Source organism: Candidatus Saccharibacteria bacterium, assembly GCA_016789455.1.
In the GTDB taxonomy this organism is placed as follows: domain Bacteria; phylum Patescibacteriota; class Saccharimonadia; order Saccharimonadales; family Saccharimonadaceae; genus CAIJKY01.
In genome coordinates this window covers 166,425-222,621 of sequence record JAEUQU010000002.1, presented here as the reverse complement: position 1 = coordinate 222,621, position 56,197 = coordinate 166,425, and the positions used below count along the sequence as shown (strand labels likewise).

Sequence of the window (56,197 nt, the reverse complement as noted above, 5' to 3'; positions counted from 1 at the left end):
ATAGTCCCATCGATGATAATCTCGTCAAACGGCACACTCAGCCCCTCGACCGCCCGTTCGGCTGCCAACTTCAGCGACGCCGACATGCCGATGGCATCAATCGTCCGTGCCGATACCCAGCCGATCCCAATGAACGCCGCCTCCTGGCGAATTAGCGGCACCAGCGCCTCGCGCCGCCGCTTTGTCAGCAGTTTGCTGTCGTTCAGGCCGGCCAGCCGGTCCGGCTCTATGCCGGCAGCAGCCACCACCACCGGCCCGGCCCAGGCGCCACGCCCCACTTCATCCAGTCCGATAATCATGCGCCCAGTGTACCACTCCGTAAGCCGCGCCGGCATAGGGCAACAAAAAATCTCCGCCGGAGCGGAGATTCTTGATAGCAGAGATGTCTACTTGGCTTCTTCAGCAGTCTCGGTAGCCGGAGCGGCTACTTCGACATCGTTGACGGCCTTGCGGTCAAAGTCGACGCCGGTCAGGCGGGCCGACTTACCGCTGCGCTGGCGCAGGTAGGTCAGGTAGTTACGGCGGACCTTGGTACGCTTGGTAACTTCAACCTTGGTGATCAGCGGGCTGTGCAGCAGGAACGTCTTCTCGACGCCGACACCGCTGGCGATACGACGCACGGTGATGGTGTTGGTCAGGCTGTCGCGGCGGCTGGTGCACAGAACGACACCCTCGAACATCTGGACACGCTCTTTGTTGCCTTCCTGGATCTTCTGGTAGACGCGAACAGTGTCGCCGCTACGGACGTCGACGACCTTCTGCTTCTTGTGCTCTGCTTCTACTTTTTGGATAAGTGAGAACATAAATTACTTCTTTTTACCTTCAAATTAGTCTTCAATCCACACAATACTACCATAAAACTTCGGTTATTCCAATAGATAAAGCCTGTTAATCTCGTACATACGCCAAGAGTGCCTCGATCCCGCCGCGTCAGCTGGCTTCTTTTTGCCCACAATATCTAAGAAGTGCAGCCGCATGCCCGCCATCACGGATCTTTCCCATCCCCGTGCGGACGAACTTGCGGACCGTACCCTCCGAGACGCCGATAGCCCTGCCCACCTCGTCCGGCTCCATTTGTATGCCAGAGAGCAGGCCGAAGCTCAGGACGATGGCCCTACGCTCGCGCTCATCAAGATCGCCGAGTGCCACCACTAGATCGTCATGTAGTGCTGCTCCGTCGGGCCGGGGAATATCCGGCGGAGCAGGCGCGGCATCCAACGATGCGCCGAAGGGCGCCCCGTTCTCATCTCCCATGGGGGCATCAAGACTGACCGTCGACCTATCATAACTCAGTAGCTCGGCGATGCGCTGCGACGTCATGCCGATCTCATCCGCCAGTTCGTCATTGGTGACCGTCCGACCCAACCGCGACTCCAAGCGATCCCGGCTAGCGTACATATGCTGCATCTCTTTGACGACATACTTTGGCAGATACACCGCACGCCCCTTGCGCTTGATGGCGCTGCCGATCGACTCTCTGATCCAGTTGACCGCATAGGTTGAGAACTTGTAGCCCTGGGTGTAATCAAACTTCTCGACGGCACGGATGAGACCAAAGACGCCTTCCTGCATCTTCTCGTCATAATCGAGCGGTATGTCAGGGTATTTACTCACGAACTTCTTCACCAGCCGCAGGTTGGATTCAATCATGCGGCGCTTAGCAGCCTCACCTTGCCGCTGCAGCATCCTCAGATCACGCCGCAGCACAAGGTCAGTGTCGCCGGCGGCCTTCAGCGCAGCCAGTCGCTCAGCGGCGAGCACACCCACCTCGATAGCCTTGGCCAGCTCCACCTCCTCTGCCGCACTCAGCAGGGCAGCCCGGCCGATGGCGGCCTCAAGGCCGACTCCACGGTCTACATAGTCGATGGTCTCCTCCCCGGCTTCCCCTACAGCTGTGCCGGCGGTACGCCTAGGGGTCTTTTTCCTGGAGACGGCAGCCTTTGGAGCGGTTATCTTTTTTGCGCTTGGCGCCGACACTTGGGCCGCTCCCGCCCGTGCGCTAAAGACTATTTCCGGCTCGGTTCCGTCTAGCTCGACCGTTTCAAAGAATAATGCCCGGCGTGCACCATAGCGAACACGCTTACTATTAGTCGTATCGAACTCCAGCACCGGAACTTCCGGCGCCGCCAGCTCCAGCATGGCCCGCAGTCCTTGAAGAGCCCGTCGCCGCGCGCTATGCACGGCGTCCCTGGTTGTTTCGGGCGGCATGAAGCCGAAAGCATCTATCTCTGCCGATGCCAGGGACTGGCCGCGTCCAACGGTCATCAAAACGTTGAAGATGAAGCGTTGTTTTTCCGTAAGCCTGATGACTTGACCGTTGACAGCAAGCGCCTCACCGTCGGCAATACCGATACGGAGTGCCCCGGCCTGCTCCGCTTCGGACAGGTCGACGGCACTGTTCAGCAGGTCGGTATCAATGATGCGACCACTCAGTTCGGCAAAGACCTCTACCGCTTCCGACCGCGCCTCCGCCACCGCACACTGCCCCATGGCGATAACCTTGCCAATGTGCGCCTCGGCACCTTCCGGCCCCTCCTGCTCGGCAACCCTGACCAGACGCAGCCGCTCGCGGGGAGCAGGTGCGTCGGTCGACAGTTGTTCCGGTAAAAAATGATATGCTTCAGACATAAGTGAACTCCTTGCCAAACACCCCGCCCCACGCGCATAATAACCATAAGGTTTACAACGATCATGAGCGCCCAACCTCAACAGACCAACGGAGTTACCGTCACCACTCACGGCGTCGTCTTTTGGCTGTGGGCACCGTTTGCCACAAGCGTCACTATCATGGGCGACTTCAACGATTGGTCAGAAACCGCGACTCCTTTGGTCCACCACGCCCATGGCTACTGGCGGGTTACTGTGAAAGAGGCTAGCGTCGGCCAGCAATACAAGTACTGTATTGTAGCAGCTGATGGCCGACTTCTCAAGAAGAACGACCCGCGGGCCTTGCAATTGACCGCCAGCGGCGACAACGCCATCATCGTCGATCCGGATTTTGATTGGCAGGACGACAGCTTCACCCTCGGCCCGGCCTATGACCAAGTCATCTACGAACTCCACATCGGCACCTTCAACCGGCCCGACGCCTCAACCAGCGGCACTTTCGACACCGCCATCGAGAAACTCGGCCACCTGGCAGCCTTAGGTATTACCGCCATCGAGCTCATGCCCTGCAGCGAGAACTGGATGGACCGTTGGTGGGGCTACACACCGGACTATCTCTATGCCGTCGAATCGGCCTACGGCGGCCGCCACGCCCTGATGCGCTTTGTCCGTGAGGCTCACAAGCGCGGCATCGGCGTCCTGCTCGACGTCGTCTACAACCACCTCAGCCCCGACCCGGGCCTCGACCTCTGGCAGTTCGACGGCTGGAGCGAAAACGGCCGCGGCGGCATCTACTTCTATAATGACTGGCGCGCCGTCACGCCGTGGGGCGATACCCGCCTGGATTACGGCCGCCCCGAAGTCCGCCAGTACATCACCGAGAACGTCCGCATGTGGCTGCGCGATTGCCACGTGGATGGCCTGCGCGTCGACTCGACCCACTACATCCGCAATGTGCTTGGCCGCGACAATGACCCGGAGACTGATATTCCTGACGGCTGGCAGCTACTGCGCGACATCACCACTACCGCGCGTGAAGCCAGTCCCGACGCCCTGCTCATTGCCGAAGATTCCGCCAGCAACCGGCTGGTCACCGAACCCGTCTCCGCCGGCGGCCTCGGCTTCAACGCCCAATGGGAGACACCGCTTCCCTACCTGCTGCGAGAGGTCCTCGGCCCGGGTGACGACAGCCAGCGCGATATCAGCCGCCTCAGCGACTTTCTGCAGGCCTGCGACCCTGCCAATCCGGCCAGCCGCGCCCCGTTCAGCCGCATCATCTACAGCGAGTCGCACGATGCCGACGCCAACGGCCGCGCCCGCCTCAACGAAGAAATCTCCCCTGGCGACAGCGACAACCTGGAGGCCCGCCGCCGCTCCGGCCTGGCCGCCGCCCTCATCCTGACCGCGCCGGGCATCCCCATGCTGTTCCAAGGTCAGGAATTCATGGAAGAGGGCAGCTTCAGCAACTGGCGAGCCCTCGATTGGGACAAGGCCGCCAAACACAGCGGCATCATCCTGCTCTACCGCGACCTGATCGCCGCCCGCCGCAATCTGCGTGGCCACACGCCAGGTTTGCAAGGCGGCCTGGCCGAGGTGCTGCTGTGCGACGAGGAGACCAACCTGCTGGCTTACCGCCGGTACGCCGCCGGCGACGCACCCGGCAGGAGTACCGTCGTCGTCTTCAATTTCTCGTCCGCCGTTCGCTCCGGGGTAACCCTGCCGCTGCCGGCCGACGGCGAGTGGCATGTCCGGCTTAACAGCGACTGGCAAGGCTACAGTGCTGATTTTGCCGGCACCGAGAGTAACAGCATCACTGCCGCCGGCGGCCAGGCGTCCATCACTATCGGCCCCTACTCACTTTTGATATATTCTCAAGATACCTAACCGCCAGTATTCAGCCGACCCCAAGGAGGACCATATGACCGGTCTCAACCACGCCATCACCGGAATCGCCATCGCCGTCAGCGTGAAGCACCCGCTGCTTGCGCCATTGCTCGCCCTGGCTTCGCATTTTTTGCTCGATATGGTGCCACACTTCGGCCATCCCGCCATGAAACCCGGCAGCCGGTTCTTCCGTAACGTCATCGTCGCCGACGGGCTGGGCATGATAATCGTCACCGTCACCGCCATGTGGCTTTTTCCGCAGCTCGACCTGCTCATCGGCGCCTGCGCCTTCCTGGCCTTCGCTCCGGATATCGTCTGGTATTACAAGTATTTCCGCGCCGACCATCCAGTCACCCGCGCCCTGCACGGCTTCATGAACTTCGCGATGCGCATCCAGTGGTACGAAAAACCGCCCGGCGCTATCGTCGAGGCGGTGCATTTCGTTGTTATCGTCTGGGTTATTTCGTTGTATCGGTAGCAGCTGCACCGGCGGCCCCACGGCATCCGCGGCGCCTATAGTACGCGGTTGACTTCGTCCAGCGTCGTCTCACCCGCCAGCGCCCGCAGCACGCCTTGCTGCACCAGTGTCAGCATGCCCTGTTTCCTGGCGACGGCCTCGATTTTTTCCGAACCCTCCCCGGCGGCGTCGCCGCGCAGGAACTTTTGAATCTCCTCATTGACGATCATCTGCTCCATCAGCACGATACGCCCGCTGAAGCCAAAAGGGTTCTCTGGCGTCGGCACCGGGCGGTAGAGCGTCAGGTTGTCAAAGTCGACCGGCGGCACATCGGGCGGCAACACCTGCAGCACGGTGCGTATCCATTTCTGGGTGGCTTCGTCGGGGGTGTACGCCTCTTTGGTGTTGTCGTCCAGCCGGCGCACCAGCCGCTGGCCGATAATCAGGCGGATGGCCGTGGAAAATATCGGGTTGACGCCGATCATGTCTATCATGCGGCTCAATGCCGTCGCCGCCGAGTTGGCGTGGAAGGTCGTCAAGACCAGGTGGCCGGTAATCGAAGCCTGGACCGCCGTCTTGGCGGTGTCGACATCACGGATCTCACCGACCATGACCACGTCGGGGTCGAGGCGCAGCACGGCCCGCAACTTCTCCGCGAAGCTGTCGCCGGTCTGGGTATTGACGGGAATCTGGCTGATGCCCGGGATGCTGAACTCGACCGGATCTTCCAGGGTAAGAATTTTTCGTGACGACTCGTTTAATGAATTGATAATACTGTAGAGCGTCGTCGACTTACCCGAACCGGTCGGCCCCACCACCATTACCATGCCGTGCGGATGGCTGATAATCTCACCGAATTCATTAAGTTCCTGTTTCGTCAGGCCGAGTACATCAAGATTTAATAAAGATTCGTCAAAATTGAAGAGACGGATGACGGCGTCCTGGCCATGGACCGTCGGCACCGTTTCGATACGCATGTTAAGGATTTCCTCTGCGCCCTCCGGGTTAATAACCTTCTGGGTCAGGTGTCCGGTCTGCGCGTCAGTGGCGGCAAACGAGATGTTGGCGCGTGAGGCAATGGCAGCCAGTACCACGCGGTATTTGTCGTGGCTAAAGTTGGCCACCGGGTGCAGGGCACCGTCAACACGGAAGCGGACGCGTACATGTTCGCGCTGCGGCTCGATATGGATGTCGCTGGCGTTCAGGTGGTACGACTGGTTGATGAGGTAATCCAACAGGTCATCCGAGTTGACCGATTCCAGCGTCTTGGATACTTCGGCGATAGTAGCACTGTCGCCGTCCTTGGCAATCTTGACGTCATCGTAGTGGACTTCCTGCGGCGGGTCGTAGCGCAGCATGAAATCGCGGAAGCTGCTGTTGCTGATGAGGTAGAAATCGATGTTCAGCTCGGGGTTGCGCTCGCGGATCGCCTTGACCGCCGGCTGCGGCGTATTGATAGTGATGCCAAACGTCAGGTTCTGGTTTTCGGCCGGCGCCAGCAGTGGCACCAGGACGTTCTTGCGCATCTCGTCATTATCGGTATAGCCGTCAACCAGTGGCAGGTTATTGACGATGGCCCTGGTGTCCAGGTAGCGCAACCCAAGCAGATGGGCTCGCCGCTCGGTATTCTCTTCTTCTTGCTGACGGACGCGCACGTCGGCTTTGGTGTCTCGGCTCATTGGCTCTTATTGTACTATGACTAACCATAAGCAGCAAAGCACAGCGGCGTCAGTACCTACGCTATATATAGCGCACTACAGGTAGCGCACTAGAGACCACTTATTGCACTACAGGTAGCGTTTTTGACATAGTTTGCGCTGACATCGCGGCAGTGTACACTAAAACCACCATGGAAATCGTCGTCATTGCCCACAATATCCGTTCCACCCATAATGTCGGGGCGATCTTTCGCAGCTGCGACGGATTCGGCGTGAAACACCTCTATCTCAGCGGCTACACACCGTACCCGGCACTGCTTGATGGTACTGATGCCCGCTTGCCGCACGAGCGCGACAAGCTGACCCGGCAGATCCATAAGAGCGCGCTTGGCGCCGAGGCAACCGTACCATTCAGCCACCATCAGTCCGCCACAGCATTAATGCGACAGCTGCGGCAGGAGGAATTCCAGCTTGTGGCACTTGAGCAGGCTAGCGGTAGCATCAACCTGCCCGATTACGCACCGCCCACCCGGCTGGCGTTGCTCCTGGGCGAAGAAGTTGATGGCGTAGCATCGGATCTGCTGGCATTGTGCGATGATATCGTCGAGATACCGATGCGCGGCCGCAAGGAGTCTTTCAATGTATCGGTGGCTGCGGGCATCGCCTTGTATGCACTGTCTGTTACACGCTGATTTTCAGCATTGGCAAAGAATTATATTGCGGCGCTTGGCGATTGTGTCGTAATATGTTTAGGCAGGGTCACCCATCCAACAACCGCTTTCGGGGAGCGACATGCCATTCACAAGAGCGACCGCAGTCAGTCTGCTGACCGGGCTCATGCTCGTGCTCAGCAACCTGCTGCTTGCCTCGCCGGCTTCGGCCATGGCGAGCGTCAAGAGCGTCCACACCCCCAAGCTCGAGGGCGACAGCGTCGTTGCCTGGGCCGACTTCGAGCGCGACTGCTCGGACACGGCTGGCTGCTGGAACTACCTCAAGATCGAGCGCAAGGAGTCGTGGCCCCGTCAGTGGAGCCACGCGGCTGGCGGCTGGGCCAACCAGGACGGTTGGAACTCCGTCAGCGCCGTGCTGCTGAAGCCCGGCGAGTGCGACCACTTCCGGGCCACCGCCCAGAGCTACAACGACCTCATCGTCAAGAACGAGAGCTCGAGCGGCGGCTCCAGCACGTCGAGTACCGTCGTCCAGAAGACGCCGTCCGAACCCTGGTCGTCGGCGGAGGCCTACCTCTGCCGACCGGCCCTGGCCTGACCACCCGGGTGACCCTGCGAATCCACTCCCGTGCCGGATGTACCGGTGCGGGGGTGGATGGCCAACCTATAGCATTAATCAAGAATCATCATGGACCTTTTCAAATTCAATTTCAACCTAGGCAGTGGCGCAGAATCAATCTTTTTCGGTGCCCTGTGTTACATCGGCTTCCTGTATCTGCTTGCCATCTTCGTCAACCGCATGCCTGCCATCGTCCGCCGCCTGCCCTTCCACAAAATTGACGACCAGACGCTGTCGGTCGCACGGGGAATCCTGCTGGGCTACTTTTTCCTCATGCTTGCCGCGGCACCTCTGTACGGTATTTTTGCGCTGTTCTTTATCGTTACCGGCATTATCGGTTACTTGCGCTAAGTTTCCCCTGACGTAAAGATTCTTACTGCGACCCACCACCCCGCTCCCCATACTGGACTCCATAAACAAGGAGTCCGCATGGAAAACGACGAAGCCCGCAAAAAGCTATTCGATCTAATCAAAGACATCAGGGTCTGCATGCTCACCACCATGACCGAAGACGGCCGCCACGTCAGCCGGCCGATGGGCGTGCAGCACGTCGAGGGCGATAACGACCTCTGGTTCTTTACCTATGCGAACTCCGCCAAGGCCCGGCAGATCGCCAGCCACCCGATGGTCAACCTCGGCTTTAGCAATGACAGCAAGAATGATTGGGTTTCCATCTCTGGCACCGCCGAGCTGGTGCGTGACCGCAGCAAAATGGAAGAACTATGGAATCCGTTCCTCAAAGCCTGGTTCCCGGACGACCTGGAGACGCCGGAGATTGCCCTGCTGCGCGTGCGGGCCGATACGGCAGAATACTGGGACTCGCCCAATGGCGGCGCCATCGCGCTGTTTGGCAGCATCAAGGCCGCCGTCACGGGTAAGCCGCCCAAGACGGGCGACAACGAGACCGTCCAGCTATAAGTGACACCGCCGCGCCCGGCGGGTATGATAAGAGCAATAACCATAGGAGGCGACCATGCTTTTTTCACCCAAAATCGTTAAGGCCCATTGTGACATCCCCTGCGGCATCTACGAAACCGACACCATGCGGCACGCTGCCGACACTTGCCACCGCATGATTGAGAAGATCGAGGCGCTGGGCGAGCTCGATACCATCGAGAAGCACAACACCTTCGTGCGCAGCGTCATGACCAAGGAAAAGCACGCCCAGAAGGTCAAGAACGAACTCTACATCCTGTGGAGCGACTACTTCAAGCCGGAGCATCTTGAGAAGTTTCCGGAACTGCACGACACCCTGTGGAAGACCGTCAAGCAGGCCAGCGAGGTCAAGCACACCGTCAGCGCCGAGGAGGCAGCCACGCTGCAACGGATGGTCGGCGAGGTCATTGAGCTGTTCAACGCCAGTAAGCAGTAGTGCTTAAGCTGCGGAAAGTCGCCGGCAATAGCATGGCGCCGACGCTACAGGCCGGTACCTTATTGCTTGTGCGCACCAAACGGAGATATGCCGTAGGTGATATCGTGGTGTTCACGCTCAACGGCACCGAGATGGTCAAGCGCATCACCGGCGCGAAGGACGGGCGGTTCACCGTGCGCGGCGACAATCAGCACGATAGTTTCGACAGCCGGGCGTTCGGTGGCATCCCCGCCGGCTCTATCAAAGGCTGCGTCATGCTACGGCTATCGCGGGCAATCAATGCCGGGCCGCTCAGGCCGACGCTTTGAACCTGGCTTCCTGGGCAGTGCGATCCCGGCCATACAATGCCAGCAGCTTGGTCTGCAGCTCGGCATCATCCGGCACCTGTACCGCCTCAGCGAACAATCCGCTCTGCTTCAGGTCGTCTTGCCGCGGCAGGGTGTAGTCGTAGACGTACTGGGCGACTTCATTCTCAAACTGCAGCGGCTGGCCTAGTGCCGTACTCAGGTCCCAGGCATGGATCAGCAGATCGGCTGCGATCTGCTCCAGATAATCGCGTACCGTCACCGTGCCATATGACAAGTGTGCCGTGCCCTCCAGGTCGGCCGCCTCCACCGCCACCGTTGCCCGATCGGCCGTCAGCTGCCAGTTATCCTGCAGGCGGCCGGCGATCAGGTCGCCGTCATACTGCGTGCCGACCTCCTCCATGGTCTTGCCATTGACGATGTCCGCCACCCAGGCCAGCTCGTACAGCAGATGGCCCGCCAGGTCGCGGACGGTCCATTCGGTGTCTGGCGTCGGCTTCTCGAACTCATCGGGCGACACCTGCTGCACCGCCGCAGTGGCGCCGGCCAGACATTTCATAAAAAGATCTTTCGTCTCCAGTGTTGCCATGCTGCTTCTGCCTTTCTTCTATATCTCTATGCTTGTGCGCTTCCCTCTTTATAATACCGCGAGAGCAACCGGTACGAGCGTGAGAACATGGCCAACACCGTCACCGTCAGACCGATGATCGCCGCCATGATGAACAACAGGGCCATGCCGCGCTCCGGTCCGACACCAAACCAGCTGCCGATTGCCGCCGCGCCCTCTCCATTCTCGGACATATACGGAATGGCCCAGAACTGCGCGATCGGCCCGATCAAGAAGGACGTAATAGGTGACGCCGCCGATTCGATGCTCTGCGCAAAACCAAAGACCCGCCCCTGCTTCTTGAACGGCACCACCTTTTGGATGATGGTCTGCTCTGAGGCTTCGATGAAGGGCATCAGGGCCATGAAGATCAGCATCGAGACGCCAAGCAGGATGACCGACGACTTGAGCGGGAACAGGATACTGATGGTCCACATGATGATATTGGCTATGAACAACGCCTTGAGCGGGCTCTTGCCCAGACCTTTTTTGGCCACCAGGATGCCACCGGCGATATAGCCCAGACTGACCACACCCCACAAGATGCCCCATATTTCCACCGACACCAGCTCCAGGCCGTACGGATCCATCAGGGCCATAAAGACACCGCTCAGCAGGTTATTAAAAGTGGTGAAGAAGATAAGGCCCATCAGACCGGAGACCAGGGCGATGGCCTTGATGGCGCCGCGGATATCAACCTGGGGCATAGCGTTCATCTCGTGCGTCGGCTGCTTCTCGTCAACCTTGATGGCTGCCAGTCGCAGGGTAGCCAGCAGCGTCAGCACCAGGCTGATAATCATTACCCAATCCATGCCCAGCTGCCCCACTGCCAGCCCGCTGAAGACCGACGTCAGGGTAAAGGAGACGCCGTTGACGGTAGCGACCATGCCGTTGGCGCGGTCGTGTTCTTTCTCTGGCGTCAACAGGGTGACGCTGGTGGAAAGCGCGATGGCGCGCAGGTTGCCGGCTACCGCACCAAATAGGATCAGTATCACCAGCAGCCAGAAGTAGATGTTGCCGATGTTCAGCAGTTGGCCGTTGGGAGTTGTGAAATAAACAACAGTTGCCAAAGCAAAGCTGATCAGCGTCGTCCAGCTTGAGGCAAGCATGGCCGTCTTTTTCTTGTGACGGTCCACATACGTGCCAAAGTACATGCCCAGCAGCGCTGAGAACAGCATGAAAGAGCCGCCGATGATGGCGGTCGCCAGCACCGACTTCGTCTCCAGATAGGCCCAGAAGGTCAGGGCAAACCAGAGGAAGTTGTTGGTGGCGGAGGCGAGGAGGGTGTTGTATAGGAGTGATTTAAATGTATTCATATATAATTAACTTTAAGATTCAAGGTTCTTGAGCAATGAGTACTACTATAAAGGCACACGAGCTATATTGGTATGCCAGACGCTACAGATTAGATCTGGCACTGGCCGAAATCGGAAGCGTTAGCTTCAAATTATTAAACAATAACGATGACGCCCTAAAAAAACTTGGCCCCGGCAGAATTAATGAATGGCAAATTGCATTTTTAGCAAAAGCATTGATACTTAGCTCAAATGATTATCGCTCCAAACCGTTTGGAGACCTAGGGTTATTTACGTTAGCAAATAAATACAATAATTTGTTTGATGCATTACTGGAAAAGGGACAGGAGGAGGGCGCTGCTTTCAGTTTTCTTTACCGTATGGCGCATCAACAGCTTCCATTTCAAGTTGGCCACAACACGCTGATGGCAAGAGCTGCCATCCTATTTCACGACATTCCGAAGACTTTAAAGGACGCACCCATCAATATCGATAGAGATATCGAGGAATATTATGGCATGAATGCAGAAGAGCTAATTGTAACCGGCTTTTGCATTTTATGCTTTTCAGGCAATGGCTACTTTCAAGGCATTAACTTATCGGAGCCAAAGTTTGACAACCTTCGTACTTTCTTGAACCAAGACAAGCTAGACCGTGTGGTTAGTTCATTAACTGCCGATTATTCAACCTTGCGCAATGAGATAAAGCTTCATGAAGGCACCGATGGCCTAGAGCAGTACGCTTTTAATCCACTGCGCCAATATCCAATAGTACGCACCGACAGAGGAAGCCTCGTGGTGCCCGTTACAAGATTCTTGCTAGAACGAGTAACTACGGGCATATTTTATAATCTAATGGACAAGTACAAGTCAAGATCTGGTAACGCCTTTTTAACACTATTTGGTAAGGATATCTTTGAAAAATACATAGGACTATTGCTAAACCAGCAACCCATTCTTGGAGAAGTCATAGAAGAATTTGTCTATGGCTCGATGAATGACAAGACGTCTGATTGGATAATTATAGAAGGCGAAGTTGCAACTCTTATTGAGTGCAAGACATCAGGTCTAAGCTTAGAAGCTAAGTCCTGGGGCGATTTAGAGTTGATTGCAAAAGACATAGAGCGCCACATAGCTCAAGCCATAAAACAAATGCACAACCTCGAAATGAATATTCGTCAAAAAAAACGTGGGCTTGAGAGGCTACATCACATCAAGCATTTCAAATATGTCGTGCTAACTTTTGACAGAGCATACTTGGCAAACTCAGCAAAAACAAAAGAGATAATCGACCTACACCTTTCAAAGCATGGCATCAAGACTCAATACGAGGTAATAGCCGTTAAAGAAATGGAGGAGATTGCGCCATTGCTCACCAGGCACAAGTTTTCTGACCTAATCGATGCTAAGCAAAAACACTCGGAATACTGCAATTTTGATTTCGATGTATTTCTCAGTACACATCTTGGTGATAAAGGATTACGCAGAGATCAGGGCCCCCTGCTCAGCCAACGATTTAACAACTTAACCAATCGCGTTAGCTCTTACATAACTTCAAAAGCTAGCTAAAATGCAGTGGCTACTTGACCGCAACGCATTCTGCGCCAAGCAGTGCTGCTACCTTCCCTTTCAGCACCTCATCATCCGCCACCACCTTAAACGGCATCCGCACCGCCGAACTCTTGTCCGCACCCAGCACCAAAATGACCTCATGGCTGCCCGGAAATTCGTTGAAGGTCTGCTTCAGCTGCACCAGCGCCTTGTGGTCCTGCGGGTTCTTGACGTGCACGTATAGCTTGGGCGGTTTTACCTGCACCGGCGGCCGGTAATCGTCGTCCTCAATCGGCTTGTAGATGACTTTCGGTCCGGTGGGGCCGGCGGCCGTGGCGGATTTCTTGGCGCCGATAGCCGCAACCTTGGAGGCTGCTTTTGGCGTCTTCATTTTCTTGCCGGTGGCACGGTAGTTATTAAGTTCTTCGTCGGTGATCAGAATGATATCATCGGCGATGATCTTGGCCTCGTTGACAGGGTTGCCGTCGCGGTCGGTGGCGTTGACCTTGCCCTGGACCTTGACCACGGCATCCTGCACCAATATCTCACCCACCTTTTCAAAGAGGTTCGGGAAGACGATGATTTCGCCCTCGCCTGTCTTGTCCTCGAGCCCGACGAACGCCATCTTGGTATTGCTCTTGGTAATGATGGTGCGAGTGGTGGTGATGACACCGCCGACGGTGACATTGCGGTTATTGATTTCCGGTTTGATCTGGTGCAGGCCGACGGTCTGCTCGGAGAAATAATCGTCGTACGGGTCGAGCGGGTGGCTGGAGAGGTATAGACCCAGTAGTTCCCGCTCCCACATCAGGCGCTCCTTTTCGGAGTGCCGGGTGGGTGCGGGCTCCAGCTTGACCTGTGGCGCTGGCGCCAATTCTTCGCGCAGGTCGCCAAACAGGTCCGTCTGGCCGCTTTTGGCCTCTTTTTGCAGCTTGCTGGCGTAGGCCAGGAGGGTGTCCAGGTTGAATAATAGGTCGGAGCGATCGCCCAGCTTATCAAAGCCGCCGGCCTTCACCAGGGCCTCCCAGGCTTTGCGGTTGACCTTGGTGGTAGCGACGCGTTTGGCAAAATCTTCCACCGACTTGAAGTTGCCGCCTTCTTCGCGCGCGGCCAGGATCGTTTCGACGGCACCGGTACCGACACCCTTGACCGCTGCCATGCCAAAACGGATCTGATTCTGGTCCTTCACGACACTGAAGTCGACGAAACTTTCGTTCACATCCGGCGGGAAGACCTTGATGCCCATCTTCAGACACTCGCCGATCTCAATTGCCAGGCGCTCGATGTCATCGGCATCGCTGGTCATCAGAGCGGCCATAAAGGCGTCCGGGAAATGTGCCTTGAGGTAAGCGGTCCAGTACGCCACTAAGCCGTAACAGGCAGCGTGGCTCTTATTGAAACAGTAATTAGCGAACTCTTCCAGCTGGTCCCAGAACTTCTCCATCAGCTTGGGGTCAGCGCCGCTGTTCTTGACACCGCCTTCGATGAATTCCGGCTTTACCTTGCGCATCAGGTCGATCTTCTTCTTGCCGACGGCCTTACGCAGGGTGTCGGCCTGTCCACCGGTGAACCCGGAGACATCCTTGGAAATCTGCATGAACTGCTCCTGGTAGACCAGGATGCCGTAGGTAGAGCCCAAGGCGCCTTCCATCTTAGGGTGCAGGTACGTGATTTCTTCCTCGCCATGCTTGCGGCGGATGAAGGAGTCGATGAACTGCATCGGTCCCGGGCGGTACAGGGCCACCATGGCGATGATGTCATCAAACTTGGTCGGCTTCAGCTCGCGCAGATAGCGCTTCATGCCAGCCGATTCCAGCTGGAAGACACCGGTGGTATCGCCGGCTTGGAACAGTTTGTAGGTCTTCTCGTCGTCAAGCGGGATGGTCTGCAGGTCAATGTCGGTCTTGTAGACCTTCTTGATGATGCGCTGGGCATTATTGATGATGCTCAGGTTGGAGAGGCCCAGAAAGTCCATCTTGAGCAGCCCGAGTTCCTCAACCGGGCCCATCGGATATTGTGTAGAGACCACGCCCTTCTGCGCCATTTCCAGCGGGGCGAACTTGACGATCTCGTCCGGTGCGATCACTACGCCGGCCGCGTGGATACCGTGCGATCGGATAGTGTTCTCCAGACGGATGGCCAGGTCAATCACCTGCTTGGCCGTCGGGTTGCTCTCGTACTCCTTCTTGAGGTCGGGATCGTCAACGATGCTCTTCTTGAGCGGCGCCATACGGCCCTGTACCGGGGCTGGCACCAGCTTGGACAGGCGGTCGGCATCGCTGTACGGCACTTGTAATACGCGGGCGACATCGCGGATGGCGGCCTTGGCAGCCATGCGGCCGAAGGTGACGATGTTGGCCACGCGGTCTTTGCCGTACTTCTCGGTACAGTAGGCAATCACCTCGTCGCGGCGGGTATCCTGGATATCGATGTCAACGTCCGGCATGGATATACGGTCCGGGTTTAAGAAGCGCTCAAACAGCAGGTCGTACTTCAGCGGGTCAAGCTCGGTGATGTTCAGGGCGTAGGCGATAATGGAGCCGGCGGCAGATCCACGCCCCGGCCCAAAAATGATGCCCTGGTTCTTACCCCAGCAGATGAAGTCCCAGATAATCAGGAAGTAGCCGTTGAAGCCCATCTTCTCGATGACACTCAGCTCGTAGGCGGTGCGCTCCGCCACATCTTCGGGTATGACTTTCTGGGCAGCCTCGACCGTCATTTCATCGGCCTCGGCCTTAGGCACGCCGGCATAGCGCCAGGCCAGGCCGCGATAGACCAGCAGGTCGAGGTAGGTCTTTTCGTTGTGGCCTTCCGGCGTCGGGAAGGTAGGAATCAGAATCTTGCCCAGCTCGATTTCGATATTGCAGCGGTCGGCAATCTCCTTGGTGTTGCTGATGCACTCCGGATGGTCCTTGCCCCAACGGCCGATCAGCTCCTGCGGGTCGGTAACATGCAGCTCAAACTCCTTCAGGCTCATGCGCTTGGTGTCGCTCATGAACGAGCCGGTTTGGACGCACAGCAGAATCTCGTGGGGGTCCTGGTCTTCGTGCTTAAGGTAGTGGGCGTCACAGGTAACGACCGTCTTAATGCCCAGCTCCTCAGAAATCTTAAACAGGCCCTTGTTGACCTTGATCTGCCGGTCCCAGGGGCTCGGAGCGTCCGGGTGACCGTGGTCCTGAAGCTCAAGGTAATAGCGGTCACCAAAGATACTTTGATACCACTTGGCAATGTCCCGGGCTTTTTCGTAATTATCCTGGTCGAGGTTTTCGCTGACCTCACCACCCATGCAGGCCGAAAGCGCGATAAGGCCTTCGTTGTATTGTTCAAGCAGGTTGTGGTCGATGCGCGGCTTGTAATAATACCCCTCGAGGTTGGCGATGGTCGAGAGGCGCATCAGGTTTTGGTAGCCCTTGTGGTTCATGGCCAGCAGTATCAGGTGATACCGCGCCTTGTCCAGCTGCGCGTCGCGGTCCTGGTAGGTGCGCGCCGCTACATACGTCTCCATACCGATGATGGGCTTGATGCCGGCATCTTTGGCCAGCTTGTAGAATTCAATGGCGCCGCTCATCGTGCCATGGTCGGTGACGGCCACCGCCTCCATGCCCAGCTCCTTGACATGGTCGACCAACTCATTAACCTTGGTCAGTCCGTCGAGCAGAGAGTGGTGCGTGTGGTTGTGCAGGTGCACGTAATCGCTCGGCTTTAAACTGGCTGCTGACACACTGTTCCCCTTAGATGCGCTAAATGTAAGTATTTTCCTATTGGCTCCATTATACATAAAAAGTCACGCTTACCCGCGGCGGGCCGTCCCACTCGACAGGGGTGGCCGATGTAATAAGCACAAAAAAGACCGCCTCGGTTGAGACGGCCCTTATGCATAATGCGTACTGCTTAGCGCTCGGTAGGACGGCGTGGCACCGGCGGCTTCTCGCCCGGCTTGGCAATGCTCGGCTTGATAGTCGGCGTGTGCTTGGCAGGCTTGTCGTCCTCGTAGGCGTCCTGGACGCCCTTGGCGGCGTTCTGGGTGCGGGCCTTGAGGTCTTCAACCTTATCAGCGGCCTGCTGCTTCAGGTCGGCCGCCTTGTGCTTGGCAGCCTCGCGGGCCTCTTCGGCCTTGACGCGGGCTTCTTCGGCCTTGAGATTTGCCTTTGCCTTCATTTCATCGGCCTTGCGGCGGATGTCCTCACGGGTCTGCTCGCCGCTCTTGGGGGCGGCCAGGATGCCGGCGATAGCACCGGCGGCAGCGCCGATCAAGGCGCCAAGTACGAATTTTCCACTCTTGCTCATATGATGCTCCTTTCTTACTTTGTATAGATTAGCGGCGCTTCTTCAGAAGGCCGAGCACGGCGTTGACCATGGCAGCGGGTGCCGCCACCTTGCTGAAGTTGGCCGTTATGTTCTGAACGTTATCGGCGGCCGTCTTGGCTACCGTCGTCACTGATTGAATCTGCTTTGTAACCCGGATAAGCAACACTACCAGAATGATTCCAAGAACGAGGAATACTGCCAGTGCTACCGATAGGATGATAACTAAAACGGTGGTTGCATCCATTGTCGCTGTGGTTTCCTTACGGTTAATGACGTATTAATTGTAACATGCAGCCGGGTGCGGGCTATGAGATATCTTACGTGGCAGTAAACACCGGAATGTGCCGATTGCCGGCTAGCCGAGGCGTTCGCGGATCAGTTTCTGCGCCACCACCGGATTAGCCTTGCCGCCGGAGCGCTTCATGATCTGCCCGACGAAGAAGCCCATGGCTTTCTGGTTGCCTGCTTTGAAATCAGCGATTGACTGCTCGGCGATCGGATCAGCCAGCACCTCATCCACCAGGGCGGCAATAGCCGACTCGTCATTGTCCTGCAAGAATCCGAGCCGCTCGGCCTCGGCCTTCGGGTCTTCCAGCGTCTTCCAGGTCTGGCGCAGCAGCTCTTTGGCGTTGCTTCCATTGATGGCGGAGTCGCTGACCAATCTGGCCAGTCCGATCAGGGCTTCAGGCTTGGGCAGGTACGGCGCGGCCGCCGTCGGCGCCTCGGCCTCCTTCTCAAGCTCGGGCGGCAGCACGTTGATGAGCAGGTCGACGATCTGCTTCAGCTCGGCGTCACCGGCACTGGCTTCGACCTTCAGGACGCGGTCCAGTAGTAACGGGTACAGGAACAGGGCCGACGTGCTCTTGGCGGGCACGCTGCGGGCCTGCAGGCGGCTGCGGACGGTTGGCGGCAAGGTGTCGACAATCTCTTTCCTGACGGCTTCAATCTCAGTGTCCTCCAGGCGGATAGGCGGCAGGTCGGCATCCGGGAAGTAGCGGTAATCGTGGGCATTCTCCTTGCTGCGCTGTGTGAAGGTGCGCTGCTTGGCGTCATCCCAGCCGCGGGTCTCCTGCACCACCGCTTCGCCCTTCTCCAGTACGGCTACCTGGCGCTTGAACTCGTACTCAACCACTTTCTCGACGGCCCTGAACGAGTTGAGATTCTTAATTTCAGCGCGGGTGCCCAGCTCCTTGCTACCCTTCCTCGCAATGGAGATATTGACGTCAAAGCGCATATTGCCGTGGAACAGATCGCCGTGGGTCACGCCCGCATAGACCATGCGCAGGTAGAGCTCCTGGGCGTAGGCCTTAGCCTCCTCGCTGGAGTGCATGTCGGGCTCGGAAACGATCTCAATCAGCGGCGTACCAGCCCGGTTCAGATCGACCAGGCTATAATCGGCGCCGGTCGGATGCACCAACTTGCCGGCATCGGATTCCAGATGGGCATGGTGGATCCGCACCGTCAGCGGCTGGCCGCTCGCCATCGGGACCTCCACACTGCCGGCACCGATGATAGGCGATTCCAGCTGCGTGATCTGGTACCCCAGCGGCAAGTCGGGATAAAAGTAGTGTTTGCGCTCAAAGGCACTGAAGCGGTTGACCGTCGCATCCAGGGCGATGCCCGCCCGGATAGCCAGCTGCACCGCTTGGCCGTTCAGTACCGGCAATACGCCCGGCAGCCCAAAGTCTATCGGGCTGACCGTTGTGTTGGGTGCGGCGTCGCGGGCATCATTATCGGAGCCGCTGAACAGCTTGGTAGCCGTCGCCAGCTGGACGTGACATTCGATGCCGATAGTCGGTTCATATTCATTCATACCTATAGTGCTCCCAGGTCTTTAAGGCCGCGTTTCAGCTGCGCCAGGGCGCGCAGGGCCTGTTGCTCGTTGACATGCACATCGGTCTCGTGGGCGATGCGGTTGCGCAGCTTGTGCGCCTCCCAGATGCCATTGTTGTCGCTGAAGCGGGTGCGATAATTCTTCAGGCGCTCGCCCATGGTCTTGCCACGGAAACCCAGTTCCTGCATGGCGGCATCGAGCAGCTTGTCGGCGTTGACCACGGCCAGCTGCCGCCCTGATGAGCCGTCACGCAGCTGCCCTTCGATCTGCCGCCACTTGGCATCGTATTTGGCCGTATCGAGCCGGCGTTTGACACCGCCGCCCAGCACCTTGACCACAACGGCGCCCACCGCCAGCAGCACGAAGATGATACCGAAGAAGTACAGAAGGACATCTTGCATCATGCCGCCTCCATACTGGCAGCCAGCCGCAATACCGACGGCTCATCGCCGTAGGCGCCGATGATCTGCAGGCCGACAGGCAGTCCCTCATCGGTACCGCACGGCACGCTGATGGCCGGTAATCCAGCCAGGCTTGGCGCCACCGTCATGACATCCACCAGATAGACCGCCAGCGGATCGGCTTTTTCACCGAACTTGTAGGCCGGGCCGGTCGCTACCGGACTGACCAGGACGTCATACTGCTCGTACGCCGCTTCCAACTCTTTGATGATCTTGGTCCGGACCGTCTGTGCCCGGCGGTAGTAAGCATCATAATACCCGCTGGACAACACATAGTTGCCGATCATGATGCGGCGCACATTCTCGTCATTGAAACCGCTGGAGCGCGTCTGCTCATAGGTCTGCTGCAGGTTGGTCGCATCCGGGGAACGGTAGCCGAAGCGGATACCATCATAGCGCGCCAGATTGGAACTGATCTCTGCAGGCACTACGATGTAATACACTGCCAGCGCCAGCTCGACCGATGGCAGGCTGACCTCTTCTACCGTATGCCCCGCCGCCCGGAATGCCTCCAGCTGCGCCTCGATCTGACGGCGCAAGCCCGGCTCGAGCTGATCGCCCATACACTCTTTGATGACGCCGATGCGCTTAGGCGTGTCGGTCTGCAGACAAGCGTCGGCATACTTCTCAGTACTACCGGCCGATGGCAGGGTAGTCGCATCGCGCGCGTCCTGCCCGGCAATGATATCCAGCACCAGCGCGGCATCCTCGACCGTCCTGGTCAGCGGCCCGACGGTGTCGGTGCTACTGGCCATCGCCACCACGCCATAGCGGCTGACCCGGCCGTACGTCGGCTTCAGTCCGACCACGCCACAGTAGCTGGCGGGCAGGCGGATGGAGCCGCCGGTGTCAGTGCCCAAGGCGAATGGCACGATATCCAAAGCCACGGCCGCCGCCGAGCCGCCGGAGCTTCCGCCCGGCACCCGCTGCTTGTCGACCGGGTTCAAGGTAGGACCAAAGTGCGAGTTCTCAGTCGACCCACCATGCGCGAAGGCATCAAGGTTGGCCTTGCCGATACAGATAGCCCCAGCTGCCTCCAGCCGCTCGATAGCCGTCGCCTGATACGGCGCTTCAAAATCCTTGAGCATGGCGCTGGCTGCTGTCGTCTTACCACCGAACGACAGGAAATTATCCTTGGCGATGAACGGCACGCCGGCCAGCGGCCCCACCGTTTCTCCAGCAGCGATCCGCGCATCGATCTCTTTGGCACGCTGCCGCGCCCGCTCTGCCGTCAGGCTGATAAGCGCATTGTACTCAGCGCTCGCCTCGGCACGTGCCAGCGCCTCATCGACATAGGCAGCCGCGCTTTTATTACCACGAGTAACGTCCTCGGCAATGGGCGTGATGAAGGAAGCCATTATTCAATGACCCTCGGCACTTTGATCTGCTTATCCTGCGCCGCCGGCACGTTCGCCAGCAGGCCGGCCTGATCGACACCATAGTCAATCAGCTTGTCCTCCCGCGTTACGTTGGCCAGGCCGGTCACCTGGTAGGTCGGCTCGAGGCCGGTAGTATCGACGGCCTTAAGGCGGTCGAAATAGCCCAGAATCTCCGCGAACTGCTCACGATACGTCTCGCATTCGGTATCGGTCAGTGTCAGGCCGGACAGACGGGCAACTTTCTTTACATCTTCAATCGTAATATCAGCCATATCGTCATTTAGTATACCTGATGCAAAAGGTGATTTACAGCGGCGCTACAGATTACGGGCCGTTAGAGCCCCATGGCCTGGGTCAGCGCCTCGTACGCAGGCTTGGGCTGGAAGTTGCCATCGAACAACAGCGGGTTCATCCCGGGCCGCCAGGTGTGCCCGTCGTACAGACCCCAGGTCGTCACGGCGGTGCAGTTGCCGGCCTCCTTGCAGGCCCGGCCGTATTCGGCGTAACGCCCTGCCTGGTCGGCGACATCGACGATATCAAGCTCGGTAAGCTCCGCCTTCACGCCCAGCGTGCCCAACCGCTGCATATTGGCCTTGATAGCGTTGCCGCTTCCCGGATAACCACCTTGGGCATGCATCTGCAGGCCGACGCCATGGATTGGTACGCCGCGCTCCTTGAGACTTTTCACCATGTTGTAGACCGCATCAACCTTGGCCTGCGAACCGCCGCTCTCACCGCTTTCGGCACTGTAGTCGTTGTAATACAGCTGGGCAGATGGGTCGGCCTCGTGCGCCCAGGTATACGCCTGCGCCAGATAGTCATTGCCTAGTTTCTGCAGCCAGACGGTATCACGCAGGGTGCCGTCATCGTTGAATACCTCATTGGCAACGTCCCACTGGGCAATCTTGCCCTTGTACCGCCCCATCACCTGCTGGATGTGCGTCTTGAGCGCAGTGGCCGCCTGCTCCGAACTGAGGCCGTTGACCCAGCCAGGAACGTCACGGTGCCAGATAAGCGTGTGGCCGCGCACGCGCATGCCTTTTGATTGCGCATAATTGACGATGGCGTCGGCGCCACCCCAGTTAAACTGACCTTGGTTAGGCTGGAGTTGCCCGAACTTCATGGCATTCTCGGCGGTCAGCGACGTAAACTTATACTGCTCCAATGTCGAGGTAAACTGCGGATTGCTCAGTTGGTCCGGCTCGACGGCCGCCCCCAAAAACAGTTTGCCGGGCTGCTGCGGTTCCACCGGCACGCCGCCAGGGTCGGTCGGCTCGCCGTCATCATCACCGCCACCCGGATCCGTCGGCACGCCGGCCGCCGACCCGAACAGCAAGGCCTGGCCGGCTGACGCCTGCGGGTCATCAATCACACTGGTCTGGTCGCGGACTGCCACTTCGGCCTCGGTCATTGGCACCTGGGTGGCCGCATGCGTCACGATCAACAGCGTCAGCGTGATAATGGCCAGCGCCGCCGCGGCTGCCGCTCCGATATTAGGAATTGATAAGGTCTTAGAGGTAAGGGGATGTGATTTTATCATGGCAAATCAGTGCCGTAGCACCGTCCTATCGTTTTCCTTTTATATTTCTCACGTATCTATTTGCTCAAGCGCTAGCGCTTTAACTCAATAAGTGTAGTAGTTAGTCGGCGAAGATTCAATAGTAAAAGTGACCACGTCCGGCGCGGCCACTGTTATAGTATTAACTTTTGATGAAATTCAACGCTGCGGCGCACGCTACATACGCTTTTTAATATCGTCAATCACATCCCGCAGTTCCGCCGCCTTCTCAAACTCCAGGTTGGCCGCCGCCAGCTCCATCTGTGCCGTCAGCTCGCGCACCACATTGCCGTACTCATCCTTAGGAATCTTGCGGACATCAATCTTATTCTTATCTTCATCCTTGGCCGGAATAATCGCCCGCAGCCCCTCGCCCACCTCTTTGGCCACACTGCGCGGCGTAATGCCATGCTCGCGGTTGTAGGCTTCCTGGATACCACGGCGGCGGTCGGTTTCACTGATGGCCTGGCGCATACTGTCAGTCATATTGTCGGCATACATGATGACCTGACCGCGCTCATGCCGCGCCGCCCGGCCGATGATCTGAATCAGGCTGGAAGCACTGCGCAGGAAGCCTTCCTTATCGGCATCGATGATGGCCACCAGACTGACCTCCGGTAAATCCAGGCCCTCACGCAACAGGTTGATACCAACCAGCACATCATAGATACCCAGCCGTAGATCACGGAGGATATCACTACGCTCCAGCGTATCGATGTCGGAATGGACATAGGCCGTCTTGATGCCGATATCGATCATATAGCTCGAAAGATCCTCGGCCATCCGCTTGGTTAGCGTCGTCACCAGTACGCGCTCCTGTTTATCGATGCGCTCGCGGATTTCTGCCAGCAGGTCGTCAATCTGTCCCTCGGTCCCCCGGATGTCGATCGGCGGGTCCAACAGCCCGGTCGGCCGGATGATCTGCTCGACCGGCTCCGGCGTATGGCTCAGCTCGTACGGCCCGGGTGTCGCCGATACATAGATGACGCTGTTCATGTGCCGTTCAAATTCAGTGAAGGTCAGCGGACGGTTATCGAGCGCGCTCGGCAGACGGAAGCCATGCTCCACCAGAATCTCTTTGCGGGCCCGGTCGCCGTTGTACATGCCGCGCACCTGCGGTAGCGTCTGGTGGCTTTCATCAATCATCATGATAAAGTCATCCGGAAAATAATCGAGCAGGGTCACTGGCTGTTCGCCCGGCTCACGGCTCGTCAGGTAGCGCGAGTAATTCTCGATACCTTTGACGAAGCCGGTCTCTTCCATCATCTCCAGGTCGAACTTGGTCCGCTGCGCCAGGCGCTGGGCTTCCAACAGCTTGCCCTGCTGCCGGAACTCAGCCAGGCGCTGATCCAGCTCGGTCTGGATATGGCCGATGGCGACCTTCAGCTTGTCGCCCGGCGTCACATAGTGGCTGCTCGGGAAGACGGCGATCTTGTTGGGCTGGGCGGTAATCTCGCCCGTCAACGGGTTGATTTCGGTGATACGCTCCACCTCGTCGCCAAAGAACTCAACCCGGTAGGCCGTCTCGGCTCCAGCCGGAAAGATGTCCACCACGTCACCGCGCACCCGGAAGGTCCCGCGATGGAAATCCATATCATTGCGCTGATACTGGATATCCGTCAGGTGGCGCACCAACTTGTCCTGCTTGCGCAATTCACCCTTCTCAATATGCACGGCCATCCCACCGTAGTCCTCTACCGAACCGATGCCGTAGATACAGCTGACGCTGGCCACGATGATGACATCGCGGCGGGTCAGCAACGAGGAAGTGGCGGCGTGGCGCAGGCGGTCGATCTCCTCGTTGATACGCGAATCTTTCTCGATGAAGGTATCACTGCTGGCGATGTATGCTTCCGGCTGATAGTAATCGAAGTAGCTGACAAAGTAGTGGACTTCGCTGTCGGGAAAGAACGCCCGGAATTCCGAAAAAAGCTGCGCGGCCAGCGTCTTGTTGTGTGCCAAAATGAGCGTCGGCACTTGGCGCTCAGCGATGATATTGGCCATGGTAAAGGTCTTACCGCTGCCGGTCACGCCCAGTAGCGTCTGTTCTTTCTCGCCAGCTTCAAGACCGGCCACTAATTTGGCTATGGCGCCTGGTTGATCGCCGGTCGGCTGGTACTTGGATTGCAGTGAAAATGGCATCTATACCATTTTAGCACTTTGGACGCCAGAATGCTGAAACCGGCTGAGTACCGGCTGAAAAGGAGAGCGCCTACCCTTGTATTTTCACATGAAAAATTGTATAAAAATATAAGTCTCCGCTGTCCGCGGAGCCTTGATCCACATCGACGAAAGGATACGGCCGCCATGCTCCGCAGCACCACGTCGTACCACGAAGCCCTGAACAAGCTGGCCGCACAAGGCAAGACCATCGTCTACCTGCAGTACTTCGGCCAGCTCTGCCCGCACCTGGCCGCGCATCACCACCAGGCCCTGTACGGCACGCAGTTCCCCACCAGGATCGCGCTGCCCGCACTGGTCCGGGATGACATCGTCCATCTGGCCCGGATCGAACCGCGCCAGGGCGAACGTCCCGCCATGGTCAGCTACGCGGGGACGGCGGCGGTCGACCACGACTTCCATGCCGACTCCGACGAAGCACCGCCCTCCTTCCTGCGTGAAGCCGGTGAGTACCCCGCCAGGACCTGGCCGGCCCAGCTCTACACCGACACCTGGGCCGGTGCCGTCACCGCCCTGCTCGTCAAGCCGGTGGGCAACGGTGCCAGTCAGACCACCGTGGCGTCCATCACCTTCGCCCTCGATAAGCCGTGGGCCGGCCTGGCAACGCTGCATGATGGCGTCGTCGCGTCATCGGACTTCGACGCGGCCACGATGCACTGGGCGACCGGTGCGGCCGGGGCGGCCGAGCTGACGCATGGGCTGGAGCACACGCAGCTCGAGTTCTGCGCCCGCTGCGGCACCGGGCTCACCCCCGACTACTGCCCCAGCTGCTACCGGGCCTTCCCTCACGAAGCCAGCCGTACCGCCGGCAGCCTCGAGCTGCCGCGCAAGGCGCGGCGGGCACTGCAGGCGATGGGCTTCCAGTACGACGGCATGCGCACCTGAGCAGCCGGCACCGATGTGGAACTCCCTCCGTACCTGCGGGTGCGGAGGGTTTCTACTTCTTGCTACAGTCTACTGATTATTTTATACTCTTGAAACGCCGCTCTGCGGCACCCCACCACACCTACCTAAGGAGTTTCCATGGAGTCGGCACGCACTGTGTATGTCTCTGCCATGACCGAGTTGCTGCAGACCGGCACCCTCACAAACCTGGACAGCACGGCGCTGCAACGCCTACTGCCCCATCTGGAGGAACGCCGGCTGCACGGCATGATCGACCGGGCGCGCAGCGACAGAGCAGCACTCGTCGTTGCCGCCCCGCCACTGCTGCGTCCCGCGCACGTCAACATCCTGGAGTACCACCCGCCCATCGACGGCAGGCCTGCCGCCATCATCCGGCGGCCGATGCTGCCAGCCACCACGACGACCGATGGCGCGGGCAACCCGATCCGGTACGTGCACGGCGCCCTGCAATACGCCCAGGCCAACTGGGCACTCCGGCTAGCCGGGCAGGACTGGCCGGATCACCTCCAGCTGGTCATCGTTCCGCCCGGTACGGCCGACGGGCCCGGCGGCACGCCTCTCGAAGCCGGCGTCACCTTGATCCGGCCGTGGGACACTCTGCCGGCCGACGGCAATCAGCCGGTGCTGCACACCTGGTCGCTCGCGCTTGGCCAGCTGAGCACTGAGCCGGCGGTCATTGCCGAAATGCCGGCACCCGGCGTGCCAGTGCGCCGCATCCACATCTGCGGCGTCTGCGGTACCGGTCTGGGTCCGGCCGCCGAATGCCCGGCTTGCCCGGCGACGTTCCCGCCGTCAACCGCGCGCGGACACGCCGGCCTGCAGCTGCCGCGCACGCTCTACCGCAGGCTGGCCGCGGCCGGCATTACCGTGGGAAGGCCCTAGGGGCGGCCGGCTGGCCCGGGGCACCATCCAGCAACGCCCTCCCGTGCACTACGCACGGGAGGGCGTCTTCCTTTCCACAAGGCTTCAGCTACCCGTTGCGCTGGGCGGCGGGACGTTCGTTGACGTCCTTTATCTCAGTGCGGAAATCAGCGTATTTCTTATTGAGTGCCTCTACGACGCGCGTCACGATGCGCTCCGGGTCGGTGTCGTAGATGATTTCGCTTTTGTGCGGCGTATGGATGCGCTCGGTCAGCAGCGGGATAAAATCCGCCAGCCCGCCACTGCCCAACAGCACGGCACAGACCTTATTGCTCTCGATTGCCGTCGAGAACTCATGCAGGCTTCCCATGCGGCCGCCAACGGTAATGACCGCATCACTGGAACGCACCAGGTGCACATCACGGCCGACATATTCCATGCCGGTGTAATTGATATAGTCGAATTCCTCGGTCGGCAACCGGTACGAATGGACATGCTCGCGCAATGTTGCGGCCGGCGAAAAGCCGATAGACAAGCCGCCTTCAGACTTCGCCCCTTCGGCAGCATGACGCGGCAGCCCGATGGTCGCCCCGGTAATCAACGTCTGCTTAGCACGGGCAATCGCCGCACCGACGGCAAAGGCCAGATGACTAGAGGCTTCGACAGTATTTCCGGAGGCAGCGCCGGATACGCAGATTTGGTAATGGCTCATGAATGGGACCTGTTTGTTTTTTGTATGTACTTGTACGCCATTATAAGGTGTAGTAAGCACAAATACAATCTACCGCCGCTCCAGTACCCAACGCCGCACCCACTCGTACATCAGAATACCCGAAGCGACGCCCACGTTCACCGAGCGAGTCGAGCCGAACTGCTCGATAGCCACCACCGACCGGCAGACCGCCTGCAACTCCGGCGACAGCCCGGGCCCCTCCTGCCCGAACACCAACACCGTCCGCTCCGGCAGCTCCGCCACTGCCAGATCGGTGCTGCCTTCGATATTATCCACCCCGGTTATTACCATTTGATTCACTTTGGCCCACTCGGCAAATTCCCGGGCACTTTCATGGTGATATAACTGCAGGTACTTATCCGTCACCATGGCACCCCGCCGGTTCCACTTGCGCTTGCCGATGATGTGCACACCGCCGGCATTGAAGGCATTTGCATTGCGGACGATCGTTCCGATGTTGAAATCATGCTGATAGTTCTCAATCGCCACGTGGTACACGAAAGCCCGCCGCGCCAGGTCAGCTTTGATAGCTTCGTTCTTCCAGCCGCGGTATGCATCGACGACGTTGCGGGTATCGCCGTCGGCTATCAGTTGTGGGTCAAGATGGTCTTCCATAATCGCTTGTATTATACGGCAAAAATAAAACACCGGCTGTCACAGCCGGCACTTTATCTGGTACGCGAGAGAAGACTCGAACTTCCACGTCCTTACGGACACTAACACCTGAAGCTAGCGCGTCTACCAATTCCGCCACTCGCGCACATTGGTTTGTACAAACAGTATAGTAGCGCAAACGGCGGAATTTAACAATACTAGCTGTACGGCAGGTAGTCGTGCAGATGTTCGATGGAATAGCTGGTACGCAGACTGCCCACCACACCCTTCAGGTCAGTACCGAATTTGACTCCCGGATTCAGTATGCCGTATGGGTCAAACAGCTTCTTGACCTGCTTGAACACCGCCAGCATATCGTCACCATGCTGAGCCTGCAAAAACGGCGCGCGCAGCCGGCCGTCATTGTGCTCGGCGCTGATGATGCCACCCAGCTTGATGACCAGGGCATTATACTCGGTCATCAGCTTCATCAGGCGCTGGCGATCGCTGAGCTGCGAAAGATCCATCAACGGCTGGACATGCAGGTTGGCGTCACCGGCGTGGCCCCAGACGGCCATCTCCAGATGATATTTCTCAAGCAGGGCGTACAGACCGTTCAGCAACAACTTGAACTTCTCCGGCGGCACGGCAGCATCCTCGATGAACGGCAAAGCGGCACGGCCACCCTGGTTGGCGCTCATGACAAAAGCGGCGGCGCGGCGGATAGCCCAGAAATCTTCCTGCTCTTCCGCATCGGTCGAGATGGTCACCTTATTGGTGATGCCCTGCAGCAGCTTCTGCAGTTTCTTGATCTTTGCCTGCTGCTTACGGGCGCTGTCATCATCGAATTCAGCCAGTAGCAGAATGCCAGGGTACGGTTCGGAAACAAGGTCTTCGAGCAGCGTGGGATGTGTTTCGCCCACGGTCTTCAGCAAATGCTTGTCGACCATTTCGAGCGTGCTCGGCCCCAGCGGCGTCACAGCTTCGATGGCCGCCGTGGCAATGTCGATGTCTTCACATTCGATGGCCACCAGCGTCGTCGACGGCACGGCAGCCGAAACGCTGACGATGGCCTCACTAACGATACCCAGCGTCCCCTGCGACCCCACCAACAGCGGCGTCAGGTCGAACGAACCGTCAGCCCGTTTGATGTCGAAGAGCGAGTAGCCCGAGGCACGCTTGGAGATGCCGGCAAAATCACGGTCGTGGTCATCGATCAGTGCGGCGTTATCGGTCAGGATGGAATCAAGCTGGCGGTAAATCTCGCCCTCAAAGGTATCAAGCCCCTGCTTCTGACTCAGTTCACGCTTGTTCAGGCGCTTGGTCTGAATGACATCGCCGTTGCTAAGGATCACCTCGAGGTTGCGCACATACTCACGCATCGAGCCGTACTTCAGCGTCTTCTCGCCCGCTGAATTATTGGCGATGGCACCCCCGACCGAAGAGTAGTTATATGAGGCAGGATACGGCGGCAGGAACAGGTTGTGCGTCTCCAGGACATCCTGCAGCGTCCGGAAATTCATGCCCGGCTGCAGGCGCACCAGCTTCTGCTTGGTGTCCATTTCGAGCAGACGGTTCATGTGGGCGGGAAAGACCATGACCAGGCCGGAACCGATGGCAGCGCCAGACAGGTCGGTGCCGCGGCCACGGGCGGTAATCGGCAGTTTGTGGCCTTTTTCGGCCAGCTGCCAGCTGAAGCGGGCGATCTTGCGGATATCAGCGGCATTCTTGGGGTACACGACAAATAACGGCGCAACCGAAAGAACGCTGGCATCAGTCGAGAAATAGCGCCGCGCGGCCGCAGAAGTCAGGATTTCGCCTGCGATGTGCTCCTGTAAATATGAGGTGATCTTATTCATGAAAATACAGTTTCTCTTTCAAGCATTGTTGTCTATATACTACCACACATTGCCACTTATGCTCGGCCCGACAACTGTAAAATAGTTTATAGCCGCGCCGGCCGGCACCGCCGATAATACTACGTGACTAAACAAGGAGCTAACTCATGAGAGATATCGCTGCGTCCGCCCAGCCGACCGAGGACAACTTTACGCCCCAGCAGGCACAGCACAATGACGATGACGAACGCACCGGCCCGCCCTTCGATTCGCCCGACAAAGAGGCCGACATGCCGTTTGAGCAGCACCCGCTGACCGACTACTCCGACACCGATGAGACCGAACGCTACAACACCGGCATCATCGGCGATACCGAGCTGGATGATCCCGATGATAATGCCGTCATCGGCTACGATCCCAGCAAGGATAAACGCGTAGCGTAACCACTCAAAAAAGGAAAACCGCCCTCCGAGGAGAGCGGTGCGGACTGGCTGATTGCCGGTCCTTTTCCGTGAGGGACGGGAGAGGGTCAGGCGCGAGCCCAACCCGGCACGACCGTCATCTGGTTGTGCGTGCCCCGGCGGATGGTCATCTCGATCATCTGCTCAGGCTGCAGCGGGCTGTTGCCGATGTGCGTCAGGAAGACCTGGACGCTGTCACCGATGGCAGCTTCACTGCGGACGGCGAAGCCGTACTCCGTGCCCGTGGTGCGGGAGACCAGGCAGAAGTTGGTGCTCCCGGCCTGGGCGCGGCGCAGGTAGCCGATGTCGTACAGGCTGTCGGTGTCGAAGCCGTCGATCCTCAGCTCCCGCGTCCGGGCCACGGCCTTCTCCACGTAGGGAGTCAGCAGGTCGAGGACATCGTTGGCGCCGAAGAGCGTGAACGGAGTGCTCATGCAAGGTCCCTTCAAACGGAGGTCGTGGACCCACTCGGGTGAGCGATGACCATACTTATATACTATCATATTTTAGCAAGAAAGTCAATAAGCATAAGCTTATTTATATCCTGTTTGCAAAGCTTTTGAAACAAAAAAACCACCTGCCAAAAGGTGGTACAGCGGCCACCCGGTATAGAACCGGGTGGCCGCTTTGAGGCGGCACGGTCAGCGCCAGCCGGGGACGGCGATGATCTGTCCACGTTCACCGCGGAGCAGTGTCATCCGCCGGCGGTTGGCCTCGTCCATCACCGAACCCTGCATGATGCCGAGCACCACGTGGGCGCGGTCTGCGCGGATCGTGTCCGGCACCATCATGAACCCGTACTGGGTCCCGGTGGTGAGCGAGGTGAGGCTGATGGCCTTCCCGTCGCGCTGGACGCCGAGCAAGAAGCCGGCGTCGTAGCCGCTGTCGGTGTGGAAACCGGTCATGGTCAGCTCCCGCGTCCGCTGCAGCCCGAGGCCGATGGCAGCATCGGCGATGGCCTCGAGGGGGCTGGCGGCAAGAGCTCCAGAAACGGTCACAATCATCTCCTGTCGGATCGGGTCATCGGGCGACGACCATACTATAATTGTAGCACAAATTGCCACAAAAGTCAATAGGCTTATGCTTACTCTTACCTCTGTTTAGTGAGTAATCAAAATGGCAATGCTCCATAACGAAAATCGGGCCCGAAGGCCCCCGGATCAGATGCGATCCGGGAGACCTTCGGGCCCGTAGCGGCCTAGCTGGCCGGCTGGTAGCCCAGCAGCTGCAGCACCAGGCGGTAGATGTTGCACCGCCAGGCGGCGCGGCCCTCCTTCTGGTCGGTGATGTCCGGCAGAGGAAACTCGTCACCGAGCGTGCCGATCATCAGGCCGAGGGCCCAGAAGTGCTCGACGATGTTGCGGTGGTGCGTCAGCGGGCCATCCATCCGCTCGCCGTCCAGCGTCAGGCTGTCCGTCGCCAGGTACCAGAAGTGCCGGAGCAGCTCGTGGATGGCGTGGTCGACGAGCCGGTACAGCTTGTCGGTGCCCTGCGGCCTCACATCGGGCTGCAGGGCCAGGCGGTTGCACAGCTCGGCGGTGTCGGGCAGCGAGTCGAGCTGGCGCCGGACGTCCTGCGCCGTGATGCCGGTGGCCGCGAAGCCGATGATGGACAGGTTGGTCCACCAGGCCTCGGTGATGAAGTCGGGGTTGTCGGCCTCAGCGATGCCCAGCAGCTGCGCCACGAAGCCGTACTTCACGCGGAAGTCGGCAGCCGCGGCCACGAAGTGCAGGTGGTCCGTCAGCGGCTCGGCGACTGCCGTGTCCAGCATCGCCTGATAGGCGGCCAGCGCCGCCTCGATCTCGGCGGTGGCGGTCGCCGGGTTGACGGCCGGGGGCAGCAGGAAGGTGTGGGTGTCCGTGGGCTGCGTCATATGACGCTCCTTACGCTCGTTCCGGTCGGATGACGGTTAAATATTACAATTTTACTAATGTTTTGTCAAGGAATGTTCGCCACCCCGCCCAAAGCAAAAACCGGCCAAAAGACCGGCTCTTACCATGGTGCGCGAAAGAGGACTTGAACCTCCACGACCTAAAGCGGTCACTAGCCCCTCAAGCTAGCGCGTCTACCAATTCCGCCATTCGCGCATATTTCCAGGATGTACCCTAGTGGTTACTAGTACAGACAGTATAGTAGCCTAGCAGTGAGAAAATGTCTAGCGGGTATTGTCGAGCCAGCCGGCTTCGGCCGACCAGTAGACGACGTTGCTCAGGCGCTCGGTAATATCACCGACTTCGCGGTCAGTGACGGACTTCGTCTTGGCTAATGATACATACGCGACGTTCGGACGATACAGGGCGATTGCCGGCGTGTCGGCCAGCCAGGTGTTGGCAAAGGCCTTGTACTTGATAGCACGCAGAGCCTGGTCTCCCCGGATACGGCCGGAGTTGAGTGCTTCGTCAGCCAGCGGTGAACGGTATTCGGCCAGGTTCAGGCGGCCCGGTTCGGCCTGGGAAGAGTGCCAGTAGGCAAAGGTGTCGCTGTCGCGGCCCAGGGACAGTTCGTAAACCAGTACGTCGTAGGAGTGCGGAGAGATGACATTGGCCTGGAAGCCCTCGCGGGTCTCGAGGTTCGACTTGACCTCTACGCCCAGGCGGGACCAGGCCGCGTGCAATGAATCGAGTACCTGGTTATAGTCGCCGCTGTTGATGCCGACCAGGTTGATATGCAACGGCTGCCCGTCTTTCTTGCGGACATTACCCGAGAGCTTCCAGCCGGCTTCATCGAGCAGCGCGGCGGCCTTAGCCGGGTCGTAACCAGCCTGGCGGGCATTCGGATCGTAGCCCAGCTGGCCGGGCAGCAGCGGCCCTTCGATCAGCTCGACGCCTTGCAGCTTGCTGACAAGATTCGGGCGGTCCAGAGCCATCAGCAGTGCTTTGCGCACCTTGGCATCGTCGAGTGGCGGCGCGCTTTGCTTGAAGAAGGCGTAGACGGCGCTGAAGGGCTTCAGGTTGCTGATGCGCAGCGATTTGTCATCTTTGAAGACATCCAGCTGGTTGTGCGGAATGTCGGTCGCAGCCATGATTTCCCGGTCACGCAGGGCGTTGGTCAGCTGATCGCTATCCTCATATAGGCGCATAATGAAGCGCTCAACCTTGGGCTTGCCGCCCAGGTAGGTATCGCTGGCAGTCAGGGTGATATCCTGCTGGGAATTCTGGCTGCGGCCGGCAGAGAGGCTACGGAAATCGAAGGGACCGCTGCCCACCAGGGGGCGTTCATTGAAGCTGGCGTTACGGAGACGGTCGGCAGAGACCGAGGCCAGCAGGTGCTGCGGCAGGATGCCGACGGTCAGGGAGCCCAGGAACGGCGCGTACTCGCTTGGCAGTTTGATGGTCAGCGTGTCGTCGTCGACGGCTTCGATGATCACCTCGCGCCAGGCACTGGCATAGGGCGAGCGCACGGCCGGGTTCTGGATGGTCTGGACAGTAAAGACGACGTCGCGGCTGGTCAGGGCGACGCCATCGCTCCACTTGAGGTTTGGTTTCAGATCGACGGTGTAGACCTTGCCGGTATCATCAAGCGACCACGACCGGGCGAGCTGCCCTACATATTCACCTTCCTCATCAACGCTTAGCAGGCTGGCGAACAGCAGGCGCGAGACCGAGCGTTCGGCGGCGCTGGTAACCAGAATCGGATTGAGCGTGGCGACTTCACCGACCATACCCTCCACATAGCTGCCGCCTTCACGCTGGCCGACATGGCTGTATAGCGGCCGGCTGAGATTGACCTGGATGGCACCGATGATAATCAAAGCAGCGGCACAGATGACCCAGAATATGGCCGTCCGGCGGACTTCCTTGAGATTCTCGATGCGCCTGATGATGAAGTTGTTGGCATGCAATGCGGTGGCCCGCTCCAGCCGCTTGAGACGGCCGACCTCATGGCCCGGTGCCGGGCCATCGGTCTGCTCAAAGTCTTTATCGCTTTTGCTGCCTTGGGCCACGTGCACCTACCCGCGGACTAGCGAGATAATGATGGAAGCGGTAAAGACGACCGCTGCTACGATGGTCGCTTCAAACAGGCTCTTATCAGTACCGCGACGGGAGGTGTAGAGCTCACCGGAGCTACCAAAACCGGCTCCGAGCGAGGCGCCGCGCTGCTGCAGCAGGATCATGATGATCATCAGGATACCGGACACGATGGCAATTATTTGTAACATGGATTCTCCTCTATCGTTTATTCAATTCTAGCACACCCGACAAGGCATAGTTGACCACGGCGATGATCATACCGGCCAGTACCGCCGCACCGAACGTCACGTCGAGGCTCGGTGTCAGTGCGGCCGCGATAAAGACCATCACGCCGTTGACAATGATCATGAACAGCCCGAGCGAAAGCAGGATGGCAGGCAGCGAGAAGATGACGATTATCGGTTTGAGCAGCGTATTGACCACCGACAGCATCAGGCCGCCGAAGAATATCAGCTCCAGCCCGCCGGTAAAGGTAATGCCGTTGTCAGCCAGCAGGCGGATGGCGATCCAAAGCCCGAGCGTATTGAAAAGCAGCCGCAGGCAAAACACGGCGAATTGACGTTTGATGCTTACTTGTGAACTCATAGTCCTTCCCGTCAGTATACCGTATTTCGTTTATGCTGACACCGCAATATCAATCGGTAGCGCACCGCTCAGGTTACGGTGGCCGTCTTCGGTCACTAAGATATCGTTTTCGATGCGCACGCCGAACTCGCGTTCCGGCACATAGATGCCTGGCTCGACTGTCAGGACCATGCCGGGCTGGAAGGTCTCGAAGCCGCCGAGCGAATCATGCGCATCGATCCCCAGGCCATGCCCGATGGCGTGCGGCATGCGCCGTCGCATTGCCCGCCGCCCCTTGCGCGATATCAGGCCCAGGGCGCGCAGCTTCTCGAGCAGGATACGGTCACTGCCCTGCACATACTCACTGAGCGGCCGGCCCGGCTGGATCAGTGCCATCGCCTCGTCGTGATAGGCCACGGCGGCGGCATGGATGTCGCGCTGCCAGGCAGCCGATTTTTTGCCGGTCGGGAATGTCCGTGCCACATCGGCCACATAGCCATGCACGCGTGCGCCGACATCGGTCACGATCCAGTCACCCGACTTGATGCGGCCCATATTGTCGGGGTGGTGCATGATGCAGCTGTTTTTGCCGGCGGCAACGATCGGTTTCCAGGCGACGCCTTCGGCACCGTGCCGCAAAAACTCATAGGACATAATTGCCTCGTACTCGTATTCATATCTGAAATCGTGCCGGCGGGCGATAGCCGCTTCCAGCCCGGCATTGGTGATATCGATGGCCGCCTGTAATGCTTCGATCTCGGGGGCCTGCTTGATAGCCCTGAGTTTGGAAAGCATGCGCCGGCAATCCTGCGGTGTGGCACCGTGCGCCTTGAGATGGCGCACCAGCAACCGCGGCGACGGGTTGAGGGCGATGTGCATGAAGCGCGCCAGGCGCGTCTGCGGAAACAGGGTGAAGAATGTTTTCTTGGCCGCTACCGCCGACTTGAGCCAGCGCAGGTACTGGGCCTGGGTCATGACACGGTCGACCCCGCTGCGGACAATGGCCTCCTCGGCAGTCAGCAGGCCGTTGAACGCCTCGTGCACCTCATTCATCTGCGGACGCACCAGCATGGACTGGCCCTTCGCCTTGTCGATGACCAGCCGCCAGTCAGGCTCGATGATGCCGGTAAGGTACTGGAAATTCGGTTCCTGCCGGAACCCGAAATTGATATCAGCTGCCTCCTGCATGTGCTGATGGGCACCAAGAATCACCACGGCGTTATCAGGCAGCTGCTCGGACAACGCACGGCGGTTGCCGCTATAAAAACCGGCATTGAACGGATTTGGAATCATTGCCTCCTAGCATACCACCCCGCAGCGGCCCAAACGGTAGTTTTATAGCGGATGTGTAAGGTATACAACAGCCTTGCCCACGGCAGCGACGCGGTAAGTATTGACTATGATATGTTTTCATGTGAAAATATGGCGCAATGAACCGCCCCAACTTTGAAGACTTCCGCTTTGACCACCCGCTTGATACGGCCGCTTTGCAGTATTCACGCGAGTCTCGCGAGCGGCACGTGGTCCGCACCGGTTTCTCATCCGACGATTCCGAGCAGACACTGCAGGTCTATGTCACCTTGCCCGCCAAGCAACGGAGCGCGACACCGCTTATCCGGCTGCCAGCCTGGAGCGACGACCTGGGCCGCCCCGAGAACGGGATCATCGACCCGATACTGGCCAACGCGACCGGCCGTCCCGTCATTTCGCCCAATGCCCCGGGGGTCGACTTCCATGAATGGCGCGCACCTGGCACCGAAGAAAGTCACCGCCTCACCCCCGACCAGCTCGAAGAACTGGACGGCGGCTCGTTCCAGCGCGTCGGCCGCGCCGTCCTGACTGCCGCCGCCGAGGCTGCCCGCCGCACCGAGCTGGGCGAGCGGTCGCTTATGTATGCTTCTTCCATGGCGGTCGCCTTTGGCGGCGCGGTCATCCGGGCGGCACTACAGCGGGGGCATACCATCGAGGGGCTGGTTCTGGCTGAAGGCGTCAACCTGGTGGAGCGGCCGGCGCCGGAGCTGGCCTGGCAGTTCGTGTCGCAGAACAGGTTCGCGCCTGGCTACCTGGCCATGAATCCTCAGGCCGTCCAGGACGCCACCGAGGGGCAGCGGCGCTTCCTGCAGCGTGTCATTAACGGCCGGCAGGCGAACTACGCCTACGTCCGGGCGCTAACCCGGGGCCGGTTCCTGGACGATGCCGGCGATCTATCCGGCCTGTCTGCCGGTGAGATGGGGACGGCGGTCTACATGACGCGCGGCAGCGAAAGCAAACTGAGCCCCCAGGCCGGCAATGACGCGGCGATGGAGGCCTTTGTAAGAGCCGGCGTGGCGGCCGGAAGCGATGTCTTCGCCGGCCATGATCATCCATATACCCTGACCCTTCAATCAATACTCGACGCCACTAAAAAAGTCGCCTAGCTGCCCGGCGACTTTTTAGTTTCAGCCTACTGCCAGGTCTTAGTGTAGCGGAGCGACGACAGGATCAGGCTGTAGGCCACCAGCGGCCCCACCGTAAACGCGACATCGGCCAGGATACTGCGGCTCGGCTCACCGGCCAGGTATTCAGTACTGACGAGCAGCGAGCCATAGGTGTAGAGGATATCCGCCGAGACGATACCGACGATGGCGATCAGGAAACTGGTGAAGAGCCGTTTGCGTTTATCGGCAGTCTTGGCATGCAGCGTATAAGCGATCAGGAAATACAGCACCGGTACGACGGCGTAGGCCAGTACCTTGTTGAAGATCTGCATGCGGATGAACTGGTCGTCAAAATTGACGGCGGATTGCAACAGCGAGGCTGCCAGGTCGAAGAGATAGAAGCCCGCCTGGAGCGCATATTGCAGCACAAAGACCGATACGATCGATGCTGCCAACCCCTGTGCAATCGTTACTTCACCTGTCTTGTGTTTTAAAACGTTCATTTTCATTTCAGACCTTGCTTAGCATTATCACTTCAAGTATACACGTCACTGGCGCCACAAAAAAAGAGACGGCGCGGATCACGGGCTGATGCCATGATCCGCGCCGGGCGGGCGCCGCCGCCGTCAGGAGATGAGGCCGCGGCGGAGGGCTGCGGCCAGCGCTTTCTCGGTCGGCACTGTGTGCGGGAGACCCCGCCTCTCCTCATCGGGAATGATCCGTGTCAGCTTGCGCCGGACGGACGCGATGCGGCTCTTGGCAGTGCCGAACGAGACACCACACCGCCGGGCCATCTTCTCGGCAGTGTCGCCAAGCGCCAGGCAGTGCAGCGTCAGCAGGTCATGTTCATCGAACCGGCTGAGGAGCTCGGGCGCGGGCGGCTCGGGCTCCGGCGTCGGCAGGAACAGGTGGGCGCCTGCCCGGATGACCTGCTCGACGAACAGCGCTTCGGGCGGGCCACTGACATAGATGACACCCCACATGCGATCGCGGGCCTGCCCGACCATCAGCCCCGGGTGAACGTCTTCCGGCTTCTCCACATCGGCGAAGTCGAACAGCACGCAGGTCACACCCTCTGCCGGTGTAGGGCCCGTACCCGTCAGGAATGGCGCCCACCGTGTGTGGACGATATTCGGATACTGCGGCTGTTCATCCTCGGTGCTGAAGAACAAGCTCATCAGCAGCCCCAGACGCCACTCGGCATCAGTGACGATCAGTGCCGTATCGTGTTCGGCCATGTGCATCCCCTCGGTAAGATGGCAGACGAATCCCACACAGGTGTGGCGGGGTTTTCGTACTATACCATTTTTATGCCACTTGGCAAAACATCAGTATTCGTCAGGATCATACTCGTAGGAGTGTTCCATAAAGCCAAAATGCTCGCCCTGGGCCAAAGCGGTTATTTCTGGCACAGATTGGAAGACGCGCGGCTTGGCCATCATCTCATCATTGGGCAGCCAGGCATTGTTGTGCCCTTCGGCACTTTCAATCAGTGACCCCTGCGGCTGCGTGCCGTAGACGATACAGAAGTATTTATCCTCGAGCAGTTCACCGCTGCCGCGCACCGTATCAATCTTGTGATACAGGCCTTTCATTTCCAGTGCCGCCGTCAGGCCGGTCTCTTCCATCAGCTCGCGGGCCGCGGCCTCGACAATCGGCTCTCCCCAGCGGATCTTGCCCGTCGGCCGGCCCCAGAAGCCGAAGTAGGGATGTTTCAGCCGCTCCTGGGCCAGGAACCGGCCCTGCGCGTCCTGGACAATCAGCGCCACCGATAATTTGGGCTGCTTCTCTATCACCTTCTCGTCGGTATCCATGCGGTTGGCATATTCCTTGCCGTTCCGGCTCAAGGCATAGCGCCCTTCGGTCAGCTTGGTCAGGTAGCCGGCGGCGATCAGCTGCTTAAGGTGAAAGTTGGCGGCATCGCTCTCGAGTCCGGCCGATTTCTGCAACTCGGCAAACCCGGCATCCGGCACCAACAGCAGATGGCGCAGGATGCTCATTTGGGATTGGTGGGCGTCGGCTTCGTAGCTCATGATGGCTCCTTGTGTCTCGTTATGTTCGGTGTACTTCATCGCGGACTTAGCCTAAGGCAAATGACCGGCACAATCTAGTGAAGCCGGCTTCGGCTACTCCGGGCGGCGCTCGTCCGGCTGCGCTTCGGCCACGCCTTCGTCCGGTTTGCCATGCAGCCACTGGTAAATCGTCCGTCCCCGCGCATCGCCCATCACCGCCACCAGCTGCGACTCGCTGGCCTGCTCCACGCCGCGGCCACTGCCGAAGGACTGGATGAGCTTGCGGCGCGTGGCCGGACCGACGCCAGGGATGTCGTCCAGCTTGCTCTTGACCTGGCCTTTGCGCTTCAGCGTGGTGTGATAACTGACGGCAAAGCGGTGGCTTTCATCACGGATACGCTGCAGCAACTTGATAGTATGCGAGCTTTTGGGCAGGCGGATAACGTAGAAATCTTCTGATTCGTACATATACGGGATATCGGCCGTCACAAAGGTCTCGCGCCACTGCTCAAGCGCCGCCATACTGACCGTCACGCCGGAGCGGGTCTTGTGCACGACTATCTCTTCCTCGCGCTTGGCCAGTCCGACCGCCGGAATCTTGACGCCGCGCTCCTCCAGGGCATCGAGCGCTGCGCCCAGCTGACCCTTGCCGCCATCGATCAGCAGCAGGTCGGGCCGCGGCCAGTTGTCGTGCTTAGGGGCGAAACGGCGGCAGATCACCTCGTTCATATGGGCGAAGTCGTTATTGCCGGGGATGCGCATCTTGAATTTGCGGTATTCGGATTTATCAGCCAGGCCGTTCGTGGCCACTACCATACTGGCTACATTGTTGGTGCCGCTCATATGGCTGATGTCATAGCCCTCGATACGGCGCGGCACTTCCGCCAAGCCAAGCAGCAGCTTCAGCTCGGTCAGGGCGTGGTCACGGCTGATATCGATGAATTCCCGGTCACGGAAGACAATTTGCCGGGTCAGTTCCTTCAGGTCACGCAGCTGATTGCGCAACACCGCAGCCTGCTCGAAATCGTGGGCGGCGGCTGCCTTTTTCATATCAATCTCGATATCTCTGATGATGGCCTTGCGTTCACCGCGCAGATAGCGCATCAGCCGGCGCAGGTCATGCTTGTAATCGGCGCTGCTGACTTTCTGCTCCTCAACACCCGGGCAGAGACCCAGATGGTACTGCAGGCAGACGCGGGCCGGCATGTTCTCATGCGTGGAATACGGGAAGACCTTGCGCAGATGCCGCAGCGCCTTCTTGATCGTACTGGCGTTGTAGTACGGCCCGAAATATTCGGCACCGTCATCCATCGGGCTGCGCGTAAAACAGACATAGGGATACGGGTTGAGCATATCGATGCGGATGAAGGTCTGGCTCTTATCATCCCGCAGCAGGATGTTGTACCGCGGCTTATAGCGCTTGATCATCTCGCTTTCCAGGAACAGGGCGTCAAGCTCGGTCTCGGTGGTAGTCCATTCTACATCTGCAATTTCGGCTACCAGGGCATCAGTCTTGGCGTCGCTGACCCGGGCGTCCTGAAAATATTGCCGTACGCGGTTACGCAAAACCGCTGCCTTCCCGACATAGATGATCTCACCGCTTTTTGAACGATGGAAATAGACGCCTGGCTCAGCCGGCAACTGTTTCAGTTTCTCCTGGACCTTTTCGGGAATTTGCATATGTTTTTATTATAGTATATTCCTACCGTCAGTTTGCAATCCTGGCGGCGCTGTTATATAAAAACAGTGTCGTTTACCTGTCCCCTGCCGCCCAAAGGGGCGGCACGAAGAAGGAGCGCATCATGCCAGGAATGACCGTCCTGATCGAGGAGAAGACCGCCGATGGCGGCGAGCTGGACATGCTGTTCACCAATCCCAGGCGGCACGTCCCGGGCAAGGTCCTGCAGACCGTCCTGCCGGGCCTCGTAAGCCAGGCGCTGACAGAAACGGCCGGGCGGCAGATCTCCCTCGCGGATGAAGGTCTGACCATCGGCATCCAGCATGGCCATGACGTCCCGGACGGCGATGCCCAGATCGGCTTCATCCTCGAAGCCAACGCCAAGGAGTGCGACCAGCTGCGCATTACCGACGAGGCTCAGCTGACACTCACGCTGGCCGGACTGCTGACCGACTGGCTGCACCAGCACCGGGCCGTCTCCGAGATGGGCCTGACCGTCATGCTGGTGCGCGTGCTGCTGGCAGATGCCTTCAGCCTGATCGTGGACCTGGAGCGCCGCGTCATCACCCACTCCAAGGATCAACTGCTGGACGGCCAGGCCGTCGGCAGAAACGGCCCCACCCCTACCTGACCCTCCGACGAGGCGCTCCGGTAGGGGTGTCTCATTTAAGTATTTACATTTTTAAACAAAAGCTGTATAATATATAAGTCATGCCCATGCTGTCATCGCGATGATGCACAGCCCGTCCATGGAGCACCAATGTTCACCTGCAACACTTCCGTGATGGTTCCTGGGACCACCTATTCCGAGGCGCTCGAGCAGTTCGGCGCCCGTCTCTCCCTCGTCGTCGGCGCGGTGGCTACCCGTGTCGTCAAGGAGCGGGGTGTCCTGGCCGTCATCGGTACTGTCGGCGGCCAGGAACTCACCGTCGAGGCAACGCCACTGCACCAGCCTAACACGCTGGCGCACCCCCAGCTCACCGACCCGAAGGTCCACGTCACCGTCACCGTCGAAGCCGACACGCGTCAGCTCGACCCCTGGGTGTTGCTGGACGAGGTGACCACCGCGGTCGAGCAGCTCCTGGCCGACAGCGAAGAAGCTGCCGCCATCCAGGTGGACAACGTCACGCCCATCGTGACCGTGGTCAACAGCGACGTTTCCATCAGCGACGGCGGGACGAAGAAGTACTTCCTGTCTTCTGAACGCCGCCACTCCGCTGCCGTGCACGACATCACCACCCCCGCAAGGGAGCGCGCCGCCTGAACACACAGGGCGCCCCCTCGGGGGTGTCCTGCTTTCAGGGGGCAATGCCAACCTATTGCGAAATTACAACAAGGGAGTATAATTTGTTCGTCATCGTTGTTGCCGCTCTTTAGGAGCTGCCTACATGAAGGGGGTGTCAGTTTGTTCAACTGCACTGTTTCTTACCGAATGGCCTATCGCAACCCCACGCTTACCGAGTGCCGCCGAACGGCCGCCAGGGCGCTGTACGAACTGCCGTCACAGCGGCTGCGCTGGCTCGTGTCGGACGCCTTGCAGATGGGCACCGCCGACGACCTGCCCGTACTGGGCTACCCGGTTACCGCCATCTGCTGTGGCATCGTCCGAAAGCCTGCCCGTTTCCGTGAGGACGAGGTGTGCCGGCCGGTAGTCATGCTTGACGTCTCTGTCCAGAGAGCATTACTGGACAGACTGCCGGTGTTTGACGAGGCCAGGGTCAGCCTGGGCCTGCTCTGCAAGTACCTGAACCTGCTCCACCCGCTCGGACTTGGCAGTTGGCAGCTGCGTGGCGACATCGCGGTTTCCCTCAGCATGAAAGGAAATTCGTCCGTGATCGCCGACCCCTCCACCCGGATCATCATCACCAGCGGCGGTGATTTTCCGGTTGATGAACAGAGAGTCCCCGATGACACCTACGCCCTCGCCTGGGGGCAGCCTTCCGCGTGAAGGAACGCCCCCTTGGCCGGGGGCGTTTTCCTTTTCAGACTCCTAGTGCACTGCTTGTATAAAACCGATAATCTGCCTGCTCACCTGCCCCGCGTGGTCGCGGTTGAACACCAGCGACATATGATCACTGCCGGCGATGACCGTCCGGCCGCTATCCGTCGACAGGTTCAGCTGGTCGCGCTGCAGCATCTCCCACTCCGGATTGATCGCCTTTTCGGCCGAGATGACCCGTAGCGGCAAACTTCCCAGTCCGTCCAGCTTGGCGGTCTGGGCGTAAATGCGCATCAGCTGCTCATTCTCATCGCGCATACTGACAAAATGGCTGCCGCGCGACCAGAACATAGCCATGTCGCGGCGCTGGGCCGCCGGCAGGCCGTCAAAGTCCATCTGACCACCGAGTCCGATGTACGTCCGCAGTATGCCCAACTGCGCCGCATACGACAGCATGGTATATTCCGAGCTGGTCTGCTGGATACGCTGTGCTACGCCGTCCACCCGCGCCAACTGGTCGGGGTGGGAGGCGTCAAGCAGTACTATCGCTTTTACCTCTGCCGGATAGCGCGCCTGGTATGTCCGGGCATATAGCCCGCCGATGGAATGCCCCACTAGCACATACGGGCCGCCTATCGCCGCTTTCTGCAGGACGGCATGCAGGTCGGCCGCCACCTGTTCGGCGTCGAGGCCACGGCTCTCTCCCGTGCTATAGCCCCGGCCGGACCGGTCGTAGGCACAGACGCGGAATTCCTTGGCAATCGCCGCCTGCACCCAGCCCCATGATGCGGCCATGCCGCCGGAAGCTGCCTCCAGGATTACCGTCGGCGCCCCTTTTGCCCGCGCGGAGCCCTCGCAGTCAAGATGGATTGATTTGTCCTGCAGGGCAATCATGCTGCCCGGTGGCTTGGCACTGGCGCGCTCGACATACTCGGCAACGGCCGCAAACAGCGCCCCTGCACTCAGCACGATAACGATGAAGACCGCTAGGCGCAGCCACCAGCGGCGCCTCGGTTGTTCGGTGCTGTGCGGCACCGATTTCTTCATTGTCTTTTTCATAACGAATATAGTATAGCAAACTTGGCATTAGCATTATGTAGTATCGATCCGCAACCGATAGCCCCGAGATACCAAAGTACCGCGCTTGTGTGTGAAATTTCGTACTGTAACGGCCCTGCCCGTCATTTAGACTATACATCGTTACTGTTTGTCGCTAAACATGACAGAAGGTTCGACCGCGCCGCCCTCTTTTTTATTGACTATTAAACAATATGTTATATAGTTTATTCAGCCCCGAGTACTGACCGGGCAGCGTACGAGGTTCTAAGGAGGACCTGTGTCCAACAACCAGCTGAGCATCCGGCGCATCGACCCTGGTGTGTCCGGTGCCATGGAGCTCGACAGCCTGCGGCTGCAGTACGGCAGCCAGCTGGGCGCCGACCTGCCGGCCATGCTGAACACGGCGCTGGCCGCCATCGGCCTGGGCTGCTACGACGGCATGCTGCCGCACGGTCTCCCGGCGGAACTGTTCAGGAAGCAGCGGCAGGAGGGCCACGATTTCGAGGTGTACCTGCGGCTCGACATCCCCATCCTGGATGATGAACAGATCCGGCTGGTGATCGACAAGCTGCGCCCCGAGCTGGCACGGCAGGTACTGACGCACATCGTCACCCAGGGTGCCGGCATGGACCTGGCCCGCGTCGACCCGCAAGCGGCGCCGCTGAGCCTGAGCTCCTTCTGGCTGATCTTCGTCTTCCCCGCGGCAGCCGTGAAGCACGGCAACCACAGCACCACCATCACCGTCGACGTACCCAGCCGCACCGTCACCCATTGCTTCGGCGATGGCGACAACCTCACCGGTACGGTCATCGACCTCGCCCCCGAAAGGAGCTGACGCCTGCACGAAGCAAGCGCCTCCGGACGGGGGCGCTTTGCATAGTGGTTACATGTGGCGATACTGCCGGGAATCACTGCTTGATCATTGCAAGAAAATCGCCAGGGCTGCCGGGAAACTCCTTGCCTTCGGCTTGGGCCTGCCGGGCCCTTTCTTCTGCTTTGTCGAGCATCTCGTCATCACCTTTTTCTCCCCGGACTTTTTGGATCGACTCGATCAGCCCGCCCCAGTTTTTTTCTTGCATGGTATCCCAGACTTCCTTGAACTTGCCTGCGTCACTCATCTTGTCGGCTATGCCACCTAAATCAAATCCCATCGGGTCTGCCTCCTCTCTGTTGTTGCCAGCATATGGTAAGTAATCGTAAGGGGCCGGACAATGAAGTATCTCACAGCTAGCTTGGCCATGAAGACCAGATACTGACTTTCTCGCGCTTCTTCAGGTTCTGCTGGTGACGGCGCTGCCGCTGCATATACCCGGGCGCCACCAGTGCCAGTACGTCCCTGGCCAATTGGATGGCATCGACGGCTGGCGTATCCAATGGCGCCTTGGCTTCCGGGGGTGTGAATGGCCGCTCTCCGCTGCGTGGTCCCATGACTGCATCTCCTTGATTATCTTCGCCTTAGGATAACGCCGGCCCATCAGAGGTGCTATAAACTTTTTAACATGAAAAGAGGCGTCACCCCACCGGACCGTATCCGATGGGGTGACGCCCGTAGCCTCAGGCCGGCACCAGCCGGCGTGCCGTCGTCGTCACCAGGCACTGCTCGCGCAGTGACGCCGGGTAGAGCCGGCTCAGCTCGTCCAGCAGGTACTGCTGGTCCGGACCCAGCCGGCGCGACAGGTAGCGGAAGGCGACGACACCCTCGAAGCCACCCAGATCGGCGGTCTCCAGCCACTGGCCGATGTCCTGGACCAGCTGGTCGAGACCAGCCAGGCCCAGCGCTTCATCCGACCGCAACAGCACGCGCCGCAGTTCCATAGAGCGCTGCGCCCAAGCCTCCCACTCTTCATCGGAGGTGCACTGGTGCTGCCGGAGGCAACGCGGCATGAGTGCCGTCATCAGCCGCCAGGCCAAGGCGATGTCGTCCGGGCCGGTCAGCCCCAGATCGGCGAAGGCCTGGCGCACCCGGCCGATGTTGCACAGCGGCCCGGCCATGAAGCTGCCGTAGGCCTCGAAGAACCGCGTCACGGGGCCGGACATCTCGTCCAGCCCCAGCTCCGACAGACGCGTGCGCACCGCCGGAACACACAGCAACGCGGCAAGCATCGGACCGCGGGCGGCCGCATTGCCTGCCACTGAGTTGACGTAAAACATAACCCCTCCGTGAAACCTCGCGAACGGATACAGTGGAACGGGGCCGCCCCGCCGAGCACGCAGCTCGGTCGGGACGGCCCCGGGCAGTGCCGGTCAGGCGACGCCGGTGATCGGGCGGTTGAGCGCACCGGGCAGCAGCTGGGCGGACAGCACCGGGGGCATGATCCAGCAGATCGCCCCCAGCAGCGTCAGCATGTCCCGGCCGGCCGGCTGTTCGCCGCCGTCGGACACCGTGCTGAAGCGATGCAGCAGGTGGCGCACATGCGCCGCCGTGATGGGCGACACCGACCGGCCGTTGAGGGCCTGTCGCTCCTGCACTTCCAGGCCGCGACCGCCGTCGCGCTGGTAGCACCAGATGTCGTCCAGCCCCATGCGCTCGCCCAGGGCGATGGCCGCCTCCATCCACGCCTTGCGGGTGAAGTCGGGCAGCTGCGGGGCACCCGGCAGGTGCGCCGCGGCCACCATCGGCCAGATGGTGAACGACCGCCAGATGGCCTGGACCGTCGTCGCGTGCGAGCCGTGACAGGCCGCCACGCGCTGGATGGCGCGGGCGAGTTCACCACGGTAGTCCTTCTCCGGGTAGAGAAAGGCACCCCGCAGCGCGCGGTAGAGCCAGGTGATCGCGTCGTGGGCGTCCTCGGTGCCGGCGACGTCCATGAACGCCGCCACGCCGGGCTCGGTGACGAACGAGGTGACGACCAGCGTCCGGATCACCTGGTCGTCGAGCAGCCGGGCGAAGTCCCCGGGCTGCTCGACGGTGTCCGGAACCCGGCCGTCAGTGCCCTCGTCCTTGATGATGCTGTCCGAAACGGACATTGATACTCCTCTGTTCGGTGACGCCGGAGACCGGCATCACTATTCGGTGTACCTCTTCATTATAGCATAAAATAGAAATAAAAGCAATAGCGGGCGCGCTTAGGCTACAGCTGATTTGCCCGCCGCTTCCCGGCAGGCATCAGTATGGTACAACCGGGCTGGATCAGCCTTGCAATCGGCACAGATAAGCACCAGGTCATTGCAGCTGGACAAAGCACAGTTCTCGTAATTACTGGTCTTGCCCTTGCAATGGCTGCACTCCCCGATGACCGCGGCGTGGTCGCTGAAATCGACAGTCATACGGTCGTCAAAAACGCGCAGACTGCCTTCCCACAGGCCATCGTCACCATACTTCTCGCCATAGGTGACGATGCCGCCGTCAAGCTGATACACCTCTTCGAAGCCGCGGTTCTTCATCAGGCTGCTGAGGATTTCGCAGCGGATACCACCGGTACAATAGGTGACGACCGGCTTTTTCTTCAGCTCGTCGTACTTGCCGCTTTCCAGTTCTCTGATAAAGTCGCGCGAGGTGTGCGTATCCGGCACGACGGCACCGCGGAACTTGCCGATGGCGGCTTCATGGGCATTGCGCCCGTCAAAGAAAACGACGTCGTCGCCACGTTCCCCTACCAGCGTATGCACCTGCTCCGGCTTAAGATGGATGCCGCCGCCGACGACACCGCGCTCATCCACCCGCAGTTCGTCCGCCGCGTCAAAGGCGACGATCTCCGGCCGCACCTTGACGCTGAGCCGCGGAAAATCATCCGCGCCGCCATCACTCCATTTGAAGTGGATATTCTTGAACGGCGCATACTCGCGCGTTTCCTTGACATAAGCCTTGACGTCTTCGACCCGGCCGCCGACCGTACCGTTGAGGCCGTGCGGCGAAATCAGGATGCGCCCCTTCAGGCCGAGCCGTGCGCAAAGACCGCGCTGCCACAGGCGGATAGCTTCCGGGTCGTGCAGCGGCGTAAAGATGTAATAGAGGATGATCTTACTGGTCGGATGAGACATAAAACAGGGTTAATTATACTATCTTTACACAGTGCCGGCAACCGTCAGCGCCTATGCCGCTTATGTTTTTCGTGCTACAATCTGAGGCATATGCGGCACCGTACACATGGCTTTACCATCGTCGAACTGATGATCACCCTTATTGTCATCGGCATCCTGGCCGCCATCTCGTATACCGCTTATAGCGGTAGCCAGGAACGGGCGGCCGCCACGGCCATCGCCGATGCCATCAAGAAGACCGAGCGCTCCTTTGCCAACATGGCCTCAGAGAATAACCGTGCCAACTGGTGGCTTGACACCGAATTCACCGGCACCGCCAACCCGTCGCTCTTCACCATCACACAGCTGCGCCCTTTCATGAACGACTGGCCCCGCCCCACCCAAGCCGGCTCCAACATCATCTGGCAGTACGACAACGACAACGATATTTTCGCCAATACCTGCTCGCCGACCAACTCAAACGGTGTCAACATCTACGTCAACAACGTTACTAACACCAAGATTCCACCGATCGTTGACGCCACCATCGACGACGGCAACGTCAACTGCGGCCGCGTGCGCTTTGACACTACCGTCAACCGGATCGTCTATACGCTTGACTTCAACCAGACCGTCGACAACTAGACAGCCACCGCCACAGTTGCGACGTACACTATACATGATGTAATATAGTGTTTTGATATTGCAAACAGAAAGGTACCACGTGGGCACGAACCGCCGCACCCTCCAGCTCTACTGGCAGTCTATCCGCCGGCATAAGACCAGTTTCTTCCTGGCCCTGATCGCCGTGCCCGCCGCCTCGCTGCTGCTGGATACGCTACTGCCGTATTACTTCAGCCAGGCCATCGGCGCGCTGTCTGCCGGCCGGCAGGCCGACGTCAACCATTTCCTGTGGATCGCGGGTGGCATCGGCATCGGCGGCTTCCTCCTGAATTTCATCGGCTTCAAAGCGCTGGTGCATCATGAGGCTGACGTGCGGGTCGACCTGTCGAACAACATCTTCCATCGCCTCATCAACAAAGATGCCGCCTTCTTTGCCAATGAGAAGGTCGGCTCGCTGACCAGTAACTTCATCGGCTTCATCCGCAGCCACGTCGGCCTGCAGGACCTGCTGATCATCAGGACGCTCGGCTTCACCATCTCGGTCGTGACCGGCCTGACATTGGTAGCCACCCAGTCGCTGATGCTGGCCGGCATCATCCTGCTGCTGATTGCCGCCCTGCTGGTGCAGGTGCGTATCAGCCTTAATATCCGCCGGCCGCTGCGTCAGGCCCGCAAGAAGATGCAATCGGAGATTCATGGCAAGGTGGCCGATGCTATCAGCAACAGCCTGGCCGTCAAGACCTTCGCCCGTGAGGATGCCGAGGAGAAAGAGCTGCACGCCGCCAATCTGGCCTACCGTTCGGTCTACGTCAAAGATTTCAACCTGCTGTCGACGGAAGGCTCGCTGCGGCTGCTGCTGATGGTGACCGCCCAGATCATCGCCATCAGTTACTGTGCCAACCTGTATTTCCAGGGGCAGATGAATATCGAAACGGTCATCTTTACCCTGACTTACCTGCAGCGCATCGCCAGCCAGATCTTCACGCTCGGCGAAATCCTCAACGGTTACGACCAGCACCTGTTGGAGGCCGCCCCGATGACCGAGCATCTCCAAAAGCCCGATGTCGTCACCGACCGCCCCGGCGCCCGTACCTTAGGCTCATTTGAGCCGGTCATTGAGTTTGCAGATGTCGCCTACCGCTACGAAGCCGACACCGAAGACGTGCTGCGCGCCACCAACCTGACAATCCCAGCCGGCCAGAAAGTCGGCCTGGTCGGACATTCCGGCGCTGGCAAATCGACGATCACCCGCCTGCTGCTGCGTTTTGCCGATGTCACCGACGGGGCCATCCGCCTGGGCGGCCGCGACCTGCGTGACATTACCCAGGTCTCACTGCGGGAGCATATCGCCTACGTGCCCCAGGAGCCACTTTTGTTCCACCGCAGCCTGCGCGACAACATCGCCTACGGCAAGCCCGGCGCCAGCACCAAACAGATCCGCGAGGCCGCACGCAAGGCCAATGCCCTGGAGTTCATTGAACAGCTCCCACAAGGTTTTGCCACCATCGTCGGCGAACGCGGCGTCAAGCTGAGCGGCGGCCAGCGGCAGCGCATCGCCATCGCCCGGGCCATCCTCAAAGACGCGCCGGTACTGGTACTCGACGAGGCCACCTCCGCCCTGGATAGCGAGAGCGAACGCCTCATCCAGGACGCCCTGCATGAACTGATGCGTGGCCGCACTACCATCGTCATCGCCCACCGCTTATCAACCATTGCCGGGCTGGACCGGATCCTGGTGCTGGAAAACGGCAGCATCATCGAAGACGGCAGTCATGAACAGCTACTAAAACAGCGTGGCACGTACGCCACGCTGTGGGCCCATCAGTCGGGCGGGTTTATCGAAGACTAAGTTATTTGGTCTCGGTCTTGGCTTCTTCGGCGGTGTCGCTGCCGTTCTCGGCTTCCACGCTTTCAGCGTCAGCATCCTCCTCGCCGCCGGCGGCATCATTGGCAGCAGCCACGGCGCTTGGCTCGTAGGCGCTGGCGATGGTCAGACCCATATCGGCTTCATGGTCGGCAAACTCCACGCCACGCGGCAGCGTAATGTCGCCCAGGGTCAGCTGGTCGCCCGCGGCCACCAGCTTCTCGCCGTTGACGTATAGGGCTTCCGGCAGCTCGGTCGCCTTGGCTTTGACCTCGACGGCCTCCACGGCGCGCAGCACGATCAAACCGGCACGCTCGGCCGGAGAGGCATCATTACCTTCATCGAACTGCAGTTCGATCGGTACGCTGGCCGTCACCTTCTCACCGGCACGGACAGCTTGGAAGGCGACGTGGCGGAAAGTGTGGCGCACGGGGTGGCGGTCGACCTGCTTGATCATCGCCAGGTGCTTCTTGCCGTCGACATCAATCTCCAGCGGTTGGGACCGGCCGACGATGCGGAGTGCTTTCAGCAGATCAAAGTCATTGACCTGCACATGACTGGTCTTGCCGTGGTCATAGACGACTCCCGGCACGGTTCCCTGTTGTAATAGATGTTTTGCGCTGGCGGCCGCCGGGTCGCGGTGCTCTACGCTTAATACGACGTTTTCATGGCTCATATCGAGTAACCCTCCTCGGTATTAGGTAATAAAACGGAATGACTGGCAATTACCAGTATAGCATGCCGGCGACAACGGTGGCCGGCGGCCTTGACACTTGCATTTTTTGGGTGTATGGTATAATCAATAGTTGGGCAGACGCCCGTTTTAGGTTCCGGAGCTAAGGAGAAGTCGTGTCCCCACGACACAGTGCCTTGCGAAGCTGGGTCAACCCTGAGTCGATCGCGCTACTGGCTGTAGTCGGTCTGATGATCTATCAGACCCTCCTCCTCCAGCAGCTCGTCAACCAAGGCAGTGAACCCGCCGGAACTACCGTGGCAGTATCAGGTCCAAGCAGCCTGACCGGCTTTGTCCGGTTGTTTCAGCAGCCGAATCCTGAGACCGCCATTGCCACCCTCGACGGCGAGACGGAGGTCACGCTCATCTGCAAGACCGTCCGCGTCGCCAGTGGAGAGGTGTGGTACCGCCTTCGGGTCACGGATGATCCAAGGCAACGGGGGTACATGCCCGAGGACAGTATTCTCAACCCGATGAAAGTCGGCCCCTGTCCGAATGGGGTATCACCGTAAGACTGGTGGGGCCGTGCCGTGACGGTGCGGCCCCACCAGGCCATCCATATTTACCTCCGCACGAGTCAGAGGAGTCAGATGATCCGCACCATCCTGCTTGTCATCATCACGATCCTGCTGTCGTTCATCGCATTGCTGCAGGGCATCGAGCACTACACGCCGGACAAGCCGGCCAACACCGGCCAGAGCTTCATCGTCACACCCGACGGCGGCACGGCGGATGCGGTCATGCTCTACCCGGGACCGACCACCGGGCCGGAGTACGACAGCGTCGACTCGAACACGCCGGTGGACATGATCTGCTGGACCGACACGACCGCCGGCCGGCTGTTCAAGATCCGGACCACCGAAGCGGCACCCCGCGTCGGCTACGTCGGAGCACGCTTCGTCCTCAACCAGCGGGTCGTCGACAGGTGCCTCGGCTGAGCGGACAATGATGGGAGGGTCGCCTCGCGCGGCCTTCCCATCGCCCCTACCACTTATATTACTCATAGCACTTACCCTTGCTGTTTAATCAGCAACAGAGTAGAATGACCCTATATGTTACCAGGTGTAGAACTTACTGAACTTATCCGTGCCGTTGGCATCTTTGGCCTGATGGCTATCGTATTCGCCGAATCCGGCATCCTGCTCGGCTTCTTTTTGCCGGGCGACACCCTCTTATTTACTGCCGGCTTCCTGGCCCATCAGGGCGTGCTGGGCGTCAGCGTCGAGATGCTGGCCGGGCTGCTGTTCCTTTCGGCCGTCGTCGGCGACAGCGTCGGCTACGCCTTTGGCAAGCGCGTCGGACCGCGTATCTTCCGCAAGGAAGACTCGCTGTTCTTTCACCGCGAATATATCGAGCGCGCCGAGAAGTTTTATGAAAAATACGGTGCCATCACCATTGTCCTGGCGCGGTTCGTGCCGGTCGTGCGTACGTTCGCGCCTGTCGTCGCCGGCGTCGGCCGCATGAATTACTCCCGCTTCCTGGCGTTCAACGTCATCGGCGGCTTGCTGTGGGCTGTCGGCCTGGTGTACCTCGGCTACTACGCCGGTGAGTTCTTTGAGAGCCGCGGCATCGAGATTGATCACTTCATCCTGCCGATCATCGGCCTGGCCATGCTGATTACGGTAGCGTCACCGCTGACGCATCTGCTTAGCAATAAGAAGAGCCGCGCCCAGCTGACCTCAAAACTGAAGCGCCGTCGCTAGACAGTAGTAGCTCCCAGACACTTGTCACTACATTAAAAAATACGGCCAGGCCGCATATATATTTCATATGTTCTCGTGTCGGGCGCCCCTGAGGACGCCCGACACGATGGGAGGCTCAACTCGAGCCGGTCGGGTCGGGTCTTCGTCTGTCCGAAGCGTGTCGGATTCTGCGAAGAGCGGCCGAAGCCCGTGGGTTCCCTGTGTGGCTACACAATGGCTGGCCGTCCGGCTGCCGGGTGGTGTAGTTCACCGTTATTCGGTTGTGGGGTGTTGCAGTGTGCAGATGGCCCCGTAGGGCTATTGATGTCGCACGTGCACTCCTCTCGTACTCGCATATGCCAGTCGTAAGACTGAAACAAAGGCGAGTGGCCGGGTTGAACTAGGGTTGGATGAAGCCTGCGGTGTACACCACGGCTCCCCTTTCGTTCTTCCTCACCCATGCGGGCAGACAGCACTCAGTGCTGCATGAATAATATAGCATACTTGCATAAATATGTCAACACTTTTTTATTTTTATTGATGTCTGCTGCCACGACGTGCTTATAGCAGCGGTTTCAGGTATGTGCCGGTGTACGAAGCGGACACCTTGGTGATTTCCTCAGGCGTGCCGGTAGCGACGACAGTGCCGCCACCTTCACCACCTTCTGGGCCCATGTCGATGATGTGGTCGGCTGACTTTACCACATCCAGGTTGTGCTCGATGATGACCATGCTGTTACCGGTATCAACCAGTGCCTGCAGGACGTGCAGCAGCTTTTTGACATCCGCCGAGTGCAGGCCGGTGGTCGGCTCGTCAAGGATATACAGCGTCTTGCCGGTAGCCCGGCGGCTCAGTTCGGTAGCCAGCTTGATGCGCTGCGCTTCGCCACCGCTGAAGGTGTTGGCCGGCTGGCCAAGCTTGATGTATCCCAAGCCCACCTCTACCAGGGTCTCTAATTTGCGGGCGATCGCAGGCAGGTTCTCAAAGAACTTTGCGGCATCTTCGACGGTCATATCCAGGACGTCGGCAATGGTCTTCTGCTTGTAATGAATCTCCAGCGCTTCACGGTTATAGCGCTTGCCATGACAGACCTCGCAGGTTACGTAGACGTCCGGCAAGAAGTGCATCTCGATCTTGATGACGCCATCACCCTGGCAGTTCTCGCAGCGGCCGCCCTTGACGTTAAAGCTGAAACGGCCGGCCTTGTAGCCGCGGATGTTGGCTTCGGGCATGCTGGCAAACAGGTCGCGGATGGGCGTGAACAGGCCGGTGTAGGTAGCCGGGTTGGAGCGCGGCGTGCGGCCGATTGGCGACTGGTCGATGACGATGACTTTGTCGAGCTGCTCGATGCCCTGGATGCTATCGTGCTTGCCGGCCACTTCCTGGGCGCGGTGCAGGCGGGCGGCCAGCTCTTTGGCCAGAATGTCGTTAACCAGGGTTGATTTACCGGAGCCGCTGACGCCGCTGACGACAGTCAGTTTGCCCAGTGGGAATGAGACGGAGACGTTCTTGAGGTTATGCTCGCGGGCGCCGATGATCTCGATGGTCTTGCCATTGCCCGGGCGGCGCTTCTTTGGCACGGCAATGCCTTCTTTGCCGCTCAGGTATTTGCCGGTGATACTGTCCTTGTGCCGGGCCACCTCCTGTGGCGTTCCGGCCGCGATGACGTTGCCACCGTGCACGCCGGCGCCCGGACCGATGTCCAGCAAGTAGTCGGCCTGGCGGATAGTATCTTCGTCGTGCTCTACCACCAGGACTGAGTTGCCAAGGTCGCGCAGGTGCTTCAGGGTATCAATCAGCCGGTCGTTATCGCGCTGGTGCAGGCCGATCGACGGTTCATCAAGCACATACAGCACACCTTGCAGACCAGAACCGATCTGCGTCGCCAGGCGGATGCGCTGCGCCTCGCCGCCGGACAAAGTGTTGGCGGCCCGCAGCAAGGACAGATAGTTCAAGCCGACGTTCTTCATAAAGCCCAGGCGGGCATTGATTTCGCGCAGAATCTGCTTGGCAATGAACCGCTCCTGCTCCGTCATGGACAGGCCGCCCTCAAACAGCTCCAGTGCGTCATCAACGCTCATCGAACAGACATCCATGATGGAAAAACCGTGGACGGTCACTGCCAGCGCTTCGGGCTTGAGACGCTTGCCGTCGCAGACGTGGCACTCGCGCTCGCGCATGAAGCGCTCGATGTCGCGGCGCATGAATTCGCTGTCGGTCTCTTTGTGGCGGCGCTCGAGGTTGGGAATGACGCCTTCGTAGGTAGTGTCAAAATAACGGCCGTTGCCCAGCTGGACGCTGTAGGCCTGGCGGCCGGTGCCGTACAGGATTTTTTCGCGGGCTTCGTCATCAAGGTCGCGCACCGGTACATGCAGGCTGAAGCCGTGGCTCTCGCCGACGGCAGCCAGTTTCTTCATATACCAGGCGTCGGTATTGACGCGGTTGAACGGCCGGATGGCGCCCTCGGCGATGGTCAGGCCGGCGTTAAAGACCAGCTCCGGGTCGACTTCAAGACGGTTGCCGAGGCCGGTACAGACCGGGCAGGCACCGTGCGGTGAGTTGAAGCTGAACAGGCGGGGTGCCAATTCCGGAATGGCGATGTCGGGGTGGTCGACACAGGCGTAGCGCTGGCTGTAGGTGTTCATGTCACCCGTGTCGGCGTTCTGTACCATTACCACGCCATCAGCAATCTGCAGCGCCTGTTCCACCGATTGGCTGACGCGGCCGGCATTTTCCTGGCTGGTAGCGATACGGTCAACGACAATTTCAATGCTGTGCTTGTATTTTTTATCAAGCTCCGGCCATTCGTCCAGGCTGTAGACGACGCCGTCCACGCGGGCGCGGGCAAAACCGGCGCGCTGGTACTGCTCGGGGACATGACTGAACTCACCCTTCTTGTCGTTGATAATCGGCGCCAGGATCATCAGGCGCGTGCCGTCAGGGCAGCCGATTATGCTGTCAACGATTGATTCCGGCGTCCGGCGCTCGACCGGCTTGCCATCAATCGGGCAGTGCGGCACGCCAATGCGCGCAAACAGCAGGCGCAGGTAATCATAAATTTCCGTGACGGTTGCCACGGTCGAGCGCGGGTTGCGGCTGGTTGATTTCTGGTCGATGGAAATGGCCGGACTCAGGCCGTCAATCTGGTCGACATCCGGCTTTTCCATCAGGCCGAGGAACTGCCGGGCATAGCTGCTCAGGCTCTCGACGTACCGCCGTTGTCCTTCGGCATAAATAGTATCAAAGGCCAGGCTTGACTTTCCCGACCCCGACAAACCGGTAATTACCACCAGTTTGTCACGTGGAATTTCCACATCTATATCTTTAAGATTATTTTCGCGGGCTCCGCGAACCACAATATTCTCAGGCATCCGTTCTATTTTACACTGTTTTTGTCCGGACGTCTAAAGTGTTATTGCCTAGTAGTAACCGTAGCGTACGGGGCAAGGTTGACAGCCAGGTTATTGACCATATGGGCATGGGCTGCCAGATAACCCATCGACTGCGCTACGATGGCCGCCAAGGGCACTTCGGTGACGATGCGCAGTTCCGGCTCG

At 59.3% G+C, this 56,197-nt stretch carries 60 protein-coding genes and 2 tRNA genes (2 of these 62 only partly in view); 22 read left to right on the top strand and 40 right to left on the bottom strand.

Going from position 1 to position 56,197, the window contains the following annotated elements; translation table 11 throughout:
* The 3 genes from JNJ66_02115 to JNJ66_02105 all read right to left on the bottom strand — a co-directional run.
* On the bottom strand, window positions 1-299 hold the 5' portion of the coding sequence (locus JNJ66_02115) for a ribonuclease HII (protein ID MBL8159230.1). 634 nt of this gene lie to the left of the window's left edge; only the first 299 of its 933 coding nucleotides appear in the window; it begins with the start codon at window positions 297-299; its stop codon lies off the left edge, out of view.
* A gap of 87 nt (window positions 300-386) precedes the next feature.
* Window positions 387-803, bottom strand: coding sequence for a 50S ribosomal protein L19 (rplS, locus tag JNJ66_02110; GenBank protein ID MBL8159229.1), 417 nt, complete (start codon window positions 801-803; stop codon window positions 387-389).
* A 127-nt stretch (window positions 804-930) separates the two neighbouring features.
* Window positions 931-2,628 carry a sigma-70 family RNA polymerase sigma factor gene (locus tag JNJ66_02105; protein MBL8159228.1) on the bottom strand — a complete coding sequence of 566 codons (1,698 nt, stop codon included), beginning with the start codon at window positions 2,626-2,628 and terminating at the stop codon, window positions 931-933.
* Window positions 2,629-2,691: 63 nt separating this feature from the next.
* On the opposite strand from JNJ66_02105, the gene JNJ66_02100 reads away from it, so the two are divergent.
* The gene (locus JNJ66_02100) at window positions 2,692-4,491 is read left to right on the top strand and encodes an alpha amylase C-terminal domain-containing protein (GenBank protein ID MBL8159227.1); all 1,800 of its coding nucleotides are present in this window, start codon (window positions 2,692-2,694) and stop codon (window positions 4,489-4,491) included.
* Between the two features lie 34 nt (window positions 4,492-4,525).
* A complete protein-coding gene (locus JNJ66_02095; protein ID MBL8159226.1) occupies window positions 4,526-4,969 on the top strand; it encodes a hypothetical protein in 444 nt (147 codons plus the stop codon).
* A gap of 35 nt (window positions 4,970-5,004) precedes the next feature.
* Here JNJ66_02095 and JNJ66_02090 read toward each other — a convergent pair whose 3' ends face one another.
* Window positions 5,005-6,627 (bottom strand): type II/IV secretion system protein, encoded by a 1,623-nt coding sequence (locus tag JNJ66_02090; protein ID MBL8159225.1) that lies wholly within the window; start codon window positions 6,625-6,627, stop codon window positions 5,005-5,007.
* A gap of 170 nt (window positions 6,628-6,797) precedes the next feature.
* Here JNJ66_02090 and JNJ66_02085 point away from each other — a divergent pair, with 170 nt between their 5' ends.
* The 6 genes from JNJ66_02085 to JNJ66_02060 all read left to right on the top strand — a co-directional run bounded on the left by JNJ66_02085 (window position 6,798) and on the right by JNJ66_02060 (window position 9,573).
* Window positions 6,798-7,298 carry a TrmH family RNA methyltransferase gene (locus tag JNJ66_02085; GenBank protein ID MBL8159224.1) on the top strand — a complete coding sequence of 167 codons (501 nt, stop codon included), beginning with the start codon at window positions 6,798-6,800 and terminating at the stop codon, window positions 7,296-7,298.
* 100 nt (window positions 7,299-7,398) lie between these two features.
* Window positions 7,399-7,872, top strand: a complete 474-nt coding sequence (locus tag JNJ66_02080; protein MBL8159223.1) for a hypothetical protein — start codon at window positions 7,399-7,401, stop codon at window positions 7,870-7,872.
* Between the two features lie 90 nt (window positions 7,873-7,962).
* Window positions 7,963-8,244, top strand: coding sequence for a hypothetical protein (locus JNJ66_02075; GenBank protein MBL8159222.1), 282 nt, complete (start codon window positions 7,963-7,965; stop codon window positions 8,242-8,244).
* A gap of 78 nt (window positions 8,245-8,322) precedes the next feature.
* Window positions 8,323-8,811, top strand: coding sequence for a pyridoxamine 5'-phosphate oxidase family protein (locus JNJ66_02070; protein MBL8159221.1), 489 nt, complete (start codon window positions 8,323-8,325; stop codon window positions 8,809-8,811).
* A gap of 55 nt (window positions 8,812-8,866) precedes the next feature.
* On the top strand, window positions 8,867-9,265 hold the full coding sequence (gene sodN, locus JNJ66_02065) for a superoxide dismutase, Ni (GenBank protein ID MBL8159220.1): 399 nt from the start codon (window positions 8,867-8,869) through the stop codon (window positions 9,263-9,265).
* 32 nt (window positions 9,266-9,297) lie between these two features.
* Entirely contained in the window at window positions 9,298-9,573 is a 276-nt protein-coding gene (locus JNJ66_02060; protein MBL8159219.1) for a S26 family signal peptidase, read from the top strand.
* Here JNJ66_02060 and JNJ66_02055 read toward each other — a convergent pair.
* Complete coding sequence (locus tag JNJ66_02055; protein MBL8159218.1) at window positions 9,557-10,159, bottom strand: TIGR03086 family protein; 603 nt, start codon at window positions 10,157-10,159, stop codon at window positions 9,557-9,559. The genes JNJ66_02060 and JNJ66_02055 overlap by 17 nt on opposite strands.
* A 26-nt stretch (window positions 10,160-10,185) precedes the next feature.
* Window positions 10,186-11,493: an MFS transporter gene (locus JNJ66_02050; protein MBL8159217.1), complete on the bottom strand. Its 1,308-nt coding sequence runs from the start codon at window positions 11,491-11,493 to the stop codon at window positions 10,186-10,188.
* 35 nt (window positions 11,494-11,528) lie between these two features.
* Here JNJ66_02050 and JNJ66_02045 point away from each other — a divergent pair, with 35 nt between their 5' ends.
* Window positions 11,529-13,040: a hypothetical protein gene (locus tag JNJ66_02045; GenBank protein MBL8159216.1), complete on the top strand. Its 1,512-nt coding sequence runs from the start codon at window positions 11,529-11,531 to the stop codon at window positions 13,038-13,040.
* A gap of 10 nt (window positions 13,041-13,050) precedes the next feature.
* Here JNJ66_02045 and dnaE read toward each other — a convergent pair whose 3' ends face one another.
* The 9 genes from dnaE to uvrB form a co-directional block, all read right to left on the bottom strand.
* Complete coding sequence (gene dnaE, locus JNJ66_02040; protein MBL8159215.1) at window positions 13,051-16,743, bottom strand: DNA polymerase III subunit alpha; 3,693 nt, start codon at window positions 16,741-16,743, stop codon at window positions 13,051-13,053.
* A gap of 170 nt (window positions 16,744-16,913) precedes the next feature.
* The gene (locus JNJ66_02035) at window positions 16,914-17,309 is read right to left on the bottom strand and encodes a YtxH domain-containing protein (GenBank protein MBL8159214.1); all 396 of its coding nucleotides are present in this window, start codon (window positions 17,307-17,309) and stop codon (window positions 16,914-16,916) included.
* A gap of 28 nt (window positions 17,310-17,337) precedes the next feature.
* Complete coding sequence (locus JNJ66_02030; GenBank protein ID MBL8159213.1) at window positions 17,338-17,574, bottom strand: hypothetical protein; 237 nt, start codon at window positions 17,572-17,574, stop codon at window positions 17,338-17,340.
* A gap of 111 nt (window positions 17,575-17,685) precedes the next feature.
* A complete protein-coding gene (gene gatB / locus JNJ66_02025) occupies window positions 17,686-19,143 on the bottom strand; it encodes an Asp-tRNA(Asn)/Glu-tRNA(Gln) amidotransferase subunit GatB (GenBank protein MBL8159212.1) in 1,458 nt (485 codons plus the stop codon).
* A 2-nt stretch (window positions 19,144-19,145) separates the two neighbouring features.
* Window positions 19,146-19,568 carry a hypothetical protein gene (locus JNJ66_02020; GenBank protein ID MBL8159211.1) on the bottom strand — a complete coding sequence of 141 codons (423 nt, stop codon included), beginning with the start codon at window positions 19,566-19,568 and terminating at the stop codon, window positions 19,146-19,148.
* Entirely contained in the window at window positions 19,565-20,983 is a 1,419-nt protein-coding gene (gatA, locus tag JNJ66_02015; GenBank protein MBL8159210.1) for an Asp-tRNA(Asn)/Glu-tRNA(Gln) amidotransferase subunit GatA, read from the bottom strand. The genes JNJ66_02020 and gatA overlap by 4 nt, the downstream gene beginning before the upstream one ends.
* Complete coding sequence (gatC, locus tag JNJ66_02010; GenBank protein MBL8159209.1) at window positions 20,983-21,276, bottom strand: Asp-tRNA(Asn)/Glu-tRNA(Gln) amidotransferase subunit GatC; 294 nt, start codon at window positions 21,274-21,276, stop codon at window positions 20,983-20,985. The genes gatA and gatC overlap by 1 nt, the downstream gene beginning before the upstream one ends.
* A gap of 62 nt (window positions 21,277-21,338) precedes the next feature.
* Window positions 21,339-22,544, bottom strand: a complete 1,206-nt coding sequence (locus JNJ66_02005; GenBank protein MBL8159208.1) for an endo-1,4-beta-xylanase — start codon at window positions 22,542-22,544, stop codon at window positions 21,339-21,341.
* A gap of 195 nt (window positions 22,545-22,739) precedes the next feature.
* Window positions 22,740-24,704, bottom strand: coding sequence for an excinuclease ABC subunit UvrB (gene uvrB / locus JNJ66_02000; protein MBL8159207.1), 1,965 nt, complete (start codon window positions 24,702-24,704; stop codon window positions 22,740-22,742).
* Between the two features lie 165 nt (window positions 24,705-24,869).
* Here uvrB and JNJ66_01995 point away from each other — a divergent pair, with 165 nt between their 5' ends.
* Window positions 24,870-25,628, top strand: coding sequence for a hypothetical protein (locus tag JNJ66_01995; protein MBL8159206.1), 759 nt, complete (start codon window positions 24,870-24,872; stop codon window positions 25,626-25,628).
* 138 nt (window positions 25,629-25,766) lie between these two features.
* Window positions 25,767-26,531 carry a hypothetical protein gene (locus JNJ66_01990; protein MBL8159205.1) on the top strand — a complete coding sequence of 255 codons (765 nt, stop codon included), beginning with the start codon at window positions 25,767-25,769 and terminating at the stop codon, window positions 26,529-26,531.
* 88 nt (window positions 26,532-26,619) lie between these two features.
* Here JNJ66_01990 and JNJ66_01985 read toward each other — a convergent pair whose 3' ends face one another.
* The 4 genes from JNJ66_01985 to JNJ66_01970 form a co-directional block, all read right to left on the bottom strand.
* Window positions 26,620-27,222: a hypothetical protein gene (locus JNJ66_01985; GenBank protein ID MBL8159204.1), complete on the bottom strand. Its 603-nt coding sequence runs from the start codon at window positions 27,220-27,222 to the stop codon at window positions 26,620-26,622.
* Window positions 27,223-27,291: 69 nt separating this feature from the next.
* On the bottom strand, window positions 27,292-27,858 hold the full coding sequence (locus JNJ66_01980) for an rRNA methyltransferase (protein ID MBL8159203.1): 567 nt from the start codon (window positions 27,856-27,858) through the stop codon (window positions 27,292-27,294).
* A gap of 58 nt (window positions 27,859-27,916) precedes the next feature.
* A tRNA-Leu gene (locus JNJ66_01975) sits at window positions 27,917-28,003 on the bottom strand.
* Between the two features lie 52 nt (window positions 28,004-28,055).
* Window positions 28,056-29,696: an FAD-binding protein gene (locus tag JNJ66_01970; protein MBL8159202.1), complete on the bottom strand. Its 1,641-nt coding sequence runs from the start codon at window positions 29,694-29,696 to the stop codon at window positions 28,056-28,058.
* 146 nt (window positions 29,697-29,842) lie between these two features.
* Here JNJ66_01970 and JNJ66_01965 point away from each other — a divergent pair, with 146 nt between their 5' ends.
* Complete coding sequence (locus JNJ66_01965) at window positions 29,843-30,118, top strand: hypothetical protein (protein ID MBL8159201.1); 276 nt, start codon at window positions 29,843-29,845, stop codon at window positions 30,116-30,118.
* Between the two features lie 86 nt (window positions 30,119-30,204).
* On the opposite strand, the gene JNJ66_01960 is transcribed toward JNJ66_01965, so the two are convergent.
* The 8 genes from JNJ66_01960 to JNJ66_01925 form a co-directional block, all read right to left on the bottom strand.
* Complete coding sequence (locus JNJ66_01960) at window positions 30,205-30,570, bottom strand: hypothetical protein (protein ID MBL8159200.1); 366 nt, start codon at window positions 30,568-30,570, stop codon at window positions 30,205-30,207.
* A gap of 207 nt (window positions 30,571-30,777) precedes the next feature.
* Complete coding sequence (locus tag JNJ66_01955; protein MBL8159199.1) at window positions 30,778-31,200, bottom strand: hypothetical protein; 423 nt, start codon at window positions 31,198-31,200, stop codon at window positions 30,778-30,780.
* 134 nt (window positions 31,201-31,334) lie between these two features.
* Window positions 31,335-31,907, bottom strand: coding sequence for a hypothetical protein (locus JNJ66_01950; protein MBL8159198.1), 573 nt, complete (start codon window positions 31,905-31,907; stop codon window positions 31,335-31,337).
* Between the two features lie 227 nt (window positions 31,908-32,134).
* Window positions 32,135-32,223 (bottom strand) — tRNA-Leu (locus tag JNJ66_01945).
* Window positions 32,224-32,291: 68 nt separating this feature from the next.
* Complete coding sequence (locus JNJ66_01940) at window positions 32,292-34,079, bottom strand: peptide ABC transporter substrate-binding protein (protein ID MBL8159197.1); 1,788 nt, start codon at window positions 34,077-34,079, stop codon at window positions 32,292-32,294.
* Between the two features lie 6 nt (window positions 34,080-34,085).
* A complete protein-coding gene (gene secG, locus JNJ66_01935; protein ID MBL8159196.1) occupies window positions 34,086-34,295 on the bottom strand; it encodes a preprotein translocase subunit SecG in 210 nt (69 codons plus the stop codon).
* 10 nt (window positions 34,296-34,305) lie between these two features.
* Complete coding sequence (locus JNJ66_01930) at window positions 34,306-34,692, bottom strand: phage holin family protein (GenBank protein ID MBL8159195.1); 387 nt, start codon at window positions 34,690-34,692, stop codon at window positions 34,306-34,308.
* Between the two features lie 30 nt (window positions 34,693-34,722).
* Window positions 34,723-35,964 (bottom strand): aminopeptidase P family protein, encoded by a 1,242-nt coding sequence (locus JNJ66_01925; GenBank protein ID MBL8159194.1) that lies wholly within the window; start codon window positions 35,962-35,964, stop codon window positions 34,723-34,725.
* Window positions 35,965-36,101: 137 nt separating this feature from the next.
* Here JNJ66_01925 and JNJ66_01920 point away from each other — a divergent pair, with 137 nt between their 5' ends.
* Entirely contained in the window at window positions 36,102-37,088 is a 987-nt protein-coding gene (locus tag JNJ66_01920; GenBank protein ID MBL8159193.1) for a hypothetical protein, read from the top strand.
* Between the two features lie 26 nt (window positions 37,089-37,114).
* Here JNJ66_01920 and JNJ66_01915 read toward each other — a convergent pair whose 3' ends face one another.
* The 4 genes from JNJ66_01915 to JNJ66_01900 all read right to left on the bottom strand — a co-directional run bounded on the left by JNJ66_01915 (window position 37,115) and on the right by JNJ66_01900 (window position 40,774).
* A complete protein-coding gene (locus JNJ66_01915) occupies window positions 37,115-37,591 on the bottom strand; it encodes a hypothetical protein (protein MBL8159192.1) in 477 nt (158 codons plus the stop codon).
* 123 nt (window positions 37,592-37,714) lie between these two features.
* Window positions 37,715-38,326 carry a hypothetical protein gene (locus tag JNJ66_01910; protein MBL8159191.1) on the bottom strand — a complete coding sequence of 204 codons (612 nt, stop codon included), beginning with the start codon at window positions 38,324-38,326 and terminating at the stop codon, window positions 37,715-37,717.
* 90 nt (window positions 38,327-38,416) lie between these two features.
* The gene (locus JNJ66_01905) at window positions 38,417-39,121 is read right to left on the bottom strand and encodes an NUDIX domain-containing protein (GenBank protein ID MBL8159190.1); all 705 of its coding nucleotides are present in this window, start codon (window positions 39,119-39,121) and stop codon (window positions 38,417-38,419) included.
* 93 nt (window positions 39,122-39,214) lie between these two features.
* Window positions 39,215-40,774 (bottom strand): excinuclease ABC subunit UvrC, encoded by a 1,560-nt coding sequence (locus JNJ66_01900; GenBank protein MBL8159189.1) that lies wholly within the window; start codon window positions 40,772-40,774, stop codon window positions 39,215-39,217.
* 128 nt (window positions 40,775-40,902) lie between these two features.
* On the opposite strand from JNJ66_01900, the gene JNJ66_01895 reads away from it, so the two are divergent.
* The 3 genes from JNJ66_01895 to JNJ66_01885 all read left to right on the top strand — a co-directional run bounded on the left by JNJ66_01895 (window position 40,903) and on the right by JNJ66_01885 (window position 42,726).
* Complete coding sequence (locus JNJ66_01895; protein ID MBL8159188.1) at window positions 40,903-41,409, top strand: hypothetical protein; 507 nt, start codon at window positions 40,903-40,905, stop codon at window positions 41,407-41,409.
* Between the two features lie 129 nt (window positions 41,410-41,538).
* Window positions 41,539-42,042, top strand: a complete 504-nt coding sequence (locus JNJ66_01890) for a hypothetical protein (GenBank protein MBL8159187.1) — start codon at window positions 41,539-41,541, stop codon at window positions 42,040-42,042.
* Between the two features lie 168 nt (window positions 42,043-42,210).
* The gene (locus JNJ66_01885; GenBank protein ID MBL8159186.1) at window positions 42,211-42,726 is read left to right on the top strand and encodes a hypothetical protein; all 516 of its coding nucleotides are present in this window, start codon (window positions 42,211-42,213) and stop codon (window positions 42,724-42,726) included.
* A gap of 42 nt (window positions 42,727-42,768) precedes the next feature.
* On the opposite strand, the gene JNJ66_01880 is transcribed toward JNJ66_01885, so the two are convergent.
* Window positions 42,769-43,776 (bottom strand): alpha/beta hydrolase, encoded by a 1,008-nt coding sequence (locus JNJ66_01880; protein MBL8159185.1) that lies wholly within the window; start codon window positions 43,774-43,776, stop codon window positions 42,769-42,771.
* 277 nt (window positions 43,777-44,053) lie between these two features.
* Between JNJ66_01880 and JNJ66_01875 the strand changes: the two genes are divergently transcribed.
* A complete protein-coding gene (locus tag JNJ66_01875; protein MBL8159184.1) occupies window positions 44,054-44,611 on the top strand; it encodes a hypothetical protein in 558 nt (185 codons plus the stop codon).
* A 73-nt stretch (window positions 44,612-44,684) separates the two neighbouring features.
* Here JNJ66_01875 and JNJ66_01870 read toward each other — a convergent pair whose 3' ends face one another.
* The 5 genes from JNJ66_01870 to JNJ66_01850 form a co-directional block, all read right to left on the bottom strand.
* On the bottom strand, window positions 44,685-44,927 hold the full coding sequence (locus JNJ66_01870; GenBank protein MBL8159183.1) for a hypothetical protein: 243 nt from the start codon (window positions 44,925-44,927) through the stop codon (window positions 44,685-44,687).
* 76 nt (window positions 44,928-45,003) lie between these two features.
* The gene (locus tag JNJ66_01865) at window positions 45,004-45,204 is read right to left on the bottom strand and encodes a hypothetical protein (protein MBL8159182.1); all 201 of its coding nucleotides are present in this window, start codon (window positions 45,202-45,204) and stop codon (window positions 45,004-45,006) included.
* A 126-nt stretch (window positions 45,205-45,330) separates the two neighbouring features.
* Window positions 45,331-45,801 (bottom strand): hypothetical protein, encoded by a 471-nt coding sequence (locus JNJ66_01860; protein MBL8159181.1) that lies wholly within the window; start codon window positions 45,799-45,801, stop codon window positions 45,331-45,333.
* A 219-nt stretch (window positions 45,802-46,020) separates the two neighbouring features.
* Window positions 46,021-46,743 (bottom strand): hypothetical protein, encoded by a 723-nt coding sequence (locus JNJ66_01855; GenBank protein ID MBL8159180.1) that lies wholly within the window; start codon window positions 46,741-46,743, stop codon window positions 46,021-46,023.
* A gap of 99 nt (window positions 46,744-46,842) precedes the next feature.
* Window positions 46,843-47,757: a rhodanese-related sulfurtransferase gene (locus JNJ66_01850; GenBank protein MBL8159179.1), complete on the bottom strand. Its 915-nt coding sequence runs from the start codon at window positions 47,755-47,757 to the stop codon at window positions 46,843-46,845.
* A gap of 90 nt (window positions 47,758-47,847) precedes the next feature.
* Between JNJ66_01850 and JNJ66_01845 the strand changes: the two genes are divergently transcribed.
* Window positions 47,848-48,381 carry a prepilin-type N-terminal cleavage/methylation domain-containing protein gene (locus JNJ66_01845; GenBank protein ID MBL8159178.1) on the top strand — a complete coding sequence of 178 codons (534 nt, stop codon included), beginning with the start codon at window positions 47,848-47,850 and terminating at the stop codon, window positions 48,379-48,381.
* 79 nt (window positions 48,382-48,460) lie between these two features.
* Complete coding sequence (locus tag JNJ66_01840; protein MBL8159177.1) at window positions 48,461-50,209, top strand: ABC transporter ATP-binding protein; 1,749 nt, start codon at window positions 48,461-48,463, stop codon at window positions 50,207-50,209.
* Between the two features lies 1 nt (window position 50,210).
* Here the strand turns inward: JNJ66_01840 and JNJ66_01835 are convergent, their stop codons facing one another.
* Window positions 50,211-50,900 carry a 50S ribosomal protein L25 gene (locus JNJ66_01835; protein ID MBL8159176.1) on the bottom strand — a complete coding sequence of 230 codons (690 nt, stop codon included), beginning with the start codon at window positions 50,898-50,900 and terminating at the stop codon, window positions 50,211-50,213.
* Window positions 50,901-51,073: 173 nt separating this feature from the next.
* Between JNJ66_01835 and JNJ66_01830 the strand changes: the two genes are divergently transcribed.
* The 3 genes from JNJ66_01830 to JNJ66_01820 all read left to right on the top strand — a co-directional run bounded on the left by JNJ66_01830 (window position 51,074) and on the right by JNJ66_01820 (window position 52,660).
* Window positions 51,074-51,469, top strand: coding sequence for a hypothetical protein (locus tag JNJ66_01830; protein MBL8159175.1), 396 nt, complete (start codon window positions 51,074-51,076; stop codon window positions 51,467-51,469).
* A 78-nt stretch (window positions 51,470-51,547) separates the two neighbouring features.
* Entirely contained in the window at window positions 51,548-51,895 is a 348-nt protein-coding gene (locus JNJ66_01825) for a hypothetical protein (GenBank protein ID MBL8159174.1), read from the top strand.
* A 114-nt stretch (window positions 51,896-52,009) separates the two neighbouring features.
* A complete protein-coding gene (locus tag JNJ66_01820) occupies window positions 52,010-52,660 on the top strand; it encodes a DedA family protein (protein ID MBL8159173.1) in 651 nt (216 codons plus the stop codon).
* Between the two features lie 540 nt (window positions 52,661-53,200).
* On the opposite strand, the gene uvrA is transcribed toward JNJ66_01820, so the two are convergent.
* Both uvrA and JNJ66_01810 read right to left on the bottom strand, forming a co-directional pair.
* Window positions 53,201-56,011 (bottom strand): excinuclease ABC subunit UvrA, encoded by a 2,811-nt coding sequence (gene uvrA, locus JNJ66_01815; GenBank protein ID MBL8159172.1) that lies wholly within the window; start codon window positions 56,009-56,011, stop codon window positions 53,201-53,203.
* 41 nt (window positions 56,012-56,052) lie between these two features.
* On the bottom strand, window positions 56,053-56,197 hold the end of the coding sequence (locus JNJ66_01810) for a hypothetical protein (protein MBL8159171.1). 812 nt of this gene lie beyond the right edge of the window; the window shows 145 of its 957 coding nt (coding positions 813-957); its start codon lies beyond the right edge, outside the window; it ends in the stop codon at window positions 56,053-56,055.

Coding starts and splice junctions, on each gene's coding strand:
- rplS (MBL8159229.1), bottom strand. CDS start 803: ATGTTCTCACTTATCCAAAAAGTAGAAGCAGAGCACAAGAAGCAGAAG.
- JNJ66_02105 (MBL8159228.1), bottom strand. CDS start 2,628: ATGTCTGAAGCATATCATTTTTTACCGGAACAACTGTCGACCGACGCA.
- JNJ66_02100 (MBL8159227.1), top strand. CDS start 2,692: ATGAGCGCCCAACCTCAACAGACCAACGGAGTTACCGTCACCACTCAC.
- JNJ66_02095 (MBL8159226.1), top strand. CDS start 4,526: ATGACCGGTCTCAACCACGCCATCACCGGAATCGCCATCGCCGTCAGC.
- JNJ66_02090 (MBL8159225.1), bottom strand. CDS start 6,627: ATGAGCCGAGACACCAAAGCCGACGTGCGCGTCCGTCAGCAAGAAGAA.
- JNJ66_02085 (MBL8159224.1), top strand. CDS start 6,798: ATGGAAATCGTCGTCATTGCCCACAATATCCGTTCCACCCATAATGTC.
- JNJ66_02080 (MBL8159223.1), top strand. CDS start 7,399: ATGCCATTCACAAGAGCGACCGCAGTCAGTCTGCTGACCGGGCTCATG.
- JNJ66_02075 (MBL8159222.1), top strand. CDS start 7,963: ATGGACCTTTTCAAATTCAATTTCAACCTAGGCAGTGGCGCAGAATCA.
- JNJ66_02070 (MBL8159221.1), top strand. CDS start 8,323: ATGGAAAACGACGAAGCCCGCAAAAAGCTATTCGATCTAATCAAAGAC.
- sodN (MBL8159220.1), top strand. CDS start 8,867: ATGCTTTTTTCACCCAAAATCGTTAAGGCCCATTGTGACATCCCCTGC.
- JNJ66_02060 (MBL8159219.1), top strand. CDS start 9,298: ATGGCGCCGACGCTACAGGCCGGTACCTTATTGCTTGTGCGCACCAAA.
- JNJ66_02055 (MBL8159218.1), bottom strand. CDS start 10,159: ATGGCAACACTGGAGACGAAAGATCTTTTTATGAAATGTCTGGCCGGC.
- JNJ66_02050 (MBL8159217.1), bottom strand. CDS start 11,493: ATGAATACATTTAAATCACTCCTATACAACACCCTCCTCGCCTCCGCC.
- JNJ66_02045 (MBL8159216.1), top strand. CDS start 11,529: ATGAGTACTACTATAAAGGCACACGAGCTATATTGGTATGCCAGACGC.
- JNJ66_02035 (MBL8159214.1), bottom strand. CDS start 17,309: ATGAGCAAGAGTGGAAAATTCGTACTTGGCGCCTTGATCGGCGCTGCC.
- JNJ66_02030 (MBL8159213.1), bottom strand. CDS start 17,574: ATGGATGCAACCACCGTTTTAGTTATCATCCTATCGGTAGCACTGGCA.
- gatB (MBL8159212.1), bottom strand. CDS start 19,143: ATGAATGAATATGAACCGACTATCGGCATCGAATGTCACGTCCAGCTG.
- JNJ66_02020 (MBL8159211.1), bottom strand. CDS start 19,568: ATGATGCAAGATGTCCTTCTGTACTTCTTCGGTATCATCTTCGTGCTG.
- gatA (MBL8159210.1), bottom strand. CDS start 20,983: ATGGCTTCCTTCATCACGCCCATTGCCGAGGACGTTACTCGTGGTAAT.
- gatC (MBL8159209.1), bottom strand. CDS start 21,276: ATGGCTGATATTACGATTGAAGATGTAAAGAAAGTTGCCCGTCTGTCC.
- JNJ66_02005 (MBL8159208.1), bottom strand. CDS start 22,544: ATGATAAAATCACATCCCCTTACCTCTAAGACCTTATCAATTCCTAAT.
- uvrB (MBL8159207.1), bottom strand. CDS start 24,704: ATGCCATTTTCACTGCAATCCAAGTACCAGCCGACCGGCGATCAACCA.
- JNJ66_01995 (MBL8159206.1), top strand. CDS start 24,870: ATGCTCCGCAGCACCACGTCGTACCACGAAGCCCTGAACAAGCTGGCC.
- JNJ66_01990 (MBL8159205.1), top strand. CDS start 25,767: ATGGAGTCGGCACGCACTGTGTATGTCTCTGCCATGACCGAGTTGCTG.
- JNJ66_01985 (MBL8159204.1), bottom strand. CDS start 27,222: ATGAGCCATTACCAAATCTGCGTATCCGGCGCTGCCTCCGGAAATACT.
- JNJ66_01980 (MBL8159203.1), bottom strand. CDS start 27,858: ATGGAAGACCATCTTGACCCACAACTGATAGCCGACGGCGATACCCGC.
- JNJ66_01970 (MBL8159202.1), bottom strand. CDS start 29,696: ATGAATAAGATCACCTCATATTTACAGGAGCACATCGCAGGCGAAATC.
- JNJ66_01965 (MBL8159201.1), top strand. CDS start 29,843: ATGAGAGATATCGCTGCGTCCGCCCAGCCGACCGAGGACAACTTTACG.
- JNJ66_01960 (MBL8159200.1), bottom strand. CDS start 30,570: ATGAGCACTCCGTTCACGCTCTTCGGCGCCAACGATGTCCTCGACCTG.
- JNJ66_01950 (MBL8159198.1), bottom strand. CDS start 31,907: ATGCTGGACACGGCAGTCGCCGAGCCGCTGACGGACCACCTGCACTTC.
- secG (MBL8159196.1), bottom strand. CDS start 34,295: ATGTTACAAATAATTGCCATCGTGTCCGGTATCCTGATGATCATCATG.
- JNJ66_01930 (MBL8159195.1), bottom strand. CDS start 34,692: ATGAGTTCACAAGTAAGCATCAAACGTCAATTCGCCGTGTTTTGCCTG.
- JNJ66_01925 (MBL8159194.1), bottom strand. CDS start 35,964: ATGATTCCAAATCCGTTCAATGCCGGTTTTTATAGCGGCAACCGCCGT.
- JNJ66_01920 (MBL8159193.1), top strand. CDS start 36,102: ATGAACCGCCCCAACTTTGAAGACTTCCGCTTTGACCACCCGCTTGAT.
- JNJ66_01915 (MBL8159192.1), bottom strand. CDS start 37,591: ATGAACGTTTTAAAACACAAGACAGGTGAAGTAACGATTGCACAGGGG.
- JNJ66_01910 (MBL8159191.1), bottom strand. CDS start 38,326: ATGGCCGAACACGATACGGCACTGATCGTCACTGATGCCGAGTGGCGT.
- JNJ66_01905 (MBL8159190.1), bottom strand. CDS start 39,121: ATGAGCTACGAAGCCGACGCCCACCAATCCCAAATGAGCATCCTGCGC.
- JNJ66_01895 (MBL8159188.1), top strand. CDS start 40,903: ATGCCAGGAATGACCGTCCTGATCGAGGAGAAGACCGCCGATGGCGGC.
- JNJ66_01890 (MBL8159187.1), top strand. CDS start 41,539: ATGTTCACCTGCAACACTTCCGTGATGGTTCCTGGGACCACCTATTCC.
- JNJ66_01885 (MBL8159186.1), top strand. CDS start 42,211: ATGGCCTATCGCAACCCCACGCTTACCGAGTGCCGCCGAACGGCCGCC.
- JNJ66_01880 (MBL8159185.1), bottom strand. CDS start 43,776: ATGAAAAAGACAATGAAGAAATCGGTGCCGCACAGCACCGAACAACCG.
- JNJ66_01870 (MBL8159183.1), bottom strand. CDS start 44,927: ATGGGATTTGATTTAGGTGGCATAGCCGACAAGATGAGTGACGCAGGC.
- JNJ66_01865 (MBL8159182.1), bottom strand. CDS start 45,204: ATGGGACCACGCAGCGGAGAGCGGCCATTCACACCCCCGGAAGCCAAG.
- JNJ66_01855 (MBL8159180.1), bottom strand. CDS start 46,743: ATGTCCGTTTCGGACAGCATCATCAAGGACGAGGGCACTGACGGCCGG.
- JNJ66_01850 (MBL8159179.1), bottom strand. CDS start 47,757: ATGTCTCATCCGACCAGTAAGATCATCCTCTATTACATCTTTACGCCG.
- JNJ66_01845 (MBL8159178.1), top strand. CDS start 47,848: ATGCGGCACCGTACACATGGCTTTACCATCGTCGAACTGATGATCACC.
- JNJ66_01835 (MBL8159176.1), bottom strand. CDS start 50,900: ATGAGCCATGAAAACGTCGTATTAAGCGTAGAGCACCGCGACCCGGCG.
- JNJ66_01825 (MBL8159174.1), top strand. CDS start 51,548: ATGATCCGCACCATCCTGCTTGTCATCATCACGATCCTGCTGTCGTTC.
- JNJ66_01820 (MBL8159173.1), top strand. CDS start 52,010: ATGTTACCAGGTGTAGAACTTACTGAACTTATCCGTGCCGTTGGCATC.
- uvrA (MBL8159172.1), bottom strand. CDS start 56,011: ATGCCTGAGAATATTGTGGTTCGCGGAGCCCGCGAAAATAATCTTAAA.